The following is a 57,671-nucleotide window of genomic DNA, read 5'->3' as shown; positions in this document are numbered from 1 at the left end:
GAGCCTCTTGATGAAGAAGGAAAATTCCTTGATAAGAAAGTAGTATGTAGAGCAAGAGAAGAATTCCTTGAGGTTGAACCATCAAAAGTTGACTTTATGGACGTATCTCCAAAGCAGATAGTTTCTGTTGCTACATCTATGATCCCGTTCCTTGAAAATGACGATGCTAACCGTGCGCTTATGGGTGCGAACATGCAGCGTCAGGCTGTGCCGCTTATAAGGACAGATTCTCCTATAGTAGGAACCGGAATAGAGTATAAAGCAGCAAAAGATTCAGGAGTTTGTGTACTGGCAAAGAACCCCGGTATAATTGAAAAGGTAAGCGCCAGTGAAATAGTTATAAGGACTAAAGAAGGCAAAAGAGATATTTACAAGCTATTAAAGTATTTGAGATCAAATCAGGGTACTTGTATTAATCAGAAGCCTATTGTAAGAAAAGGTGAAGAAGTAGAAAAAGGTGATGTAATCGCTGACGGTCCTTCAACAGATAAGGGAGAAATTGGATTAGGAAGAAATATTCTGATCGGGTTTATGACCTGGGAAGGATATAACTACGAGGATGCTATACTAATTAGTGAAAAACTTGTTAAAGAAGATGTATTTACATCAATTCACATTGAAGAGTATGAAGCAGAATCAAGGGATACAAAATTAGGACCTGAAGAAATAACCAGAGAAATTCCAAACGTTAGTGAAGACTCACTGAAAGATTTGGATGACAGAGGTATTATAAGAGTTGGAGCTGAGGTAAGGTCAGGAGATATTCTTGTCGGAAAAGTAACACCAAAGGGTGAAACTGAGTTAACGGCAGAGGAAAGACTCTTGAGAGCTATCTTTGGTGAAAAGGCAAGAGAAGTTAGAGATACTTCATTGCGTGTACCTCATGGTGAATCTGGTATTATTGTTGATGTTAAAGTATTTACAAGGGAAAATGGAGATGAACTCTCACCTGGAGTAAATCAACTTGTTAGAGTATATATTGCACAAAAGAGAAAGATATCCGTTGGAGACAAGATGGCAGGAAGACACGGAAATAAGGGGGTTATCTCAAGAATACTCCCTGAAGAGGATATGCCATTCTTACCGGACGGTACACCGCTTCAAATAGTACTTAACCCTCTTGGCGTTCCTTCACGTATGAATATCGGTCAGGTGCTGGAAGTCCATCTTGGTTTTGCCGCAAAGGCACTTGGGTGGAAGATAGCTACTCCAGTTTTTGATGGTGCAACGGAAGAGGATATAGTTGAGACGCTTAAGAAAGCAGGTCTTTCAGAAGACGGTAAGACTGTTTTGTATGACGGAAGAACTGGATTGCCTTTTGAAAACAGGGTTACCGTTGGATACATGTATATATTAAAACTTGCCCATCTCGTTGATGATAAGATACATGCTCGTTCAACCGGACCATACTCCCTTGTTACGCAGCAGCCACTTGGTGGTAAAGCTCAGTTCGGAGGACAGAGATTCGGAGAAATGGAAGTTTGGGCCCTTGAAGCATATGGTGCTGCATATACACTCCAAGAAATACTTACAGTTAAGTCTGACGACGTTGTAGGTAGGGTTAAGACATATGAGGCCATTGTTAAGGGAGAGAATGTTCCTGAGCCTGGAATACCTGAATCATTCAAGGTTTTGATCAAAGAGTTACAGAGCTTATGCCTTGATGTTAAAGTTTACTCTGAAGAGCAGGAAGAAATCGCAATCAAGGAATCTGTTGAAGATGATCTCGAAGAGCTCAATGTAAACATTGAAGGCAGAGAAGATGAAATTCCTATGGGAGAATTTGATGATGTAACCGAGGACATTATTGATGAGGATTTGGATTCAGATGAGTTTGAATTATCTGATTTAGCTGATGATATAAAACATGAAGAGAATCTTGATGAAAGCAGTCTTGATGAAGATCTCTTTATGGATGATGACTTAGATGACGGTTTCGATGATGATGGTGAATTTTAAATAGAAGGGAGAAAAGGCCGTGTTTGAACTTAATAATTTTGATTCAATGAAAATTGGTTTGTCTTCTCCGGAGAAGATTAGGGAATGGTCCAAAGGTGAAGTAAAAAAGCCTGAGACAATAAACTACAGGACCTTAAAACCGGAAAGAGATGGTCTTTTTTGCGAGAGAATATTTGGTCCACAGAAAGACTGGGAATGTCATTGTGGTAAATATAAGAGGATAAGATACAAGGGAATCGTGTGTGACCGATGCGGAGTTGAAGTAACTCGTTCAAAGGTTAGAAGAGAGAGAATGGGGCATATTGAACTTGCTGCTCCAGTGTCTCATATATGGTACTTTAAGGGAATACCTAGCAGAATGGGTTTATTACTTGATATGTCACCAAGAGCTCTTGAAAAGGTATTGTATTTTGCCTCCTATGTTGTAATTGATCCTGGACAGACACCGCTTTCCAAGAAGCAAATATTGTCTGAGAAAGAATATAGAGACAGTGTTGAAAAGTTTGGGCATAAGTTTAAGGCAGGAATGGGAGCAGAGGCAATTAAAGAACTCCTTGCTGAAATTGATCTGGAAGCACAGTCAAAAGAATTGAGAGCAGATCTTAATGATAGTTCAGGGCAAAAGAGAATTAGAACTATTAAGAGATTGGAAGTTGTAGAAGCTTTTAAACAGTCGACTAACAAGCCAGAGTGGATGATACTGGACGTAGTTCCTGTAATTCCGCCGGAATTAAGACCTATGGTTCAGTTGGATGGTGGCAGGTTTGCAACATCAGACTTAAATGATTTGTATAGAAGAGTGATTAACAGAAATAACAGGCTTAAGAGACTCTTAGACCTTGGGGCTCCTGATATCATCGTAAGAAATGAAAAGAGAATGCTTCAAGAGGCTGTAGATGCGCTTATTGATAACGGAAGAAGAGGCAGACCGGTAACAGGTCCTGGAAACAGACCATTGAAATCACTTTCAGATATGCTGAAAGGTAAACAAGGGCGTTTCAGACAAAACCTTCTTGGAAAACGTGTTGACTATTCCGGACGTTCGGTTATCGTTGTAGGTCCTGAGCTTAAGATATACCAATGTGGACTACCGAAAGAAATGGCTTTGGAATTGTTTAAACCGTTTGTTATGAAAAAGCTTGTAAATGATGGGCTTGCACATAATATTAAAAGTGCAAAGAGAATGGTTGAGAGGGTAAAAAATGAAGTTTGGGACGTATTGGAGGAAGTTATCAAAGAACATCCTGTACTTCTAAACCGTGCTCCAACACTTCACAGACTTGGGATTCAGGCATTTGAACCGGTATTGGTAGAAGGTAGAGCGTTAAAACTTCATCCATTGGTTTGTACAGCGTATAATGCCGACTTCGACGGAGACCAGATGGCTGTGCACGTACCTCTATCTGCTGAAGCACAAGCTGAAGCAAGGTTCTTGATGCTTTCAGCCAACAACCTTTTAAAACCTCAGGATGGAAAACCGGTTGCGGTTCCAACTCAGGACATGGTTCTTGGAAGCTACTATATGACTATAGTCAAAGAAGGCTCAAAAGGCGAAGGTAAAGTTTTCGGAAGTCTGGATGAAGCTGTTATGGCTTATGAAAATGGAGATATAACACTTCATTCCCTTGTAAAAATAAGAGTGAAAAAAGTTATTGATGGAGTAGAAAAGTCAAAAATTATTCAATGTACGATAGGAAGAATGCTCTTTAACGAGGGCATACCGCAGGATCTTGGTTTTGTAGACAGATCAAATCCTGATAAAGCTTTCGACCTTGAAATAGACTTTATTGTCGGAAAAAGTGAACTTAAGAAAATAATTGAAAAGAGCATCAGGGTTCATGGAATTACTGATACCGCAAAGCTTCTTGATGTAATTAAGGCGAAGGGTTTCAAATATTCAACCAGAGGTGCAATTACAATAGGTGTATCTGATATGGTTGTCCCTGAAGTTAAAGCAAAACATATAAAAGAAACTGAAGATAAGATAGAAAACATATTAAGACAATATAAGAGAGGTCTTATATCTGACGAAGAAAGATATAACTCAGTTATAGCCTGCTGGAATGAAGCTTCAGAAATCATTACACAGGCCCTTATTAGCAACCTTGACAGATTTAATCCTGTGTACATGATGTCACAGTCAGGAGCGAGAGGTAACATTAACCAGATTAAACAGCTGGCAGGTATGAGAGGTCTTATGGCCGATACCTCCGGTAAAACAATCGAGGTTCCAATCAAGGCTAACTTCCGTGAGGGTCTTAACGTTATGGAGTTCTTCATATCAACCCACGGAGCTAGAAAAGGTCTTGCCGATACCGCTTTAAGAACGGCTGACTCTGGTTACTTGACTAGACGTCTTGTTGACGTTAGTCAGGATGTTATAGTAAGGGAAATTGACTGTGGAACAAGAAAAGGCATCGAAGTTGGGGATGTCAAGGATGGTAACGAAATAATAGAAGAACTTGCAGAAAGACTTGTAGGAAGATATCCAGCAGGAAACATTGTTCATCCTGAAACTGGTGAAGTATTGGTTACTGCTGATAAAATGATCACTGAAAAAGATGCCAGCATGATTGTAAAAAGCGGCATGAAGAGAGTAAAGATAAGATCGGTACTGACATGCCATTCCGAATATGGTGTGTGTGCTAAATGCTACGGTGCAAACCTTGCAACAGGCGAAGAATGTAACGTGGGTGAAGCAGTTGGTATTATAGCAGCTCAGTCTATAGGTGAACCTGGAACACAGCTTACAATGAGAACCTTCCACACCGGTGGTGTTGCCGGTGATGACATAACACAAGGTTTGCCTCGTGTTGAGGAACTTTTTGAAGCAAGAAAACCAAAAGGATTGGCAATAATATCTGAATTAAACGGTACTGTTAAGATAGTGGAATCAAAAAAGAAGAGAGAAGTTGTTGTTACATCCAATGAAGGTGAGGCAAAGAATTACTTGATTCCATATGGTTCCAGAATAAAAGTATTGGATGGGGATCTTGTTGAAGCTGGAGATGAGTTGACAGAAGGTTCTGTAAACCCGCACGATATCCTCAAGATTAAAGGTATAGTTGGAGTTCAGTCATATCTTCTCCATGAAGTTCAGAGAGTTTACAGACTCCAGGGTGTTGATATCAACGATAAGCATATAGAAGTTATCGTAAGACAGATGTTAAGAAAAGTTAAGGTAGATGATGCAGGTGATACAACACTTCTGCCTGGCGGACTTGTGGATGTGTTCGACTTTGAAGAAGAGAACGCTAAGGTGACGGCAGAAGGCAAGAGACCAGCAGTTGGTAAACGTTCGCTGCTTGGAATCACCAAGGCATCACTTGCTACCGAGTCATTCCTGTCAGCGGCTTCATTCCAGGAAACAACCAGAGTATTGACCGAAGCTGCAATAAAAGGAAAGATAGATCCATTGGTTGGATTAAAAGAAAACGTAATAATTGGTAAGCTTATACCTGCAGGAACTGGTATGAGTAGGTATAAGGATATAAGCATAAGTACTGTAACTGAATAATAAAAAAATCTCGTACTCAAATGGGTACGAGATTTTTTTGCTTTTTCGAAGTATTTACCCGAAAATCGAATTTTAAATATAAATAGGCGGCGGGTTATTTTTTATTATATACCTTGACAAAATAAGAATAGCGGTGATAAAATATTGCAGTATGTAAAATTGTGATTTCTATATATTAAGGCAATTGCAACATATATTATGGATTTGTAGCTAAAAAGTTTAAGTTTTTCGTGCAAAGCCTGATACTGGCTAGGAGGTAAAAGGTGATTGAAAGCTTAAGGGACGGAAATATAACAGTTGGAGTAAAGCAGACCATAAAGACAATTGAAAAAGGTGCAGCCAAGGTGGTTTTTATTGCCCGAGATGCAGATGAGCGTGTTGTTGGCAAAGTAATAGAGTTGTGTAAAAAAGACAATGTACAGGTTGTGTATGTTGACACAATGAAACTGCTTGGTAAAGCCTGTAACATAGATGTTGGGGCTGCTGTTGCATGTACGCTTAAATGATTTTATAATCATTGTTTTATCACAGGAAGTTACTGAACAAATGCTATAAAGTCAGATGGGGCGAATGCCCTTGAGATTTTGAATAGATTACATATTATTTAAAGGAGGTGAAAAAATGCCAACGTTTAACCAGTTAGTTAGAAAAGGGAGACAAACCCTTGATAAGAAATCAACTGCTCCTGCTTTGCAAAAAGGATTCAATTCTTTGCAGAAGAAGACTACAGATTTGAGTAGTCCACAAAAAAGAGGAGTTTGTACTGTAGTTAAAACAACAACACCTAAGAAACCTAACTCAGCTTTAAGAAAGGTTGCAAGGGTTCGTTTAACTAACGGTATTGAAGTAACAGCTTATATTCCTGGTATAGGCCACAATCTTCAGGAACACAGTGTTGTTCTTATAAGAGGAGGAAGGGTAAAAGACTTACCAGGGGTTAGGTATCATATTATTCGTGGAACACTCGATACTGCCGGAGTTGCAAAGAGAATGCAATCAAGGTCAAAATATGGTGCTAAGAGGCCAAAGCCTGGAGCTGCAGCTAAAAAGTAAGATCATATAACGTGCTTTGCGCGATGTATGGTAGTAAAATTTAATAGTGCTTAGTACGTTGTTTTATATATATTATATTAGCATGTACACAGCACTGACGACGGGCAAACAAAGTTTTTGTCCGCGAGTACCGATGATATGTTTATATCATAAGAAGGAGGGAAGAAAGGTGCCAAGAAAAGGATATATAGCAAAAAGGGATGTATTACCGGATCCGATTTATAATGATAAGGTTGTTACAAAACTTGTTAATAATATAATGGAAGACGGTAAGAAAGGTGTTGCTCAAAAGATTTGTTATGAAGCTTTTGACATCATCAAAGAAAAAACTGGTAAAGATCCGCTTGAAGTTTTTGAACAAGCTTTAAACAATATTATGCCAGTTCTTGAAGTAAAAGCAAGAAGAGTAGGTGGTGCTACTTATCAGGTTCCTATGGAAGTTAGACCTGAAAGAAGGCAAGCATTAGGCTTAAGATGGTTAGTTAATTATTCAAGACAAAGAGGCGAGAGAACTATGAGAGAAAGACTCGCTGGTGAAATACTTGATGCAACTAACAACTTGGGTGGAGCTTACAAGAAGAAAGAAGATACACATAAGATGGCCGAAGCTAATAAGGCTTTTGCACATTACAGATGGTAATTTTCAATTTACTATATGGACAAAGTCACTGATATATGAAAGTGATGTTTTGAAAGGAAGGTAGAAATGCCCAGGCAATTTAGTTTAGAAAATACCAGAAATATTGGAATTATGGCTCACATAGATGCAGGTAAAACAACTACTACTGAGCGTATTCTATTCTATACCGGTAAAGTTCATAAGATAGGTGAAGTTCATGAAGGTGCTGCAACTATGGACTGGATGGAGCAGGAGCAGGAAAGAGGTATAACAATTACTTCTGCCGCTACTACTGCTCAATGGAAAGGAAATAGAATAAATATTATAGATACGCCGGGGCACGTTGACTTTACAGTTGAAGTTGAGAGATCACTTCGTGTTCTTGACGGATCTGTTACTGTATTTTGTGCTAAAGGCGGAGTTGAGCCACAATCAGAGACAGTATGGAGGCAGGCTGACAGATATCATGTTCCTCGTATGGCATATGTCAATAAGATGGACATAATGGGAGCCGACTTCTATAATGTTGTAAAGATGATGAAGGAAAGACTTCAGGCAAATGCTGTTCCTATTCAACTGCCAATAGGTAAGGAAGATCAATTCTTAGGAATTATTGACCTTGTAACTATGAAAGCAGAATATTACATGGATGACCTCGGAAAAGTAATTGAAGAAAGAGAGATTCCAGATGATATGAAGGAATTAGCTGCTGAATATAGGAATATTCTTATTGAGGCTGTTGCTGAGCAAGAAGAAGAACTTATGGTGAAATACCTTGATGGCGAAGAGCTTACTTTAGAGGAAATCAAAAAAGGTATCAGAAAAGCTACAATTAGTGTTAGCATGATACCAGTTATATGTGGTTCTTCATACAAAAACAAGGGAGTTCAGAATCTACTTGATGCAGTTATAGACTACATGCCATCACCGCTTGATATACCTGCTATAAAAGGTGTAGCTGATGATGGAGAAACTGAAATTGAAAGAAAGTCTGATGACGATGCTCCATTTGCTGCATTGGCATTTAAGATAATGACTGACCCTTTTGTAGGAAAACTTTGCTTCTTTAGAGTATATTCAGGTAAAATATCCTCTGGTTCATATGTTTTAAATGCAACTAAAGGTAAAAGGGAAAGAATAGGTAGAATTCTTCAGATGCACGCAAACCACAGAGAAGAAATTGAAATGGTATACTCTGGGGATATAGCTGCAGCTGTTGGTCTCAAGGATACTACTACAGGTGATACTTTGTGTGAAGAAGGAAGCCCTGTTATATTAGAATCCATGGAGTTCCCAGAACCTGTTATATCAGTTGCTATTGAACCGAAGTCAAAAGCTGGACAGGATAAGATGGGATTCGCTCTTGCAAAACTTGCAGAAGAGGATCCGACTTTCAGAACGCATACAGATCCAGATAGCGGACAAACTATAATCGAAGGTATGGGTGAATTGCATCTTGAAATCATCGTTGACCGTATGATGAGAGAATTCAAAGTTGAAGCTAACGTTGGTAATCCACAGGTTGCATACAAAGAGACTATCAGAAAGACTATCAAGTCTGAAGGTAAGTTTGTCAGACAGTCAGGTGGTAGAGGACAGTATGGTCACTGTTGGATCGAAATGGAGCCAAGAGAGCCAGGAGCAGGTTATGAGTTTGTTAACAAAATCGTTGGTGGTGTTGTTCCAAAGGAATATATAGGACCAATCGATGCTGGTATTCAGGAAGCAATGAATACTGGTGTATTAGGCGGCTATCCTGTTGTGGATATCAAGTGTACTCTTTATGACGGTTCATACCATGAAGTTGACTCTTCAGAAATGGCGTTTAAGATAGCTGGTTCCATGGCGTTTAAGGATGGTATGAGGAAGGCAGATCCTGTTCTTCTTGAGCCTATAATGAAGGTTAGTGTTACAGTTCCTGAAGAATACATGGGTGACGTAATGGGAGATTTGAACTCAAGAAGAGGAAGAATCGAAGGTATGGAAGCCCGCAATGGAGCACAGGTTATAAATTGTAATGTTCCATTGTCTGAAATGTTCGGATATGCAACTACTTTGCGTTCAAGAACACAGGGTAGAGGTGTCTTCACAATGCAGATAAGCCATTTCGAAGAAGTTCCTAGGAACATTCAGGAATCTGTTATTAGCGGTAGAGTAGGCAAATAATCGACCGTATATAATGGCAGAATAAATAAGTAATAATCAGGGAATATACAATACCTGTGTATTCCCTGTAAAAAATAATTATAGTTAACTAATAAAAATCAGTATTATTACTGACAAAGGAGGAGAATTAACAATGGCAAAAGCTAAATTTGAAAGAAGCAAACCCCACGTTAATATTGGAACAATAGGTCACGTTGACCATGGTAAGACTTCATTAACTGCAGCTATAACAAAAGTATTGAGCTTCCTCGGTAAGGCAAGTTACTCTGCATATGACCAAATCGACAAGGCTCCAGAAGAAAGAGAAAGAGGTATCACTATTTCAACAGCTCACGTTGAGTATGAAACTGACAACAGACACTACGCTCACGTTGACTGCCCAGGCCACGCTGACTATGTTAAAAACATGATCACTGGTGCTGCTCAGATGGATGGAGCTATCCTTGTTGTTTCTGCTGCTGATGGTCCTATGCCACAGACAAGAGAACACATTCTTTTGTCTCGTCAGGTTGGTGTTCCATACATAGTTGTTTTCTTAAACAAATGTGATATGGTTGATGACGAAGAACTTATCGAGTTAGTTGAAATGGAACTTAGAGAATTATTATCCTCATATGAGTTCCCTGGTGATGATATTCCGATCGTTAGAGGTTCAGCACTTGTTGCTCTTGAATCAACTGCTACAGATGTTAGTGCACCAGAATATCAGCCAATTATGAATTTGATGGCACAAGTTGATGCTTATATACCAACTCCTGAAAGAGCTACTGACAAGCCATTTATCATGCCTGTAGAGGATGTTTTCTCAATCACAGGTCGTGGTACTGTTGCTACAGGTAGAGTTGAAAACGGTACACTTAAAGTTGGAGATGAAGTTGAAATCGTTGGTTTGATGGAAGCTCCTAAGAAAACTGTTGTTACTGGTATAGAAATGTTCAGAAAACTTCTTGATTCAGCTGTTGCTGGTGACAATATCGGAGCTCTCTTAAGAGGTATTCAAAGAGCTGATATCGAAAGAGGTCAGGTTCTTGCAAAACCAGGTTCAATCAAACCTCATACTTATTTCGAAGCTCAGGTTTACGTTTTAACTAAAGAAGAAGGTGGAAGACATACTCCATTCTTCAACAACTACAGACCACAGTTCTATTTCAGAACAACAGACGTTACTGGTGTTGTTGAACTTCCAGCAGGAACAGAAATGGTTATGCCTGGTGACCACATCACTATGAAAATCAAACTGATCACTCCAATAGCTATGGACGAAGGATTAAAGTTCGCTATCCGTGAAGGTGGAAGAACTGTTGGATCAGGAAACGTTAATAAGATCATTGAATAATATTTTATAAAAGAAGGATCGGATAATTTATCCGGTCCTTTTTTTAATGTTAAGGAAATTATGGTTGTTTTATTTTTCTTGTATCAAGGAAATTACAGTGGTAAAATAACTAACTCATCACCAATACTAGAATTGGTTTGGGCTATTGTTCCAAAGGGGAGTTCCAATACAGAATATGACTTAGAGATGATTGGCGAAACCTTCCAGGGCTTAATACCTTCAATAATACTTATGATCTCCATATCTTTGCTTAAGAAAATTATATCTAATGGAAAATTCATAAAACACATATGAATTGAATTGCAGGGAACGATATGAAGTCCTTTCCCATGAGGCAATTCCTGCTTGAACATTAATCCCATAAAACGTTTGAAGAAGGTGTTGGCTACACTTAAATCATCTGATAAAATGCTGCTTTTAGTAACATTTTTAACTATCATATAATCACCATTCCTATAATAAATTTGTTTGCATGTGTAACTACATATGGGACTCTATGAAGTTGATAGCATCTAAGCTATAATTATATCATGGATTAAAAATTTTGAATCAGACAAAATAGATTTAAATGCGTAAATAAGATTAAGTGAAAATTAAAATAATATATTTATATTATATCATTTGTTGCTATTTATTGAAACAGGGGGAGGTGAGATATTATTGGAAACGCTGGATATTGTGATTGTAAAAAGATGCCTTGCAGGTGATAAGGAAGCATTTTCCGAGTTGATTACAAAATATAAAAGGTTGATATATAATGTTATATATAATATGATTAATAATAAGGAAGAAGTCAACGATATAGCACAAGAGGTATTTATAAGAATATACAGGGCATTGGATAAGTACGACCCTCAGTACAAGTTTTCAACATGGTCGGTTAAAATTGCGACAAACTATTGTTTGGATGTTATTAGAAAGAAAAAGGTTGATACAATGCCTATTGACGAGGCTGTAGGTGTTTCCAGTGATATAGATACTCCTGAATCAAGTTACTTAAAACGTGAGCAAAGCGATAGAGTTAATTACGAACTTTCGAAATTGCCTGAAAAATATCGTGTACCATTAATACTTTACCACAAGAACGGACTTTCATACGAAGAGATGACAAAGGTTCTTAATGAGCCTATGACTATTATAAAAAACAGGTTGTTTAGAGCCAGGCAGATGCTTAAGGAAAAACTATCTGCCGAAAGAAAGGAGGGAATTCTATGAACTGTAATCAATCTAATGAATATATTATGAAGTACTTAGATGGTGAATTAAGCGATTCTGAGCATGCAGAACTGATTCATCATATTAACAAGTGCAATGTATGCTGTGCAGAGTTTCAGGAATATGACAGTATTGTAAAATCCCTAGAAGAAGACAAGGGAATTGAACCACCTGATGATTTTGAAATAACAGTGATGAGTAGAATTAACTTGATGGACGACTATCAGAAAATTAAAAAAGAAAAGAAGCTTATTCTTTTATATTTTCTATCAAGTATTTTTTTGACTTTTGGATTGATAATTTGTGCGATCTTCATGAAGGATTACATTTTAGAAATTATGAAATACGTTGGAATTCCTGTAAGTATCACTTATACTGTGTATGGTGTTCTAAGTAATATTGAATTTGGGGTAAAAATGTTTATACGTATTGCGTATTGTTTTAATTCTACGTTTAAGGATATTTACTATGTTTTAATGGGGTTGGTAGTAATAGCGACTATGTCCAAAGCTTATACTGTTAATGAAATACAAAATAATGATAAGAAATCGGCAAATTTATTACAAAATGAATAACGAAAAAAATGATCAAAAAGAGGAGCTTTCTTTATGGAAGCTCTTCTTTTTTGTAGGATTTATGTAATTTGCACAGCGTATGGTTAATTAACATCGTTTTTTAGGTTTATGAAAATAATACTTGAATAGATGTCTTTTTATCACTAATAATAATCACACGGAGGTGATTCTATGGACGAGGAATTTTATGGAAAAGAAAATGAAGTTGATGTTATAAATGAAGACAAATCGCACGTTGCATTTGATAAGAATAAAGTAGATGAAAACCTATCAGTTGCAAGAAACGACATACATGAAAGCTACAATGGAACTATTTCAATTAGGGAAAATGCAAAATTGTATGTAATTCTAGGATGGATAAGTGCGGCATTAACATTTTTTATTTCTCCATTATTCGCTGTAGCAGGAATAACCTTCGGTATTTTATTGAATAAACAGATAAAAGGAAGCGGGAATACTTTAATAATAGCCAACGTAGTTCTCGGACTTATGAATTTGGTACTTGGTATTATATACGTCATTTTGGCTGAGCGTATGGTTGGCTATTAGGGCACTATACTATATCTTCTAAAGAGCATGTGGATATTTTAGAAGATATAGTTCCTTTTTTATACGGAAGCGATTATGGTTTAAAACTAGAACTGGGATATGTGTGTGAATTAGAGGAGGTGGCAGAAGTGCTTTGCAAAGCTAAAATAATAAAACCTGTTGCTATTTGCATGATTACTGCTTTTATCACTGCCTGCAGCTCGGGGACTACTGAGAAAAAGGGAATTACCGAAAAGAAAATATTAACGGAAGTAAATCCAATTGTTGAAGATGTAAAACCGGATATAACATCTGATACTGTAAGAAATAGCATTATTGAGATAGCAAGCTATTCTACAAAAATACTAGATGATCAAAAATCCAGGGTGAGTAATATTGAGATTGCTGGAAACTATATAGATAATGTAAAAGTAATGCCAAAAGAGGAGTTTTCGGTTAATGGCACATTAGGCAGGAGAACAAGTGAAAAGGGGTATAAGAAAGCTCCTATTATTATAAAGTCTAAAGATGGTCCTAAAAAAGGGTATGGCGTTGGAGGAGGGATATGTCAGATTGCAACAACTCTTTATAATGCAGCCCTAGAAGCAGGTTTAAGCATTACTGAACGCCACCCGCATTCCAATAAAGTTGGATATGTCGGAGAGGGTAAAGATGCAACCGTAGTTTATGGTGGTGCTGATTTAAAATTTATAAACAACCGCAGTAATCCGATTGTAATTAAGGTCTCTGTAGCAGGAGACATAGTGACTGTGAAGCTATATGAAATTAAAGATACAAAATTACCTTAGAGAATTTTTAATCACTAATTTGAGTGCAATTGCATATTCAATATGCTTAATTTCCTTTAAGTGCTCTGTGAGATAATGAAAGGTTTACTATTTTCTGAAAACTTTGGCTTGCTAATATTGCTTACAAAATATAAAATTTAAGTTGCTTACAGTACATTATTTGATATAATTCTGATTAGGGAATTTAATATTAGGAGGCAAATTAAAACATGACAAAGGAAGAATTAGTAGTTAATAACGTGTCAGGATTACAGGGTAAGCCTGCTGCACTGTTTATTCAGAAGGCATCCAATTTCAAAGCCAACATTTGGGTTGAAAAAGGTGAACGCAAGGCAAACGCAAAGAGCTTATTAGGTCTTCTTTCATTAGGCGTAGGGAGTGGTAATAAAATAACTATAATTGCAGAGGGTGAAGATGAAACTCAGGCAATTAAAGAGTTGGAAAGTTATTTAATAACTGACGTAGGGGAATAAAGGATAATATATATCCAATGTATAAAAATATGGAAAGAATAGTGTTTGAGGGGATACCTGTATCTAGTGGTATAGGTGTTGGTAAATTAATATTTATTAAAGATATAAATTATGAAGTGAATCATGGAATAATTGACGAGTCACAGGTTGAAAGCCAGATTACTGATCTTGAAGTTGCTATTTGTAAAACGTTTATTGAAATTCATGATTTGAAGGACGGATTTAAAGGGATACTTAGTGAGGAAGAGAACAGGATTTTTGAGTTTTATAAGGAAATCCTGGATGACAGTTACTTTTTTGAAGAAATAAAAAATGCAATAAGGCAGGAAAAGTTTCATGCAGATAAGGCTATTTATACTTGTATTCAGAGGTATATAGACTGCATAGAAGAAAGTGACAATGAGTATGTAAAACATCGTATTTTTGACTTGAACGATGTAAGAAAAAGGTTGATAAAGAATATATACAGTGACAATGAAGTAAATTTTGATGAAATAGACTCGTCACATATTGTAGTTGTCAGAGAGTTAAACCCCATTATTGCTGGTGTGCTTAGCAAAAAGGAAGTTAAGGGAGTTGTTGCTCAGGATGGAGCAGGATATTTTTCACATGCCTCAATAATTCTTAAAAGTGTGGGGATACCTACACTCAGCAATACAGATTTTAAAGTGCTGACAGAATTTAGAGACAAGCATGCAGTTTTAGACTGCAATAAGGGCATATTAATAGTTAATCCTGAAAGCTCCGAGATTTTTAATTACAATGAGAAGTTAAAGGGTATAGATTATGTAAAAGGTGCGGAGAAGTTTGAACCTACTATTACATCTGATGGGCATAGAATTTATCTTTATGCAAGTATAAGCAGCTTGAAGGAGTTTAATATTGCAAAGGGCGTTAATTTTGATGGCATTGGTCTTATTAGAACTGAATCTTTAATCATTAATTATGATAAGGTGCCGGATGAAAAGAAGCAGTTTTCCATTTATTCAAAAATGGCCAAAACAATGAGAAACAGAATGGTAGTTTTAAGGACTGCAGATATTGGGGAAGATAAAGTTCCGGGCACTCTTAACTTTAATCCCACTTCATCAGAAAATATTTCGAGGGGTATTAAAAGATCTCTTGAACATAAAAATGAGTTTGCCATCCAAATACGTTCGATAATGCGTGCGACTGCTTATGGCAATGTATGTATTACTTTTCCAATGGTGAATTCAGCTGAGGAAATAAGGGAAGTGAAGGAAATAATAAGTGGGATTGAAGCTGATCCATCAATTAAGAATAATGAGGCAATTAAAAAAATAAAAATTGGAGCATTTATTGAAACCATTCATGCAGTAAACGAAATTGATAATATTATTGAGGAAGTTGATTTTATAAATATAGGGACAAATGACCTACTACACCAGTTTTGTGGACTCAACAGGAAATGTTCAATGATAGAAAAGGAAAATTACCTTGATCCTGAGTTTATAAAAATTATTAAGTATTGTGTTGGTAGAGCAAAAGAGCATAAAAAACCTATAGTTATTTGCGGGGAAATGGCATCAGACCCTATGACAGTTGTTCTTTTGTTAGGGCTTGGAGTTGAAGCTTTAAGTATTACTCCAGGAGCTTTTTCTGAGATTTATAATTTGATAAGAAGAGTAAATTATGATGAGGCAAGAGAAATAACGGAGATAGCAGTTAAAAGTGTTGACATTAACGAAGTGAAAAAAATATTGTCGGATTGGATAAACAGCAGGATGTGATATATATGTTTGATATGCAGGAAGAACTTAAGAAACTGCCCGATAAACCGGGTGTTTATATTATGAAAGACATAAATGGTGAAATAATATATATAGGAAAAGCTGTTGTTCTAAAAAACAGAGTAAGGCAATATTTCCAGTCTCTGTCCAATCAGACTCCAAAGGTACAGGCAATGGTTCCAAGAATCAAGGAGTTTGAGTATATTGTTACCGACACTGAGCTTGAAGCCTTAATTTTAGAATGTAACCTGATAAAGAAATATAGACCCAAGTTTAATATAATGCTTAAGGATGACAAAACCTACCCTTACATCAAAGTAACTATGAATGAGGAATTCCCCAGGATATTGATGACAAGAAAAGTCGAGAAGGACGGGGCAAAATACTTTGGACCTTACACAAGTGGCTTTGCAGTTAAGGATACCATAGATCTTTTAAAGAAGCTCTTTCCTATAAAGTCTTGCAACAAGATATTTCCCAAAGATGCACGAAAGCAGCGACCGTGCCTTAACTATTATATATATCAATGCTTGGGCCCATGTCAGGGGGATGTAAGTAAACAGGAATATAGGGCATTGATGAATGATATCTGCAGCTTTTTAAGTGGCAAGCAGGATGAGATAATTAAGAGGTTGGAAACTGAAATGGCCAAAGCATCAGAGAACATGGAGTTTGAAAAGGCGGCGGCGTTCAGGGATAAAATAAACAGTTTAAGACATATTGCACAGAAACAGAAGGTTGTATCTACAACTATGGAGGACCAGGATGTAGTTGCGTTTTCCAAAGATCCTACAGACTCGTGTGTACAGGTGTTTTTTATAAGAGGCGGAAAACTGATTGGGAGAGAACACTTTATATTTGAAGGGGCTGGCGATGTTACCGATAGTGAACTGATGACGTCTTTTATAAAACAGTTTTACAGCAGTACGGCTTACATTCCACGGGAAATAGTTCTGCAGGAAGACATAGATGAAATAGATATTATTGAAAAATGGCTTAGCAATAAAAGAGAAGCAAAAGTGCATATCAAAGTTCCCAGGAAGGGTGAAAAACTGAAACTTGTTGAGATGGTTTCACAGAATGCACTAATTGCATTGAATCAGTTTAAGGATAACATAAGGAATCAGGAAAGTCTTGCAAAAGAAGGAATATCAAAGCTTAAAGAGCTTCTAGAACTAGATGGTGCGCCTCAGAGAATAGAGGCTTATGATATTTCCAATACAGGAAGTACCGAGATAGTAGCTTCAATGGTAGTATTTGAGGGAGGATTTCCCGCAAAGAAGGAATATAGAAGATTTAAGGTGAAATCATTAAATGTTCAGAATGACTATGCAAGTATGCAGGAAGTAATATATAGAAGGTTTACTCATGCCCGCAAAGAGAAGGAAGACGCGGATGGGGAAGCAAAATTCAGCAGACTTCCGGATTTGATTTTGGCAGATGGTGGATTGGGGCATGTAAATTCGGTTCTAAGTGTTCTTGGGGAAATGAACATCAGTATACCTGTAGCTGGTATGGTAAAGGATGCAAACCATAGAACAAGGGGAATTGTAACAACAGATAAAGAATTTGATTTGTCAAAGGACCTGACTTTACTGAGGTTTATTACTTCAATACAAGATGAAGCCCACCGTTTTGCAATAGAGTATAACAGAAAGCTTGTACAGAAAAGGTATAAGGGTTCTGAGTTGGATGAAATTGAAGGAATCGGACCAAAAAAGAAGAAAGCTCTGATTAAGCACTTTGGATCTTTAAAAAATATAAAACAGGCACAAGTTGATGATTTGGCAGCTGTGGAAGGTATAAACCTTGAGCTGGCAAAGAAAATATTTGAATATTTCAGACAGTAGGAGTAGAATTTAGATGTCAATATTTGCAATATCCGATCTTCACCTGGCGTTAAGCATAGACAAGCCCATGGATATCTTTGGTGAAAGATGGTACAATTATATGGAAAGGCTTAAGCAAAATTGGATGGAAACCGTAGAAGATGAAGATTATGTTATTATTCCGGGTGATATATCTTGGGCCACATACCTTGAACAGGCGTATGAGGATTTTAAGTTTATAGACTCACTGCCCGGCAGGAAGATAATATCGAAAGGGAATCATGACTACTGGTGGACAACGCTGAGCAAGCTGAATAAATTTTTAAGTGCTAATGAATTTAAATCCATAAGTTTTATGCATAACAATAGCTTCGATTTCGAGGGAATTACTTTTTGCGGCACAAGAGGGTGGAAGTGTCCAGGAGACGATGAATTCGATGAAGAGGATAGGAAAATATACGAAAGGGAACTTCAAAGGCTTGAATTATCTTTAAAGAGTGTGAAAGAAACGTCAAGTGATGGATGTGTTATCGTTGCGATGCATTATCCTCCCTTTAATGCAAAAAAAGAACCGTCAAAATTTGTGGAAATAATGGGGAAATACAATGTGCAAAGATGCATATATGGGCATTTGCACGGAGCAGGTTTTAAAAGCTCGGTAGTTGGAGACGTGAACGGTATAGAGTTTAATCTGGTATCTGCAGATTACCTGAATTTTAAGCCGCTAAATTTAACATAAAAAAATTAGAGCTTAATATTGGCTTTTCAAAATATATTATGTTATAATGGTATGACTGATTTTTTGTGCATTGGCAAGGGACAGGCTTACTTGTGACTTAGCCATACATATAAATTAGAAAATTAATTAATTATTAATATAAAACCAAATAATGGGAGGAACGGTTATAAATGAGTGTTAAGGTAGAAAAAAAGGAAAAGAATATAGTTCAACTCGAAATAGAAGTTGATGCTGCTAAATTTGAAGAAGGCTTACAAAAGTCATATCTCAAAAATGTGAAGAAGTTTAATGTTCCAGGGTTTAGAAAAGGAAAGGCTCCAAGGAATATAGTTGAAAGACAGTTTGGAGTTGAAATCCTTTATGAAGATGCTATAAATATAGTTTGTTCTGAAGCTTATGATAAAGCAATAGAAGAAAATGATATTCATCCTGTGGACAGGCCTAGTATTGACATCAAACAAATCGGAAAAGGCGAGAACCTCATTTTTGTAGCGGATGTTACTGTTAAACCTGAGGTTGTCCTCGGACAGTATAAAGGTGTAGAAGTTGAGAAGGTACAAGCTTTAGTAACAGAAGATGATGTTGAAAAAGAAATCAACAAGGCAGCGGAAAAAAGCGCAAGAATGATAACAGTTGAAGACAGAGGTATTCAAAAAGGTGATATTGCAGATATAGATTTTGAAGGATTTATTGACAATGAACCTTTTGAGGGCGGCAAAGCAAGCGGTTACAGTCTTGAAATCGGTTCAGGAAGCTTTATTGCAGGCTTCGAAGATCAACTTATAGATGCAAAGCCTGGTGATGACGTAGAAGTTAATGTTACATTCCCAGAAGATTACGGTAATAAAGAACTTTCTGGAAAGCCGGCTCTTTTTAAAGTAATTATAAATGATGTAAAAATGAAAGAATTGCCTGTTTTAGATGATGAATTTGCAAAGGATGTAAGCGAATTTGATACATTTGAAGAATATAAGCAGGATATTAGAAAGAAGCTTACAGAAGATGCAGAACATAAGGCAAAACATGAGACTGAAGATAGAATAATAAATAAAGTAAATGAAAATGCAACTGTTGAAATACCTGACGTTATGGTTGAAAAGCATATTGACAACCTTGTTAAGGATTTTGATTCAAGACTCCGTTACCAAGGACTTGATCTCGAAAAGTACCTTAATATAATGGGAATGGGATATATAGATTTCAGAAGCCAATTCGAAAAGAGAGCTCAAGCAGAAGTAAAAACTCAGCTTGTTCTTGATGCTGTATGTAAGACAGAAGATATTAAAGCCTCCGAAGAAGAGTTTAATGAAGAGGTTGCTAAGATTGCAGAAAATTATAAGCAGGATGTAGAAGAATTTAAGAAACATTTGCATGACCATGATATAGAATATATTAATGACACTATAAAAATCAGGAAAACTATAGAGCTATTGGTTGAAAGTGCAAAAATAGTTTAAGATAGGTTTAATTTAGCGTATTTGTGGGAAAAAATAAATAAGAATAAAGTTTGAACAGAGGGAGGCATTATTATTATGAGTCTTGTGCCAGTAGTAGTTGAACAAACAAACCGTGGGGAACGTTCATATGATATTTTTTCCAGGTTACTGAAAGATAGGATAATACTTTTAAGCGATGAAGTTAATGATGTTACTGCAAGCCTTGTAGTTGCTCAGATGTTGTTCCTTGAAGCTGAAGATCCTGATAAGGACATACAGCTTTATATAAACAGTCCGGGTGGATCTGTATCAGCTGGGTTTGCTATATATGATACCATGCAATATGTTAAGCCGGATGTATCCACAATATGCATTGGTATGGCAGCAAGTATGGGAGCATTCTTGCTGAATGCTGGGGCTAAAGGAAAAAGGTTTGCATTACCGAATAGTGAAATAATGATACATCAGCCTTTGGGTGGAACTAGAGGACAGGCGACAGAAATTAAGATACATGCAGAGCACATACTCAAAACCAGAGACAGACTGAACAGGATTTTGAGTGAGAAAACAGGGCAGCCTTTGGAAAAGATCGAAGCAGACACTGAAAGAGACTTTTTTATGTCAGCTGAGGAAGCTAAAGCTTATGGATTAGTAGACGATGTAATGGAAAGAAGAAAATAAACGAGGTGGTAGGATGTCCAGATATGATGAGAAGAAGCAGCTAAAGTGCTCTTTCTGTGGTAAGACTCAAGAACAGGTTAAAAGGTTGGTAGCTGGACCTGGAGTATATATATGCGATGAGTGTATTGAACTCTGTTCAGAGATAATTGAGGAAGAGTTTGAAGAAGCAAAAGCTGATACCGAACTTAATGACGTACCTAAACCAGCTGAAATTAAGGAAATACTGGATCAGTATGTAATTGGACAGGAATCTGCCAAGAAATCTTTGTCTGTTGCAGTTTATAACCACTATAAGAGGATAAATACTGATATAAAAGGATCGGACGTAGAACTTCAAAAAAGCAATATTATTATGCTTGGTCCTACAGGTTCAGGAAAGACTCTGTTAGCTCAGACACTTGCAAGAATACTCAATGTGCCTTTTGCTATTGCTGATGCGACATCACTGACAGAAGCAGGTTATGTTGGGGAAGATGTTGAGAATATTCTTTTGAAGCTTATACAGGCTGCGGATTATGACATTGAAAAGGCTGAGAAGGGTATTATCTATATTGATGAAATAGACAAAATAGCAAGAAAATCTGAGAATCCTTCTATTACAAGGGACGTTAGTGGTGAAGGTGTTCAACAGGCACTTCTAAAGATTCTTGAAGGAACAGTTGCTTCTGTGCCTCCACAAGGCGGCAGAAAACATCCTCATCAGGAGTTTATTCAGATAGATACCACTAATATACTATTTATCTGTGGCGGAGCTTTTGATGGAATTGACAAGATTATTCAGAACAGAATAGGCAAAAAGTCAATGGGATTCGGAGCAAAAATAGAAAGTCAGAAGACAATAGATATGGGAGAAATACTTAAACATATCTATCCTCAGGATTTGCTGAAGTTTGGACTTATACCTGAGTTTGTCGGACGTCTGCCGGTTATGGTATCATTGCAATCGCTTGATAAGGCAGCTTTGATACAGATATTGACTGAACCGAAAAATGCTCTTGTAAAACAATATCAGAAGCTGTTCGAGATGGATGAAGTAGAGTTGGAGTTTGAGACTGGTGCACTGGAAGCTATTGCTGAAAAGTCAATTGAAAGAAATACCGGTGCAAGAGGACTTAGAGCGATAATTGAGGAGATTATGCTTGAAGTAATGTATGATATTCCAACTATGGGTAATGTTGAAAAGTGTACAGTTACCAGAGATACAGTTGTGAATAATACAGCTCCGACGATTGTTATCAATGAGAACAAGAAATCGATGAAAAAGACTGTAAAGAAGAAGTCAAGTGTCAAGAAAGAATCTGCTTCTTGAACTTAACTGAAGAAGTAATCATAGTCAATTAAATAATCTTAGAATAAATAGAGATGGCTTTTTCCAAGCTGTCTCTATTTTTATTTAGCCTCTTGGAGTGAAATGAAAGAGGCAAAAACGGAGGGACTCGATGTCCCGGAGTTTTTATTGTAGCAAATTTTCTAGCCAATACTTCCCATTTGAAAATGTCAGGATAAAATAGCTGACAAGGTAAATAATATATTTAAAGGTTTTTTTGGCCTGATTGTATTGAGCTTTATTATAAACAGGCATTGGGTATGCATGCAAATAAATTCATCTTAGGAGGATATAAAATGCTTACAAGCACTCTCTTTATAATACAGTTATTCTTCTCAATCATAATAGGAATTTACTTTTTAAATCTGCTCAAATCGCAGCAGGGAAACAAGAGTGCCATTGAGAAAGAGTCAAAGAAAGAGATGGATAAACTCAGAAAACTCCGGGAGATTAAACTTTCGGAACCATTATCAGAGAGGACAAGACCTTCAACGTTAAAGGAGATAGTTGGGCAGGAACAGGGGCTTAAAGCACTTCGTGCTGCTTTATGCGGTCCTAATCCCCAACATGTACTGATATATGGCCCTCCTGGAGTGGGTAAAACTGCAGCTGCAAGAGTTATTTTGGATGAGGCAAAACAAAACGATAGTTCGCCCTTTAAAAAGGAAGCAAAATTTGTAGAAGTAGATGCAACTACACTTCGGTTTGATGAAAGAGGAATAGCTGACCCGCTGATTGGTTCGGTACACGACCCAATATACCAGGGAGCTGGGGCGTATGGTGTAGCTGGTATTCCACAGCCAAAACCTGGTGCTGCTACGAAAGCCCATGGAGGAATTTTGTTTTTGGATGAAATAGGCGAACTTCATCCAATACAAATGAATAAACTCCTTAAAGTGCTGGAAGACAGAAGAGTTTTTCTCGAGAGTGCTTATTATAGTTCGGAGGATAAGAATATCCCCTCTCATATACATGAGATATTTCAGAAAGGTTTACCTGCCGATTTTAGACTTGTAGGCGCTACTACAAGAACAGCAGATGAGATACCTGCGGCAATAAGATCCAGATGTGTTGAAATATACTTTAGACCTCTTATGGCAGGAGAAGTAAGAGAGATAGCAAAAAATGCCGCTCAAAAGGGAGGATTCATTTTAGAGGATGGCGGAGATGAGTTAATAGCCAAATATGCACAAAGTGGCAGGGATGCTGTAAACATAGTTCAGATTGCTGGCGGTGTAGCCCTCGTTGAGGATAGAGGGTTAATAAAGAGGACGGATATTGAGTGGGTAATTGAATTTGGAAAGTATAACCCACGTATTGATAAGAAAGTTGATAAAGGAGAACAGGTAGGCTGTATTAACGGCCTGGCGGTATTCGGAAGCTGTACGGGTATGGTTTTAGATATTGAAGTAGCAGCAACTAAGGTCTTTAAGGGAAAAGGTACTTTGAAAGTTACAGGAATCATTGAAGAGGAAGAGATGGATGGCAAAGGACATAAGCTCAAGAGAACAAGCACTGCAAAAGGCTCTGTTGAAAACGTATTAACAGTTTTGAAAAGGATTTTTGATATTGATTACAAAGACTATGACATACATTTGAATTTCCCAGGAGGAGTACCTATTGATGGGCCTTCAGCGGGAATTGCAATTGCCACAGCTGTATACTCTGCAATTAACAATCTCCCGATAAGCAGTGAGATTGCAATGACAGGAGAAATATCCATAAGGGGAAAAGTAAAACCCGTAGGTGGAGTGGTTGCAAAGGTTGAAGCTGCGTGCCAGGCAGGTATTAAGAAAGTTATAATAGCTAAGGATAATTGGCAGGAGATGTTTGAAACCATGGACATCGAAGTAATTCCTGTTGAGGATATATTTGAAGTTACAGATATAGTATTTGGCAAAAAAGAAAAGGGAGAAGCTGAAAATATATCTATACAGGGCAAGCCTGTTAATATATTAAGTGCTTCCGGAGCATGAAAACTCTTGGCATAAATATATAATTTTCTATTGAGTTTAGACAAGAATGTTTATAAAAAATTCTGGCGGAGAGACATCGCTTGCTATTACAGCTATTGTAATCATAGGTGATTTATGCTATAATTAGCGCGTTTCAGAAGGATGCATTAAATATCGAACAATGTTTCGGAGGATATGCAAGAAGCAGATCTATCCGGGAAATTGTTCGTTTTGCTGCAAACACCTATACTATAATGAGGTGATGGCTTGATATATGAATGCATAAAAGGGGTACCGCGCTTCGAGTGCGAAGAATTTGGATCTAAATCAACAAAATACTGTTTGCTCATACCGATTATCAACGAAGGTGAACGTATAAAGAAAGAGCTTGAAACAGCGCAGAAATATGGTGTGAACAAGCTCTGTGATATTGTTATCTGTGATGGTGGTTCTAAGGACGGATGTACTGAAAGTACTCTGCTGAAATCCCTGGGTGTCAATACACTGTTGACAAAGCGTGATATTGGGAAACAGGGTGCACAGCTTCGTATGGGTTTCTGGTGGGCACTTCAGCGTGGCTATGATGGTTTTATAACCATTGATGGTAACAACAAAGATAGCATTGAGGATGTATCTAAATTTATTGAGAAATTGGACGAAGGTTATGATTTTATTCAGGGTTCACGTTTTATAAAAGGTGGCCAGGCAATTAATACGCCTATATCAAGATATATAGCTGTACGGTTTATCCATGCTCCTATAATTTCCCTAACTGCGAGGCATTGGTTTACTGATACCACCAATGCGTACCGGGCACATTCGAGAAGATATATTGAGCATCCGCAGGTACAGCCATTCAGGGAGGTGTTTATGACCTATGAATTGCTCGCGTATTTGTCAGTAAGGGCGAGTCAGCTTGGTATGAAGGTAAGGGAAGTTCCGGTAACACGTGCTTATCCAAAAGGAGAAAAGACACCTACAAAAATAAGTCCATTCAAAGGCAATAGCAGATTGTTTCAAATCCTACTTCAAAATTTATTCGGAAGATATAGCGTATGAACGAAAGCACAAGATACATAAAATTTTTTAAATGTTTAGTATATTATCATACCTTCTCGAAATAGAATATTTGTGATATGCTATAATTTGTTTAAATTAATATAGCTTTCAATATAATAGTGATTTTATATGAGGAGAGCGATAATATGAATTTGTTACAGGCAATAATATTGGGAATAATACAAGGATTGACTGAGTTTTTACCAATAAGCAGTTCGGGGCATTTAAGCCTGTTTCAAAGTTTGTTTGGACTTAGCCAAGGTTCAATAACATTTGAAGTTGCTGTCCACCTGGCTACCCTTATAGCAGTAGTTGCAGTTTTATGGGAAGATGTTTTGGAAATGGTAAAAAGGCCTTTTAGCAAGCTTACGTTGCTTGTTGTTGTGGGTACTATACCTACCGTAATAATTGCTGTAATTTTTAAAGATTTATTTCTACTGCTTTTTGATACAGGGGCTACGTTAGGTATTGAATTCATAATCAGTGGGCTTATACTTTTGTATGTTGAAGAGAAGAATAAAGAAAAGAAAAACGATAAGAAGCTTGAAACAATGAATTACGTAGATGCGTGTGTTATCGGAGTTGCTCAGGGAATTGCAATAATGCCTGCGATTTCACGTTCTGGTTTAACTCTTGCAGGTGCGCTGTTCAGAGGATTAAACCGTGAGTTTGCAATAAAGTTTTCCTTCCTTATGTCCATACCGGCAATATTAGGCTCTGTGGTGTTAGAAGGACTGGACATGGTGGAGTACGGAAGAATCCGAATAGATTTAGTTCCTTTACTGGCAGGAATGTTGGCAGCCGGAATATCAGGGTATTTTGCAATAAAGATTATGCTTAAAATATTTACAAAGGCAAGCTTAAAATATTTTTCATATTATGTTTTTGTTGTTGGAGGACTAATAATAGTAGATCAATATTTCACACGTATATTCTTCTAAGGGCCTCGAAAGTAAAAATAAAAGCCCAAGGGTGGAATAAAAATTAAAAGATAAGCAGGTGTTGAATTGATAGATAAAATTATTCTTGGAATTGAGTCAAGTTGTGATGAGACTTCAGCATCAGTAGTAAGAAACGGTCGTGAAGTCTTATCAAATGTTATTTCCTCACAGGTAGACCTTCATCAGAAATATGGAGGGGTAGTGCCGGAGATTGCATCGAGAAAGCATGTAGAGTTGGTTGTACCTGTAATTAACCAGGCTCTTGAAGAGGCAGGGATAACGCCGGATGCTATAGATGCTGTAGGAGTTACATATGGTCCGGGGCTTGTCGGGGCGCTGCTTGTCGGACTTTCAGCAGCTAAGGCTATGGCTTTTGCGTGGGACAAGCCATTGGTGGGAGTTCACCATATAGAAGGCCATATTGCGGCGAATTATATACAACATAAGGAGTTGGAGCCGCCTTTTGTATGTCTTGTTGCATCAGGAGGCCACAGCCATATTGTATATGTTGGAGATTATGACAGGTTTGAGATTTTAGGGAGAACAAGAGATGATGCTGCGGGCGAGGCTTTTGATAAGGTCGCAAGAGCAGTGGGCCTTGGTTACCCTGGTGGTCCGTTGATTGATAAATCAGCCAGGGAAGGAAATCCCAAAGCAATTGATTTCCCGAGGGTTCATTTTGAGAAAGGCTGTTTTGATTTTAGCTTTAGTGGTATTAAAACTGCGGTATTGAATTATTTAAACAGTACTGAACAAAAAGGCGAAAAGTATAAGGTGGAAGATGTTTGTGCAAGTTTCCAGTCGGCAGTTGTGGATGTATTGGTTACAAATCTTATAGCTGCAGCTAAAAAGGTAAAATCCCCAAAAGTTGCCTTGGCAGGCGGTGTGGCGGCTAATTCACTGCTTAGAAATGAACTTATGGAAAGGGCGGCAAAGGACGGTCTCGAGGTATTCTATCCAAGTCCTATATTGTGTACTGACAATGCGGCTATGATAGCTTGTGCCGCATATTATGAATTCGAAAGAGGTAACGTGTCGGACCTGTATTTAAATGCCATACCTGGACTTAAACTTGGAGAAAGAAGATAAACACAAAGGCTGTGGATAACTAATAATTATCCACAGCCTGTGACTATTTCCCAACCTTTTAATCTACCCATAAAATAATGGAAATATACGACAATAAATATGGAAAATTATGCAAAGATTGATGAGCTTTTTGCGTAGGGAAAAATGCCTACGAGCTGAGAAAAGTAGGACTGGCGTTATAGTAAGATAATGGAAATGGAAAATCTTGAAAGCCTGTGGTACCAATAATTTCAAAACAAAAATATAGAAATTACAAAATACTGGTAGATCTTTGTTGACGTAATTTTATGTTACAAAATTATTTTTTCATAGGACAAAAGTCCTATGAAAATTTTGACGAATTATACCCAATGTTGTTGAAACTTGTAGTGTGAATAATGTGGAAATAATCGCAAAACCCTGATGTCACATAAGCTTGAAACTGTGGATAATGTTGTGGATATTGTGGATTAAAATGTGTACAAGTATGACAAAAAGTTAATTATACACAAAAGTAATTTAAGCAAAAGTTAGTTTTTTGTAAACCGGATGTTAAATAATTACAGAAAGGTGAATTATGAAACTTGCGCCAAAGGATTATATTATAAATACTGTGTATAGAACCAATATTCTTCCTGTTATTTCTGCCTGCAACACTTCCTGTGTTTTTTGCAGTCATAAGCAGAATCCGGAAGGAGTTGAGGTTTATAGACTTGATAAGCTTAGCCTTGCTGATTTTGAAGAGATTATCGAATTCTTATCCCCGGATAGGAAAATAATTATAGGAGAATCGGCAACCAGAATTGTGGAAGGTGAACCGCTTCTTCATAAGGATTTTATAGATGTTGTGGAAACGGTAAGAAGAAAGTATAAAAAAACGCCTATACAGGTAACTACAAATGGGATATTGCTGGACGAGAATCTGGTAGAAAGGCTACAAGAACTCAAGAACATAGAACTCAATGTCTCTGTGAATTGTATCTCGGAAAAAAAGAGAATGGCAATACTTGGTCTTAAAAAGCAGGATAATATAAAGGAAAAATTAGCTTTACTGGAAGGGCGGATTAATTATAGTGCCAGTGCCGTTTTTGACCCGAATTTTATGAATTATGAAGACCTTGAAGAAATGGTTGCTTTTCTAGATAGAAATGGTGCCGGGTCAATAAGACTATTTTTGCCGGGATATACTTATCTGACAGATAAGAACTTTGAATTGGACAAATTGTATAATGAGGTCGCTGATTACTCTGCAAAGCTTAAGCCTAAATACCGGATACCAATAATTATTGAACCTTCTTATATTTATGATCTGAAAGCTAGGATTGCAGGTGTTGTGGAAAATTCACCAGCTTTTGATGCTGGCATATTAGAAGGAGATATAATAGAAAGAATAGAGAATGCTCGTGTTGCTACAAGAGTTGAGGCTTTTAATAAAGCTTTCAGGCTAAAGGATCCTGAACTGGATATCATCAGGGATGATAGAAGAATTAAAGTGAGGATTAAAAAGGAGAAAAATTCATCTCCAGGTTTTATCATGTTGTATGACATAGATCCGGACGAAGCTGATAGAATTGGCAGAGTTGTGCAAAGACATGGAGCAGATAAAGTGCTTTTTATAACATCACAGCTTGCATATAACGTTTTAAAGGGCCTTTTTGAGATAAGTGGATTTACATTTATGTATGACATTGTAGAAGCAAATAATGTCTTTTTTAGAGGAACGATAAAGTGTGCAGGTCTACTTACAGTAGAGGATATTATAAGTAGTGCAGAAAAGTATATAAACGAAAAGGGTAGGCCTGATTTGATAATGCTTCCTCCGATTATGTTTGACTATAGGGGAAGAGACCTTGTAGGAAGAAGCATAGGAGAAATTGAGGCAGAACTTGGTATTCCGGTTGATACTCCCTAAGATGGGGGGATTTGAAAAACTGCATAATGTAAAATTTTTGTTATGCCAAGTACATAAAAAATAGGGAACAACAAAGCAGGCTAAGTTTCGGCAATGATTTTGCCGATTTCTGAGAGGTCGTACCCGCCTATTCCTTCAAGTTCCATTCTGAATTCCTGAGAACGGAGGATTTCAAGAACCGCTTGGAATGGAGGGCTTTGTATATCTTCCTTCTTAATTACGAGTTCATACCTTTCTGTCTGAAGTGGTATAAATTCAATTCCATTTACTTGCATACATGATTTTTCGTTGCCAATACCAATATCTGCACCACCACGAGCAACAGTGCTGGCAATAGCAAGATGAGAAGTGCTTTCGCGTTCATATCCTTTAATATTTTTAGAGGATATTCCTAGTAATCTTAAATGTTCATCTAAAAGGACTCTCGTGCCGCTTCCCTTCTCACGGTTTATTATTGTTATATCTTTTCTTTTCATATCTTCCCAACCAGTTATGCCCTTAGGGTTGCCTTTCAAAACATAAAAGCCCTGAAGGCGGCATGCAAGGTGAATGATTACTGATGAAGTACCTGGAAGCATTCTGCGTACAAAAGGAATGTTGTATTGCCCTGTATCCCCATCCCATAAATGAGCGGTTGCCATTTGCACATTCCCAAGATATAAGTTATAAAGCCCGTTATAGCTTCCTACATAGGAGCGTAAGGTTTGCACACCATTTGGGTGCATTTGAAGGTATCGGGAGAGTATATCTAGCATGATGTCCTGACCGCATATTACAAAACTGCTGCTTTTGGGTAGTTCTTCGCTTGAAAAGGGAGTCCGCCATTGATCCTTGACAATAGTGGTTTGCTGAGTGTTGCTTTTTAAACTTTTTGTTTTATTTTTATATTCCTCAACATCTTTAGAATCAACTCTCACTTTTCTTCCTACTCTATATGAGTTCAATTCTCCACGTTTAATTAGCTCATATACAGTATTTTTTGCGATTTTTAAAATATCTGCAACTTCCTGTGGGGTTAAAGCTGAATTATCACTCATGGAAACTCTCCTTTAGCATGGTCAAAATATTATAAAACAATATGTAACATATAAAAAGGTAACAATAAGTTTTGTTACTGTAATGTATATATTATAACTTCATGTTTGCACAAAAGCAAATAAAAAGAATACTTTAAAATGCAACTTATTGTAATGAGAGTTGCAAAAAAAGTTAATTTGGGTTGTATTAGGATTTGGGGAATTAGCTCTTATAAAGCATTCTGTAATGAATGTTATTTGACATCAAGAACAAAATGAAAGTTATTTAAAAAAATTAATCATTTGGTATTGATTTTTTGTTTTGAAGAATATATAATGAAACGTAATAAAACGTAACAAAACATAACTAGGTAATATAAAAAGTTTGATTTATGTCATGCTGTGTCCACATACGCTATGTTGTAATTAGGTCAGCATGCATAAGCAAATCTCAAAGATGGGGTTATAGCATTTCTATGCAAATGTTGTAGTCGCATCTTTTTTTATTCAGTGTCATTCGAACGAATTGAAAGAGGAAAAGGAGGAGGGACTCGAAGGCCTGGAGCTTTATTTCTAAAAAATCAGATATGAGGGAGGGATTGAAATGAAAACTACTAAAAGTAAGGCATATGAATTTGATGAAATTGCAGATGGGACATTTTTTCCGATATACCCGGTCATAGCCCAACAAATTGTTGAAAAAACAGGAATTAAATCAGGTACATGTCTTGATATAGGCAGTGGCGGCGGGCATTTAGGGCTCTCACTTGCACAGATTACCAACATGAATGTTATCCTTCTGGATAAACAGGAGGATGCTTTGAATATAGCTGTTGAAAGGGCAAATGACTGGGGAATTGCTAGCCGGACTTCAACTGTATTAGGTGATGTACAGGATATGCCATTTAGAGAAGGTGTTATTGATTTGTGTATCAGCAGAGGTTCGGTATGGTTTTGGGAAGATAAGAAAAAAGGTTTTGAAGAAATATACCGGGTTCTTGCAAAGGGTGGAATGGCATATATCGGGGGTGGATTTGGAAATCAAGAGCTTAAAGAGCAGATTGATATAAAAATGAAACAGGTGGACAGTGAATGGCCTAAAAGTAGGCAAAAATTCGTTGGAGGTACTACTAGAGAACTTTTTGAACAAATAATGAATCAAATAGGAATTTTAAGTTTTGAAATAATGGATGATGAAAAAGGAATATGGGTTGTTTTTCAAAAAGAGAGTAATTAAAAATAGGCGTGCTGAGGTGTGCAAAACCTTTATAAATTGCCTGTTTGATACATGAGCATAAATTTAATAAATAGGGATGAGGTGAAGAATGATGATCAATATTTATACGAAGATAAAAGATATTGTGGACAAATATCCTGAAACAATTTCTGTTTTTTATGCTAATGGATTTGATGCAACAAAAAAGGAGGAACTTATAGAAGAAGTTGGCGAGGATTCCATGTTAAAGACTGTGCTTGCAATTAAAGGAATTAACGCTGAGCTTTTTATAAAGCAGATTGAAGAGATGGTGGGAGAAAAAGACTTGGGTTTTCAATATGTTGAGGAAGTACATGAGAAATTAAACTTTGTCGGGTATACATATTGTCCTTTAAAGATTACCTTCAAAGAAACCTTTGAAAAAGTATTGAAAGGTTATATCGAAGATACCGGAGAGAAGGATTTTAAATACTACATACCTTCAGGATGTGGAAATGTAGATCCATATGAGGACTTATGGAAAGCAGAAGACATTGATGAACTTCCGGGGGTTATAGCAAGCGTGGGGTTTGGAGACTTTTTTAGACAAGAGTTTTATGAGAAGTTTGTAGAAAAGGGATACTTTAAAGCTGTAGATAATAGACAAATTCAGCAGGAGTTTGTGGATGCAGGATTTATTGATCCTAAAGGTTGGTACACGGTATACTCTGTAGCTCCAATAGTAATGCTGATAGATACGAAAAAACTTGGAAACTTACCAATACCTAAAGAGTGGAAGGATCTTCTGAATCCTTTATACGAAAACAATATTATAGTGGGAGCATCGCATGGGGATTTCCATGAAGATATATTTCTTTATATATATAAAGAGCTTGGTGATGAGGGAGTTATAAAACTTTCCAACAATATAAAGAGGGGCTGCCATGCATCAGAGATGGCAAAGCTTGCGGGTACAAACAGTAAAGAAGGTGCTGCAATTTATGTAATTCCATGGATGTTCGCAAAGTCTTGTCCAAGGACAGAGACAACCCAAGTTGTTTGGCCTCTAGATGGTGCAATGACAGCCGTATACTATATTCTGGTTAAGGATGGAGCACTTCCAAAATACCAACCATTTGTTGACTTTCTTACAGGATATGAATACGGACAAAAATCAGCAAACAATTATTTTCCGGCATTAAATATAGAAGTTGATAACAACCTTCCTAGAGGTGCAAAATTTAAATGGCTGGGATGGGATTATATAAGGTCTTGCTCACTACATGAACGTATGGAACATGTTATGAATGTCTTTAAGAAGAGCTATGAAAGGAAGTTCCAAAATGAGGAGATGGTAATATGAGATTAGTTACAGTATCAGGTCCTCCATCATCCGGTAAAACATCTGTAATTTTAAAAACCTTGGAAACCTTAAGGGATGAGAGTTATAAGATAGGAATTGTTAAGTTTGATTGCCTTTCAACATATGACGACCAATTATACATGAAGGCTGGAGTTAATGTCAAAGTAGGTTTGTCTGGGAACTTGTGCCCGGACCATTTCTTTATAAGCAATATTGAAGATTGCGTAGAATGGGGTAAAAGTCAGGGAATTGATTTGCTTATAAGTGAAAGTGCAGGTTTGTGCAATCGATGTTCACCACATATTAAAGACGTATTGGCGGTATGTGTAATTGATTGCCTTTCAGGGGTGAATACTCCGAAAAAGATTGGCCCTATGCTGAAACTTTCAGACATAGTGGTAATTACAAAAGGGGATATTGTATCTCAGGCTGAGAGAGAAGTGTTTTGTTTTAAGGTAAAACAGGCAAATCCTAAGGCGTTTATTACTTTTGTAAACGGTATAACCGGTCAGGGAGCTTTTGATCTTGGCATGAAGCTCAAAGGGGCTTCAAATATTTCAAATCTCGAAGGAAAGCGATTGAGGTTTTCAATGCCGGCAGCATTGTGCTCATATTGCCTTGGAGAGACTAAAATAGGGGAAGATTACCAGACTGGTAATTTGAAAAAGATGGACTTTTAAGGATGTGGTATTGTGAAGGAATATATTTTATCTACAGCACTATGTGAAATATTAAGGGAGCATTCCTATGCTGAGGATTTTTTTACATCAATAGGACTAAGAAATTTTAATGCTGAGTACACAATTGAAGATTTTTTAAACACTTTAGACGATAGCTTAATTGAAGACTGTGGAATGGAAAGAGAGCAAATTACAAATTACTTTATTTCATTTATGAAAAAAATGAATGAATTAAGACTTAAAACAAGCTTTTCAATAGAAGAGATATCAGTTATTGGAGGTCATAATAAATCCGGTGAAGCTGAAAATATTATTTTGACTATGAAGCCTGGAGAGGTGATTTGCATCGTTGGGCCTACAGGATCTGGGAAAAGCAGGCTCCTGGCAGATATAGAATGTCTTGCCCAAAGAGATACGCCGACTGGAAGACAGATCCTTATAAATGGAAAAGCTCCTGCTCATGATAAGCGCTTCTCTGTAGAACATAAACTTGTGGCACAATTATCTCAGAATATGAACTTCATTATGGATTTGACTGTGGGCGATTTTATAGCCATGCATGCCGAAAGCCGTATGGCAGCAAATATTGACCAGGTTGTCAAGGATATTGCACAGTGTGCAAATGAACTTGCGGGGGAGAAATTTACTATGGACACTGCAGTTACAGCATTAAGCGGGGGACAATCTAGAGCATTAATGATTGCAGATACGGCACTTCTTAGTAGTTCACCCATAGTATTGATTGATGAAATTGAAAACGCTGGTGTGGACCGTAAAAAAGCTTTAGAGCTTCTGGTGAGAAAGGAAAAAATAGTGCTGATGGCTACTCATGATCCGATACTAGCGTTGATGGGAGATAAGAGAATTGTAATAAAAAACGGAGGCTTGAGTAAAGTCATAGAAACTAGTGATATCGAGCGTGAGAACCTTGGATTATTACAGCATTTGGATACGACAATGCTGAAGCTTCGGAATATGCTCCGGGGTGGTGAAAAGATTGAATTTGATATAAGAAAACTTTTTGAAATTGAGAAAGGAAGGTGTAGTTATGAAGGCTAAAATAAATTTTAGAATAGCAATTTTTTTAGTAATAATATCTTTTATATTTACAGGATGTAAAGCAGCTGAAGGGGATAAAAACGGCCAGGGCTTACCCAAAGTAACAGAGAAAATTGATAAAATGGCCTCGTCAATGGGGGAAGATAATAAAGAAAAAGCAAGTACAAGAAAGATTACGGACGAGTCGGGACGTACAGTGGAAATTCCTTCTCAAATTAAGACAGCATATGCTACAAGTCAGATTGGTATGATCATGCTTTATACCTTGAATCCTGGTAAGCTTGCAGGATGGGGATATGCACTATCCGACTCCGATAAACAGTTTATAGCCCCAAAATACTTTGATTTGCCGATTTTAGGAGTATGGTCAGGCAAGAACGGAACAGGAAATGTAGAAGAAATTATACGTGTGCATCCGGACGTTATTTTTTCAGTGGGAACTATTGAAGATTCACAAAAAGAGCTGGCAGAAAAAATTCAGGAACAAACGGGAATTCCTGTAGTTATGCTTGATGGTCCTCTTACTAAGCTTGATAAACTTTATAAATCTATGGGAGATATAATCGGTGAAGAGGAAAAGGCAAAAGAACTTGGAGATTACTGCGGGAAAACGATAGCTGAGATCGGGTCGCTGACGGCAAAAATACCTGATGAAAAGCGAGTGAAGGTATATTATGCAGAAGGTCCAAAAGGACTTGAAACTGATCCTAGCGGCTCTTTCCATACAGAGGTGCTTGATTTCATAGGCGGGAAAAATGTTGCGGATGTTAAAAAACAAGGTGGGTTCGGTAGGTCGGCCGTATCTTTGGAACAACTGCTGAAGTGGAACCCTGAGGTCATTATTGTTGGTTATGATAAGGATGCAAAGGAAGGATTTTTTAAGGACATTTATAAAACTGCTGAGTGGATGAGCATTAGTGCAGTAAAAAACAAAAAGGTCTATGCTATTCCAAACAAGCCTTTTGACTGGTTTGACCGTCCGCCGTCAGTAAATCGCATTATAGGTGTAAAGTGGTTGGCACATCTATTGTATCCGGAATACGTAAACTTAAATATTGAAGAAGAAGTAAAGGAATTTTATGATAAGTTTTATCATAAAAAGCTTACAGACGAAGAGGTTAATGAACTGCTCAAGGAAGCAGGAGGAAAATAATAATATTTATAATACTTTAAATGTGGGAGGTGTTGGTATGGAATCGGTAAATAAATTTGGTATAAGAAGAAATATAAAAGAGAACAGCTTTACTATAAATAATGACAGAAGCAAGAATTATATAATATTCATACTGTTTATACTGTTACTTGCAGCATTTTTGATGTCTTTCAGCCTTGGCAGATATGGAATTTCATTATCTGAAATATTGAAAGTACTTATATCAAAAATATTTGGACTAGGGACTACATGTACGGCAGCAACAGAAACAGTAATTTTTAAAGTAAGGATTCCAAGGATACTGGTTGCTATGCTGGTAGGAGGTGCGCTTTCTATGTCAGGTGCTTCTTACCAGGGACTATTTAAAAATCCTATGGTATCTCCCGACATTCTGGGGGCATCTGCAGGAGCTGGCTTTGGAGCTGCTATGGGCATTCTGATGAACTTTGGTATTTGTGGAATACAGATTTCTTCATTTTTATTCGGACTTGGTGCAGTTGCTCTGACATTTATAATCAGCACAATCATTGGTAAAGGAAACAATGCAGTTTTAGTGTTGGTGCTCACGGGAATGGTAGTGTCTAATTTGTTTTCATCTTTTATATCAATAACGAAATATCTGGCAGATCCATACAGCAAACTTCCTGCAATAACATTCTGGCTGATGGGAGGCCTAACCTCGATAAGCATGAAAGATGTTTGGGTAATTCTTATCCCTATTATATTAGGAGCGGTTCCTCTATTTCTTATGAGATGGAAATTAAATGTTTTATCCTTCGGGGATGAGGAAGCAAAAGCAATGGGAATTGACACTGGCAGGGTCAGAATTATAATTATTGTTTGCTCTACATTGTTGACTGCAGCTTCAGTATCAGTAAGCGGTATGATAGGATGGGTGGGACTTATAATACCTCATTTTGCCAGGATGCTGGTAGGACCAAATTACAAGGTTATGCTTCCGGCTTCATTTCTTATTGGCAGTACATTTTTACTCCTTGTAGATGATGTGGCACGAAGTCTTTTAGCTTTAGAGATCCCACTCGGTATACTTACGTCAATAATTGGGGCACCGTTTTTTATTTATCTGCTTATAAAGGGAAAGAGGGGATGGATATGATATTGGAAGTCATGGATGCAGTATGCGGCTATGGTACAAAAAAGGTTATTGAAAACATTTCACTGACTGTTGAGACAGGTGAAATATTGTGTTTGCTAGGGCCTAACGGTGTAGGAAAGACAACTTTCTTTAAGAGTATATTGGGTTTTTTGAGGTTGCTAGGCGGTGAAATACTTATTGATGGTGAAAATATATTGAAACTCCCTAAAAAGGAGATTGCCAAGGTGGTTGCTTATGTTCCCCAGGCACATACTCCACCATTCCCATTTTCAGTACTAGACGTAGTTGTAATGGGGAGAACTGCTCATATGGGGGTGTTTGCTTCTCCCTCCTATGACGATTATAAAATTGCAGAGGAGGCACTGGAATCACTTGGAATCTCCTTTTTGAGAGATCGGATTTATACTGAAATCAGTGGGGGAGAAAGGCAGCTTGTTTTGATTGCTCGAGCTATGACACAACAGCCCAGGATTCTTATTATGGATGAGCCGACTTCATATCTGGATTTTGGCAATCAGATAAGGGTACTAGAGCAAATAAACAGACTTTCAAAAAAGGGGATAGGTGTTATAATGACGTCACATTTTCCAAACCATGTTTTTTTGTGTTCAACTAAGGTGGCACTAATGCAGAGAGATAATGTTTTTCGAATCGGAAATGTAGATGATGTTGTTACTGAGGAAAACCTGAAATCAGCATATGGAATAAAGGTAAGAATAACAAGTACAGAAGATTCGAAGGGCAATATCATAAAAGCTTGTATTCCGCTAATCAATTAGAACTGACCCTTAATTGACAAAAATTATGAAAATGACAGTGGGTGATTGTATGAATAAACTAAATTCGGATATTTTTCTAAGTGATGTTTTTAAGCATTATCCTGGCACGATGGAAGTTTTTTTAGCAAACGGATTTGATGATTTTGCTGACAGCGATGCTTTTATGGAAATAGGTGAATTCGTTAAGCTCAAGACAATCCTTAAGGCAAGGAAAATTGATGAAAAAGGCTTTCTTAAACTACTGGAAGATAAAATCAGTTCTGATTTAAGAGATTCTAAGTACCATCAATTTAGCATAAATGATAAGTTGAATATGCTTGCTCTATTGCCATGTCCTTTAAAGTTGCCAATTGAGGAGGCTTTCAATAGATTTATCGGAGAAAGTAAATTGGATCAAAAGGTTAAGCTTAATTATTTGATTGAGGGAAATGCGAATAATCAGCTTTCTTATTATACGTATGTAGATCAATTTTCTAATATTGGTGAAATACCAGATATTGTAATTTCCCCAGGTATAAACAGCTTTTATTATAATAGCTTTGTTGAAAAGTTCATTGATAGAGGTTTGTTTGTAGATGCAGCACAATATGCCCCTAATGAACGTCTGGGCAAAATCGGTATCAAAGACCCTAAAGGAAATTATACGATTATATCCATGAACCTCCTTGTTATGGTAGTTGATAAGCTTAGTTTAGGAAATAATTCGATGCCTAGAGAGTGGGGAGATTTGCTCAGTCCACAGTTTGAAAAGAAAATCGCTATCCGTGGGCAGAATAATTTTTTCTGTGAGACAACATTACTAACAATATATAAATACTTTGGAATTGAGGGCATAAAAAAGTTCGGCAAATCAGTAAAATACGGGTGGCATCCGGCACAAATGGCTAAAATGGCTGGAAGTGGAAGTCAAGATTCGCCAACAATCAGCATTATGCCTTATTTTTACACAAAAATGATAAAGAATAAGGAAAATGTTGAGGTGATCTGGCCTTTAGACGGTGCAATTATAAGCCCTGTTACAATGCTTGTAAAAGCTGATAAAGCAGAACAATTGAAACAGGTTACAGAGTTTTTTACAGGTCCTGAAGTTGGACGGATTAGTGCAGCTGCCAGTTTTCCAACAATGCATCCTGATGTAGATAATAATATACCAGAAAGCGCAGTTTTTAACTGGATTGGATGGGATGTCATTAAGCAAAATGATTTGGGGAATCTTGTAAAGGTATTGAACAGCGAGTTTATGAAATGTTTATAGACATTGATAGACAAATATAAGCCCTGTTTTTATCCAGAACCCTTAGGTTTTAAGCAATATGTTAAATTTTAAGATGTAAATGCTTTTGAGGTTTTCATTTGCCTTTATTGTGAACTTTTATATATATCGTAGTAACCAGTAACTTTTTTTACATAGTCTTGTGTTTCGTTATAAGGCGGAATACCGTTATATTTCCTTACACTGCCAGGTCCTGCGTTATAGGCTGCAAGAGCAAGCTTTATATTTCCGTCAAAAGCATTCAGCTGGTCTCTAATATATTGGGTGCCGCCATCAATATTCTGATCAATATCCCATGGGTCTGTAACACCAAGGGCATCAGCCGTTCCGGGCATTAACTGCATTAAGCCCTGGGCTCCGGAATGTGACAGCGATTTTGGATTAAAGCTCGATTCCTGTTTTATAATAGCACGAATCAGATTTGCATCTACTCCATACTTTTGTGAGGCCCTTTCAATGCTTGAGTTTATAATTTCCATCTGTTCGGACTTACTTTCAGGTATATATGCTGTACTTACTTCTCTTGAGTTTTTCGCTCTTGCTACATCGCTGGTTCTATCGTTTCCGAATTTATCCACAGCATCGGAAATGGTTCTTGCAGATTTTTTAGTAGGTGCTTCTACCGCATTGAGATCATTAACTGAAGTTTCAGCGTTGTTTAAAACATGCTGAAAAGACGCTGTAGTTGAACTTAAGGTCTTCATTTTTATTGGGACCCTGCTCTGTATTTCATTTAGTTTTGTACTGAAAATATCACTAACTCTCACTTTAAACCACCATGCCTATCTTTTCGGGATTATAAAATAAATACTTTATTTTTTTATCGGTTTTTTTCTATATAAGCATTATAGTTTAAAGGAATTATTTTTTACCATCATGGTCTCATGATACTTCACGTTTAACCCGCTTGGCAAATTTGGAGCAAGCATTTTTCTTTCTGCCGTCATATTTTCTTACTGTAAAGAGCTGACATATACCATTAGCTCTTTCGTCTAAGTTGCTTGTATCAAAGACAATGAAATTTTCGCAATCCAAGCAATTGCTTATTCTTCGCTTTAGAGATTTAAGCGCAGGCATAAACCTATGTTTAGCACACACATAGTCTTCTGATACTACTCCCTTTTCAATACATAGTATATCGTTATTGATAGTAATTGCTGTACCTTTAAGACAATTACTACAGGTTCTTTTTGAATTCAAAACTTTCTCCTCCCAACAAGAAATGGTTAGAACTATATAATTAAGGTCTTTAGACAGTAAGATCAATTTAGAACATACGGAAATCTACATCATTATAACACTATAAGCCTTGCAGTGGAAGAACATGGGAAATATTATCCTGGTAAATTTATGTTTCAAAAAAGTATTTGGTGATATATAATGATTAAAAATAAAGGCGTTCACTGTTTGCTTTTTTATACAAAAAAATTTTAAAATGGAGACAAATATGAGGAAACCTACAGTATTAAGAAAAAGATATATTCCTTTTGAAACGGTTGATATATCAGGAGATGAGCTAATATCAAGAAGCGATGATTTATTAATAACCAACTGGAAGCCAATTAAAAGCCGTTCGGATATTTCCGGAGGTATGTCTTATACCTTTCTTAAGGAAGGTTATAAAGTAAGTAAATTTTTAGGACCATCCGGGGAATTTAAATATTGGTATTGTGATATTATAAATGTAGATTATGATGAAGAATTGGATAAATACACATTAACTGATCTGCTGCTGGATGTCAAAATAATGCCCGATGGTTCAGTAATTGTATTGGATGCGGATGAGGTTGCTGATGCTATTGAAAAGGGGATTATTACAACTGAAGAAGCCTGCAGTTCTTTAAGGATACTTAGTAAAGTTTTGGAGATGGCTTATGCAGGTAAATTCCCTCCGCCGGTTTGTTTTGAATAGAGAAATAGGGTATAAAGTCAAGTGTTTCGAAGTGTCAAAGAGATTAGTAAGACAATTTAGGGAGGCTTACAAATGGGTAAACGTATAGATTTGCATACACATTCTACTGCGTCTGATGGAAGTGTGAGTCCACGTGAACTGGTAAGACATGCAAAAGAGAGTGGATTAGCAGCCGTAGCTCTGACTGACCATGATACAATTGATGGCATCGAGGAAGCATTGGATGAAGGGAACAGAATCGGTATTGAGGTTATTGCCGGTGTTGAAACAAGCGTTGATTTTAATCCCGAAATGCACATCTTAGGGTATTTCTTTGGCGACACATACAAGAATATTGAGCCGACCCTGGAAAAACTTAAGGAGAACAGAGCAGAGAGAAATCCCAAAATGGTTGAAAAACTAAGAAGTCTGGGTTTTGATATATCTATGGAAGAAGTACGAGCTGAGGCGAAAGGCAATATTGTTGCAAGACCGCACATGGCAAGTGTTTTGATGAAGAAGGGATACGTTAAAAGCATTCAGGAAGCATTTGAAAAATACCTTGCTGATGGGAAACCTGCCTTTGTCAAGAAAGACAAGCTGACACCGGAGGAATGTATCGGTGCAATAATCCAGGCTGGAGGCATACCTTCACTTGCTCATCCTATTTTTCTTAATTTGACTTTGGGAAATTTGGATGAACTCCTTGCAAGATTAGTAAAAGCAGGGCTTAAAGGTATTGAAGCATACTATGTTGAAAACAAAGGTGACGATACAGGAAACCTTTTGAGGCTTGCCATAAAGCATAATATAATTCCTACAGGAGGAAGCGATTTTCATGGCAGATTTAAGCCTGATATAAAAATCGGGGAAGGAAGAGGTAATCTGTCTGTACCTTATGAAGTTCTTGAAAGGCTTAAAAAAGTATAAAAAAAGAACCCATATAAAATGGGTAAGATTGGGGAGTAAACATTATATATAAATTCGTAAATTAAATTCAATAGTTTGATAACATGCAAAAATTATGATGACTAACCATACATTAACTATCCTGGTATATTCGACTAATAATGGATTAATTTAAAAGAATTGCTGTGGTTCAGATAATATCTTATTACATTTTTGCCACCAAAGCAATAGTAAATTAGTGCCTATTATTTTAGGACTATGGTACTATTATAGGAAAGCTTCAATTTATTGACTTTTTTTATAAACTTGACATAGAATATAAAAGTGATATAATAAATAAACGCGGTAGAAAAATATGATAGTGATGCCCTTTCTCTGGAAGGGTTATTTTTATCTAAGTTATCGCGTAAGAAATAATTTGACAGGGTGTAATTCGATGGCTAAGGAAGCTAAAAAGACAATTGCACAAAACAAAAAAGCCAGACACGACTATTTTATTGAGGAAACTTTTGAGGCAGGAATTGTTTTGTCGGGCACAGAAGTGAAATCTATCCGTCAGGGGAAGGTTAGCATTAAGGACAGCTATGCGATTATTAAGAGTGAAGAGGTCTTCATTTTTGGTATGCATGTAAGTCCTTATGAACAAGGCAATATATTTAACAAGGACCCCTTAAGAGATAGAAAACTTTTGATGCATAGGTATGAGATTAACAAGCTTATAGGATCTATACAGCAAAAAGGAATGTCTTTAGTTCCGATTGAATTATACTTCAGAAACGGTAAGGTAAAGCTTGAGTTGGGGCTTGGCAAGGGTAAGAAATTGTACGACAAGAGGGAAGACATAGCAAAGAAGGACGCAATGAGAGAAATTGACAGAAGGATGAAAGAAAGCAACAGGTAACTTGACAATTTTATATATGGGGGCGTAATGGTTTCGACGGGATCGTTGAGACTTGGATAGCGGGTAGAGGATTCTCGTTGGCCTCTTAAAAAACGAGAAACAAAAATAAACGCTAAAAACGATAATTTCGCTTTAGCTGCTGCCTAATGGCAGCCCGTCAGTCCAGGGTTCCTGCATCTTGGGTAGCTGGCGTCATTAAGTCAGGCCTTTTGAGTCGGAAGGTTAAACTCTAGAACTGATCAGCCAAAGCTTTGAGGTTGGTCCGAACTTATGAAGCTACCAAATTGCACAGCCTGCCCTTGGGCGTTGCAGTGAGGGAATTTTAAAATGAGGGATGCACCCGGAGAAGTTCTTGTGGATGTGGTTTCGGACAGGGGTTCAATTCCCCTCGCCTCCACCAAATAATAACAAACTTTTTAATACAATGCAAAGTCACTGATTTCAGTGGCTTTCGTTGTTTTATGGGCAATCTCTAAACAAAATTTTGCTCGTTTTGCTCTTGTTTGAGGTCTTTTTTTAAAGATAATGCATACCCCTATTCAAAAATCTTAAATTTTGAATAGGGGTATGCATTATCTTTAATGAACCTGGACTGGGGCTGCGAAAGCATTGGAAACTGGCCTTATGAATTGTTTAGGTTGATTTTTATATAGCTTTTTAGCTTTAAAAGGTAATTGTGAAAGCCTTGTTCCGGGAGCAACAATACTGAACTCCTTACCACTATACCTTTCCTGCAAAGTCAATTTCTCTAATGGAATAACCTCTTTCTTTCATATCTTATAACTACACCAAAGCCTCCCTATAATATATATATATTTTGCTGTAAAGATGATTAAAATTGGCTAAGTCAAGATGTCCAAAGCCAGCTAAATCAGTTGCTATGGTTAAAAAATAGCATTTATTCAGAGAAGAGCCGATTATCCATTTTTTTTTTATATGTTTTCTTCTTATTTTTTCAATTTGTGGGCTATCGTATTTTTCAGAGTATTCCCAAAGACTTTTAAACTTAGCATCCTTTTTTAACTCATCTATCCACTTGTCAACTTCAAATTGTGAAGTCATAACATCACCTCTGAATACAGTATGTACATAAAACGAGTATTTTATTTCGTGAAATCTTTTCTTCTATTATGTGATTTTTGAAGGAGAACAAACTTAGCAAAAAAAATGACATAAAAAATTATAAAATTTTTTAAAAATATCTTGACAGAAAAAAATGAACTTAATAAAATATTATTAGCACTCGATGGCGTTGAGTGCTAATAAAGCGTTTTAATATTCCTTTTAACTTTTGATACTTATATTTATGGCGTTAATTCGTTATCGATATTTTATCTTAAAACTAGAGGGGGTTTTAAAGCGCTTTTTTGATTATGGAATATTAAAACGCATGAAATACTTAAAACGCAATTACGATGATGTTGTACAGAGGAGTGAAATGCTGATGACAAACAGGTTTGAGACAAAGCTTATCAGCTCTGACAGGCATTCCTATAGGGAGCTTTTTAAAAGGAATCCCGGCAATCCAATTCTCTCATCAAAGGATTGGCCCTATGCTGCAAATACAGTATTTAACCCTGCAGCAACCATGTATAACGGCAAGGTTCTGCTTCTGGCAAGGGTTGAGGATAGGAGAGGATTTTCTCATCTAACGAAGGCTGTCAGCGATGACGGTATAAACAATTGGGTGATAGATGAAAAGCCCACCCTCGAGCCTGATTCGGAGAGATATCCCGAGGAGGAATGGGGTATTGAGGACCCGAGGATTACCTGGGTGGAGGAGCTTAGGAAGTATGCTGTTGTATATACTGCCTACTCAAAAGGCGGCCCCTTGGTTTCAATGGCCTTAACGAAGGATTTTGAAAGCTATGAGAGATTGGGACCTGTAATGCCGCCGGAGGACAAGGATGCTGCACTGTTCCCGAAAAGAATTAACGGTAAATGGCTGCTTATACATAGACCCATTCCTGCACACCATGGACCGGGTGCTCATATATGGGTGTCACGGTCGGATGACCTTAAATATTGGGGAGAACACCAGATACTGATTGATGCAAGACAAGGCGGATGGTGGGATGCAAACAAGGTGGGACTTAACACACCTCCCCTTGAAACTCCTGAAGGCTGGCTCATACTTTACCATGGAGTACGACAGACTGCAGCCGGAGCCATATACAGGCTTGGACTCGCCCTTTTGGACCTTGAAAACCCCTTCAGGGTATTGCGGAGAAGTGATGAGTGGGTATTTGGCCCCCATGAGTTCTATGAAAGAGAAGGGGACGTAGATGATGTAGTGTTCCCCTGTGGGTGGGTATATGACGAAAAAACAGGGGAAATCAAGATGTATTATGGTGCAGCAGACACCTGTATTGCCATGGCAACCACCAATCTGAAGGATTTGCTGGAATATATCAAAAAGTGTCCTGAGCCAAAAGCTAATATGTAAAGCTTGTATTACACATAATGCAATAATGTAATTATATACTAACTGACTAAGATGGGAGGAATACATATGAAGGCATTATTTTTAGCAGGTGGGTTAGGAACCCGATTAAAACCAATTACAGATGACTTGCCTAAGCCAATGGTGCCAATTATGGGCAAGCCTCTTTTAGAAAGGAATATTGAAAACCTTAAAAAGCATGGTGTTGATGAGATTGTACTGAGCACCTGCTACAAGCCTCATAAAATTGAGAAGTATTTTGAAGACGGAAGAAAACTGGGAGTGAAAATCAGCTATATCTCCGAGGATGTGCCTTTGGGCACCGCTGGTGCAATCAAAAATGCACAGAGATTTTTCAATGACACCTTCCTGGTATTTAATGCAGATATCCTAAGCGACATTGATATCTCTGAAATGATACGTTTCCACAAGGAAAAGGGAGCCCTTGCAACCATTGCGGTAACGCAGGTTGACAATCCTTCAGCCTATGGAGTGATTGAGCATGATAAAAACGGATTCGTTACTGCCTTCAAGGAAAAGCCCCAGCCCCATGAAAGCAGCTCCAACCTGATCAATGCAGGTGTGTATATATTTGAACCGCAGCTTTTGGACGAAATTCCTTCTGGAAGGGCAGTGTCCATTGAAAGGGAAACATATCCGCTGCTCCTTCAAAAAGGATTTAAGATAGCAGTTTATAACCGGTGCTCCTATTGGCTTGACCTGGGTACACCCGAAAAATACCTTAAGGCTCATAATGATATCCTTGAAGGGAATTTGCAGATTGGTAACCATGACTTTAACAAAAATCTGCAATGCATCAGCAAGACGGCGAAGATAAGCCATAACGCAAAGATAATCGGGCCAGTGTATATAGGGGATAATGTTGAAATCGGCTCCTTTGCAGTTATAGGCCCGGATACTGCCTTGTGCGATGACTCTTCAGTTGGCATGGGTGCCAAGGTTGTAGGAAGTGTGGTCTGGGATCATGTTCATGTCGGAGGCGGAGCATCGGTTGTAAACTCAGTGGTTATGTCCAATTGCAGAGTTGATCGAAATAGTGAAGAGTATAATACTGTTTTGACAGAAAACTTCAGTCATCCGATAGCAGTGTAGAAAAGACAGCTTTAGCGAAAAAATGTGGACATTCCTCAACGTAAAAGGAATACTTTCAGAGAGGTGTGTCTCTTACAACAATAAAAAGGAGGTTTGGGCATGGTTTCAAACAGAATACGGAATGTGGCATTTTTAAGTACTTACCCTTCAAGGGAATGCGGACTTGCAACCTTTACCCAGGACCTTGTAAGGGAGCTTGATAACGTTAGTCTTTTAAATAAGCCAAAGGTTATCGCCGTGAGTAATAATGATTACAGCTACAGCGACAGGGTTATCATGGAGCTTTGGCAGCATGACAGGGAAAGCTATATCAACACAGCAGAGGCTATTAACAATTCAAATATAGAGCTTCTTGTAATAGAGCATGAGTACGGCATATTTGGTGGAGAGGCAGGCGAATACATACTTGACCTGGTTGACAACCTGCAAATACCATTTGTCACCACACTTCACACAGTACTTCCCAGACCTTCTGAAAAGCAAAGGGAAATACTGGAGCTGCTTGGCGAAAAAAGTGCTAAGATTATCACTATGGCAAAAAATACAAAGCCTATCCTTGAGAAGGTTTATGGTATAGACCCGTCAAAAATAGAGGTGATACACCATGGTGTACCCTACAGGATTCTCGAGTCAAGAGATACTCTGAAAGAAAAGCAAGGTCTTTCGGGTCGTAGCGTTGTCAGCACCTTCGGACTTTTAAGTCCAGGCAAAGGGCTGGAATATGGCATAGAAGCCATTGCAAAGGTGGCTAAGGAGCATAAGGACATTGTCTACCTGATTCTTGGACAGACACACCCATGTGTAAAAAAAGAGTCGGGCGAAGAATACAGGGAAAAGCTGATGGAATTGGTAGACAGGCTAGGAATAAAGGAGCATGTATGGTTTGTAGATAAATACCTTTCAAAGGATGAAATTATACACTATCTCCAGTTGTCGGACATCTACATGACACCGTACCTTGGAAAAGATCAAGCAGTCAGCGGAACCCTGGCTTACGCTGTCGGGTATGGAAGGGTCATAGTATCCACACCTTACAGTTATGCAAAGGAAATGCTTTCAGAGGGCAGAGGACTTCTGGCAGAGTTTAACGATGCCCATTCACTGGCAAGACATATCAAGTATGTATTAAAAAATCCAGAAGCTAAAAAGGAAATGGAAAGACGGACCTTGAGTGTTGGCAGGACTATGATGTGGGGTAATGTTGCAAATCATTATACAAAGCTCTTTATAGATACTCTTGAAGAAATGAAGCTTGTGGGCAGCATGGTGGTATGATGGGAAGGCTTTATATTAGTGAAGTTTTGAAGGACGACCACATCTTCCGGCTAACCGATGATACCGGAATGCTGCAGCACTCAAAATATTCCATTCCAGACCCGAACCATGGCTATACAACTGATGACAATGCCAGAGCATTGATTATGGCACTGATGCTGTATGGCAGATATGAAAAGAAGAAATACCTTGATCTTGTTTATAGGTATGCATCCTTTATATTAAACGCACAAAATAAAGAGGGCAAATTTAAAAACTTTATGAGCTATGACAGGAAATGGCTTGAGGAGGAAGGCTCGGAGGATTGCTTTGGTAGATGTCTGTGGGCGTTGGGATTTGCGCTTTTCAATGAATATACCCCTAAAGGGGTTAAGTACGGGCTTGCACATATACTAAAAAATGCGATGCCTCATGTGACTTCTCTCAATTCACCAAGGGCAAAGGCATATTCCATCATAGGTCTTTCCCACCTTGAAGGCGAAGATGCGAGAAGGCTTGTTTTTGAAGCAGCTCAGTCCCTTTGCCGCCAGTATGAGGAGTACAGGGACGGAGATTGGAAGTGGTTTGAGAATATTGTAGCATATTGCAATAATGTTCTTCCATGGTCGCTCATATCTGCTTACAGGGCTACAGGAGAAAAGAGATTTCTTGATATAGCCGAGGAAAGCCTGGAGTTTCTTGGCGGGGTAACCTTTAAGGATGGATATTTCAAGCCTGTAGGCTGTAATGGATGGCTTTTGAAGGGAGGGCACCCGGCTGAGTTCGATGAGCAGACGGTGGAAGCCTGTGAAGGAGTTTTAACCTATCTGGAGGCTTATGAAGCAACCGGAAAAAAGAAATATTTACATAAGGCGAAAAGCTGTCATGCATGGTACGAGGGTGTCAACTCCAAGGGAATCAGCCTTGTCGACAGCGAAACGGGAGGCTGCTATGACGGACTGACCCAGCAGGGTGTAAACCTGAATATGGGAGCGGAAAGCCTTGTTTCGTATGTAATATCGTATATGAAAATATCTGAGGTTAATGTGTGAGAAAAGGAGTGAGGCAAAATGAGCAGTATAAACGAAGGAATTTTCAGACAATACGATATACGGGGTATATACAATGAAGATTTGACGGCAAAGGACGCAGAGCTTATCGGAAAAGCCTTTGGAACCTATATCAAAAGAAAAGGGGAGATAGAAGCTGTTGTAGGTAAGGATAACAGGAAATCCTCTCCCGAGCTCTTCAACAGCTTGGTAAAGGGGCTTCTGGATACAGGCATAAATGTAAAGGATATCGGAGTGGTGGTATCCCCCATATTCTACTACGCCACACACCTATATAACATAAAATCAGGCATTATGATTACGGCAAGCCATAACCCTGCAAAATATAACGGCTTCAAGGTGCAGTATGACGGCAGGACATTATATGGTGAAGAGCTACAGGATATCAAAAGGATGATTCAAGAGGATGATTTTGATAGCGGACAGGGAAAGCTGACTGTACAATCTCCTGTGAAGGACTATATAAGTATGGTAAAGGAAAAAATCAAGCTTCCGGGACGTAGGCTCAAGGTTGTGGTAGACTGCGGCAATGGTACAGCGGGGCTTTTTGCACCCAAGCTTCTTAAGGAGTTGGGCTGTGAGGCTATACCCCTTTATTGCGATTCCAACCCGGATTTCCCCAACCATTTTCCCGACCCGGTAAAGCCGGAAAACCTAAAGGATTTAATAAAGGCTGTCAAGGCCAACAAGGCAGATCTTGGGGTAGGCTTTGACGGGGATGGAGACCGGCTTGGGGTTGTTGACAACCAGGGTAACATCATATGGGGAGACATGCTGATGATCCTTTTCTGGAGGGAGATACTGCCCAAGCACCCAGGCACTCCTGCCATTGTTGAGGTGAAGTGCTCCGAAACACTGGTGGACGAGGTAAAAAGACTCGGAGGGCAGCCTATATTCTACAAGACCGGCCATTCTCTCATAAAGGCAAAAATGAAGGAAATTAATGCAGTATTTACCGGAGAAATGTCCGGACATATGTTCTTTGCGGATGAGTATTTCGGGTATGATGATGCATTCTATGCATGTGCAAGGCTATTAAGAATCCTGTCTGGAAGCAGCAAGTCCTTAAGCGAGCTTTTGGCAGATGTGCCTAAAACCTATGCAACCCCTGAAATCAGGGTTGAGTGCACAGAGGAAGAAAAGCTCTTTTATGTGGGCAAGGCAAAAACATATTTTAAGGCTTCAGGCAATAACATCATTGATATAGATGGAGTTCGTGTACAGTTTGGTGACGGCTGGGGGTTGGTCAGAGCGTCAAATACAGGTCCTGAGCTTATCGTGCGGTGCGAGGCCAGAACTCCCGAGCGTCTTGAGCAGATAAAAAAGGAAATATCCGATTCAATCTGCCCGTTGAAGGTGGCTTAAAAGCATCAAGCTTTTAACAATATACTAAATTTAAATAAAAAGCATACGAAAGGAGTCGGTTGATTTATGAACATTAAACCGCTGGGTACCAGGGTACTCTTGAAGGAAATTGAAAGTGAAGAAACAACAAAAAGCGGAATTGTGCTTCCGTCCAACGCCAAGGAAAAGCCCTATATGGCTGAGGTGGTTGAAATCGGTCCGGGTGAGGTGAAGGATGGAAAGGAAATTAAAATGGTTGTGAAAAAAGGTGACCGGGTTCTTTACAGCAAATATGCCGGAACAGAGGTCAAGCTGGATAACGAAAAATATCTTTTAGCGAAGCAGGATGATATCCTGGCAGTAATCGAGTAAGGAGGTTGATTTATAATGGCTGCAAAAATAATTGCATTTGATGAAAAGGCGAGAAGATCCATTGAAGCAGGTGTAAACAAGCTTGCAGACGCCGTCAAGGTTACCTTGGGACCCAAAGGAAGAAATGTGGTGCTGGAGAAAAAATACGGTTCTCCTACCATTACCAACGATGGTGTTACCATAGCAAAGGAAATTGAGCTGGAAGACCCTTATGAGAATATGGGGGCGCAGCTTGTAAAGGAGGTTGCCAGCAAAACAAATGATATTGCCGGTGACGGAACAACCACAGCTACACTTCTTGCACAGGCTATTGTGAGGGAGGGGCTTAAAAATGTTGCCTCCGGGGCTAATCCCATTATATTGAAAAAGGGAATGGAAAAGGCAGTTGAAAAAGCGGTTGAAAGCATAAAAAAGAACAGCCAGAAGCTGAAGGGCAAGGATGACATGGCTTTTGTAGCCACCATCTCATCAGGGGATGAAAAAATTGGCCAGCTTATTGCAGATGCAATGGAAAAGGTAACAGCAGAGGGAGTTATCACCATTGAAGAGAACAAGGCATCTGACACCATTATTGAAGTTGTCGAGGGAATGCAGTTTGACAAAGGTTATGTATCTCCCTATATGGTTACAGACAATGAAAAAATGGAGGCTTTACTGGAAGACCCATACATCCTCATTACCGACAAAAAGATAAACAATGTTCAGGATTTGCTTCCTGCCCTTGAGCTGGTAGTAAAAAACGGCGGCAAAATGCTCCTGATCGCAGAGGACGTGGAAGGGGATGCACTGGCAACCCTTGTGGTCAACAAGCTTCGTGGCACATTCACCTGTGTGGCTGTGAAAGCACCGGGCTTTGGTGACAGAAGGAAGGAAATGCTTCGGGATATTGCTATCCTTACAGGCGGTGAAGTCATATCAGAAGAGGTTGGCATGAACATAAAGGAAATCAAGCTAGAATGGTTTGGTAAGGCGAAATCTGTCAAGGTGCAAAAGGAAAACACCATTATTGTAAATGGTGCAGGAAATTCCAAGGCCATCCGTGACAGGGTGGAATCCATCAAGAAGCAGATCGAGCTTACCACCTCAAGCTACGACAAGGAAAAGCTCAACGAAAGACTGGCTAAGCTTGCGGGAGGTGTAGCTGTCATCAGAGTGGGAGCAGCTACCGAAACAGAAATGAAGGAAAAGAAATACAGGGTGGAGGATGCCTTGAATGCAACCAGGGCTGCTGTGGAGGAAGGTATTGTTCCAGGCGGCGGTACAGCATATATCAATACACTTCCAGACATCAAAGAGCTGGTTAACACTCTCCATGGGGATGAGAAGACTGGAGCGTCCATCATACTCAGGGCTCTTGAAGAGCCTCTCCGCCAGATTGCAATAAATGCCGGGATTGATGGCTCAGTTATTGTTGAAAAAGTGAAGAACAACGATAAAGGAATAGGCTTTGATGCGGCTAAGGAAGAGTATGTGGATATGTTCAAGGCCGGTATTGTAGACCCTGTCAAGGTTACAAGGTCTGCGCTACAGAATGCGGCTTCGGTGGCAGCTATGATTCTGACTACCGAAAGTGCTGTAGCTGAAAAGCCTGAGAAGAAGAAAGCACCTTCTATGCCTGCTGGTGATATGGATTATTAAGACTTATAGTGGGATAGGAAATATACGCCAGCCACTGGAGGTACTGGAGGTACTGGTGGCTGGCTTTCCTCCCATGAAGGTGGAGCGGAAGGAGGAAGATATATGTGGGGCGGCTTCTATGATACTGTCATCTACTTTATGCTGTATGCGTTTGTTGGCTGGGTTGTTGAGGTTGCCTATGCTGCTTACAAGGAAAAACGGTTTGTAAACAGGGGTTTTCTGGCCGGACCCATATGTCCCATCTATGGATTTGGAGCTCTATTGATTTTGGGGCTTGATAGGTTTATCAAGTCCGGGTCAATGCCTTTTTACATGAGTATAGCTTCAGCAGTAGTTATTACAACCTTTCTGGAGTATGTAACAGGATACGTTATGGAAAAGCTCCTGGATATCAAGGCTTGGGATTACAGTGGAGAGGTATTGAACCTGCATGGCCGGATTTGCCTTAAGTTTTCCTTGTTCTGGGGAATTCTTGCATATGTGCAGTTGACAGTCCTGCAGCCTGTGCTCTCGATATATGTGAATGCAGCAGCTCAGCCAATCAAGCAGATTATTGCCGTGCTGTTGCTTGGTATGATAATAATCCATACCGCTAAAGCATTGGTCAGAATGGATACCGTAAGGCAGAGCATTGGTGACTTTAAAATATCGGCGTATTTTCACAGACAGAAGTCCTTTAAAGTGTAGCTTTAATACTTAACCCTTTATAAGATAAAATATTCCAAAAAATTAAGAAATTTTGAGATTTCAGAAGATAAACTTATAAAAATCAAACTCAGTGCAAATAAAAGTCAAAGATAGTCAAAGTCGAAAGTTGAAAAAGCAATATGAAAATTGTATAACTAATAGTGTAAGGAACGAATAAGAATAAAAATGAACTGAGATGATTGGAGGTGTTGTTTATGTTCGGATTGGTTCCATTTGAAAGAAAGGGCAGAGGTGTTCAAAGGAGAAACGGTGACTATTTTGACATTGACAGCATTTTTGAGAATTTCTTCAACGATGCGGTTCTTCCTTCCTTCTACAGAAACAGCAGCCAGATGAAAGTGGACATCAGGGAAACCGAAAGGGAATTTATTCTCGAGGCAGAGCTTGCAGGCTTTTGCAAGGAAGATGTCCATATAGATGCAACAGAAGACAGGCTTACTATCTCGGTTAAAGGAAAGGAACAGAAGGGAGAAGCTGAAAACGTATATGTAAGGAAGGAAAGAAAAGCGCTGGCAATGGAAAGAAGCTTTGCAATTTCAAATATTGCAACGGATAAGATATCCGCCAAAATGGAGAATGGAATTCTCACCGTTACACTGCCCAAGGTGGAGCAGGTACAGCAAAAAACCAGGAAAATTGATATTAAATAAAACCACAAGCTAAACTTTAATTCAATCATTATGGAGGTGTTATGTATGTCAAGCTTGATACCGTTTGAAAGGAAAAACAATGGAGTACAAAGAAAAAATGGCAGTCTGTTCGATCTCTTTGATATGGACAGGGTATTTGAAAATTTCTTCAACGACACGGTTTTTCCATCTCACTTCAATAACAGCGGACAGATGAGAGTGGACATCAGTGAAAATGACAGGGAATATATCCTTGAGGCAGAGCTGCCAGGGGTTAAAAAGGACGAAATCAACCTGGAGGTTCATGACGACAGACTGACAATCAGCGTGAAGAAGGATGAAAAGGCAGAGGAAAAGAAGGATAATTACTTAAGAAGGGAAAGAAGAACAAGCTCCATGGTCAGGTCTTTTTCCATTGAGAATATTATCAGCGACAAGATTACGGCAAAGCATGAAAATGGTATTCTCACACTGATACTCCCAAAAAAGGAAGAAACCAAACCCAAGGGAAGGAAAATCGATATTTCATAATTACTGCCCGATGTATGTTGGAAAGACTGCAAGCCCCTTTATCTTCATGATAAGGGGTTTGCAGCTATATAAAGTATACATAGGTTAAGAGAGGTGATAGGCATGAGGTTTTTCAGTAAAAGACTCCTAAAAAGAGGCTATGACAATTATGAAAAATTTATGAATTTTAACTCTGCTTACAGAAGGGATGGTAAATATGATGACCGGAGCAGGGATGGCAGAAGAGTATACAGGACTGTCGCTTTGGTGCTGGTATGCTGCATATTGACAAGTCTTATGGTGGGTGGCGGATTATATATGAAGCTTTCCAACGATATAAAAGAGCTAACCATGCTGTCAGCAAACCAGGCAAAAGCGGATACGGTTATAGGGAATAGAGCGGTAAACCTTGAGAGTGCATTGAAGCTTGCATCAGATAGCGGCTCTTCTGTTACTAATATAGCAAAGAAGGTCGGGCCTTCCATTGTTGGTATAAGAATGCTGACACAAAGCCCGCGAAGCTGGTATTTTGATGATGAAATGGCTCAATCCAAGGCTGAAGGCTCGGGGATTGTAATAACCGCAGATGGATATATAATGACTAACTACCATGTTGTTCAGTATGCTGACCCGAAGAATTCGAGAAGCAAAAATACGACACTGGAAGTATTTTTGGCTGATAAACGGCAAGCAAAGGCAAAATTTATCGGTGGCGATCCCAAAAATGACCTTGCGGTGATAAAAATCGATATGGATAATTTGACGGCGGCAGAACTCGGAGACTCAGCAACCCTTGAGGTCGGCGAGCTGGCAGTTGCAATCGGAAATCCATTAGGCCTTGAGTTCCAGGGTTCAGTAACTGCAGGTGTAATCAGTGCTCTTAACAGAACTGTGAGCGTTGATGACAAAACCTTGAACCTGATCCAGACGGATGCTGCCATAAATCCTGGCAACAGCGGCGGTGCTCTTGTCAATTCAAGAGGGCAGGTTGTTGGAATCAATACAGTGAAAATATCGGTTTCAGGTGTTGAGGGACTTGGATTTGCCATTCCCATCAACGATGCGAAGCCCATTGTCGACCAATTGATGATGTTCGGGTATGTCAAGGGCAGACCGTTTATAGGTATATCAGGAAGAGAAATTACAGATGCAATTGCACGCCAGTATGATCTTCCGGTAGGTATCTACATTCTTGAGGTTACACCTGACAGCGGTGCTGCTAAAGCAGGAATTCAAAAAGGAGATATTCTTGTTTCAATAGCAGGCAAGGATGTACGCACCATGAAAGAGGTGGACAATATCAAGAAGAACTATAAAGCGGGAGACAGTGTAGATGTTACGGTGGTCAGAAATGGCAGTAAGGTGAAGCTTTCGCTAACCTTCTCAGAAGAACGCTAATAACGGACGGCTTCACCAAAAGAAATCCTCTATTACTGCTTTTAATGCACCAGGGGATGAACAAAGCCGGATAATTAGAAAGGCATGTGATAGGAGGGAGGTATGCTTATGGATATGTATTATATAATCCTTGTATTGTCGGCATTTATATTTTCGTTGTTTGCCCAGTTCAAGGTAACAAGTATATTTAGAAAATACAGCGATATGCCCAACAACCGGTATATGACAGGAGCACAGGCCTCTAGAATGCTCCTTGATCGTCACGGTCTTTACGATGTTGGTGTGGAACCTGTCCCAGGAGAGCTGACCGACCATTACGACCCCAGGACCAAGACAGTAAGGCTGTCAGAGAGTGTATATTACAGCACGTCTCTGGCAGCCCTCGGGGTTGCCGCCCATGAAACAGGACATGCAGTCCAGCATGCAGCAGGGTATATGCCGCTGGTACTAAGGAGCAGCCTTGTGCCTGTTGCAAACATAGGCTCGGCAGTGGGACCGTATCTTGCTATGTTTGGACTGATGCTTAACATGCCGTATCTGTTACAGCTCGGGATCATTCTTTTTATTGGAGCTGTAGCCTTTTACCTCATAACGCTTCCGGTTGAGTTCAATGCCAGCAAGAGGGCTATACAAATGCTGAAGGGTGAATATGTATTGAATTATGCTGAAGTACAGCCGGTAAAGATAGTGCTGGGAGCCGCGGCAATGACATATGTTGCATCTGCCGCAGTAGCAATGGCAAACCTTATTAGGCTGGTGCTTCTGGCAGGAAGCCGGGATGAGGAGGCATAAAATATATTGATGCATACAAAATATATATGGTATGGTTCATAAACAAAACGGAAGGAGGTGTACTTCATGCAGTACAAGGATTACTACAGCATCTTAGGACTTGATAAAAATGCTTCCCAGGAGGATATAAAAAAGGCCTACAGGAAGCTTGCAAAAAAATATCACCCTGATACCAATCCCGGAAACAAGCAGGCAGAGGAAAAATTTAAGGATGTCAACGAGGCATACGAGGTCTTGAGTGACCCTGAGAAGAGAAAAAAATACGATAATTTCGGTAATGAATACAATTTCCAGAACGGCTATGATTTTGACCCGTCACAGTTCGGGTTTGGAAAGAATGTGAAGTATGAGTTCAGGACAGGCGGGGGAATGGATCACAGCGACTTCTTCAATATGTTTTTTGGAGGAGGAGGCTTTGGCTTTGACAGCTTTTTTGACCATGCAGGTGTAAATAACAGGAGCAGACGGTCTTCATATCATGGGGAAGATATTGAGGCGGAATTGGAAATCATTCCCGAGGAAGGTTTTCAAGGAGTGGAAAAAAGGATATCTATCAGGGGACAGGGTGGAACAAAAAGCCTTTCGTTTAAAATCCCCAAGGGTGTGAGAGACGGAGAAAGGGTAAGACTTCAAGGGCAAGGAGAGGCAGGCTTTAATGGAGGACAAAACGGAGATTTATTTCTTACCCTCAGGATAAAGCCCAGTGAACGCTTTACTCTTGAGGGTAACGATTTGACAATGACAGTGAATATAATGCCGTGGGATGCTGCCCTGGGCAGCGAAACAGCGGTTGATACCATAGATGGCAGGATTTTAGTAAAGATACCGGCAGGAATACAAACCGACAGCAAAATACGTGTTTCAGGAAAAGGGTATGTGGACAGAACAGGCAGAAGAGGAGATCTATACCTCAAAATACGGATTGTAAACCCAAGCCATCTGACCAACGAAATGAAGGAGCTTTATGAAAAGCTCAGGCAGGCATCAAGGGTCAGGGCTATGTAAAAGAATAGGAGGGAGTAAGCCATGAATATAGATAAATTCACAGAAAAAGCCCAGGCTGCGGTTTCAGCAGCTCAGGACATAGCAGTTAGAATGGGACACCAGCAGGTGGACGGAGAGCACATCCACCTTGCACTGGCAGCCCAGGAGGACGGCCTTATTCCAAAGCTCTTAGGATATATGGGGCAGGATGTCCAGCTATATATAAAGGATATTGAGATAGAGCTTGAAAAGCTACCAAAGGTATACGGTGGCGGAGCCTCAAGCCTGTATGCCACAAGGCGCTTCAACGAAGTCCTGATCCATGCGGAGGATGAGGCGAAGCGGTTCAAGGATGAGTATACAAGCGTGGAGCATATTTATATGGCGCTGCTGAAGGAAAAGAATACTCCTTCACAGACCATATTCATACGTTTTGGGATTACACTGGAGAAATTTATGGCGGCTCTTGGCAAGGTACGGAGCAACCAGAGAATTACATCAAAAAACCCGGAAGAAACCTATGATGCTTTAAAAAGGTTCGGACGTGACCTGGTGGAGCTTGCAAAAAGCGGAAAGCTTGACCCTGTTATCGGCAGGGATGCTGAAATCCGGCGGGCCATAAGGATACTCTCCAGAAGAACCAAGAACAACCCTGTATTGATTGGCGAACCGGGTGTCGGAAAGACTGCCGTAGTGGAGGGACTTGCTCAGAGGATATTGAAGGGGGATGTCCCCGAGGGCTTAAAGGATAAGACTATTTTCGCCCTTGACATGGGTGCACTGATTGCAGGGGCGAAATACAGGGGTGAATTTGAAGAAAGGCTTAAGGCTGTACTCAATGATGTCAACAAGTCAAATGGGCGGATCATTTTATTTATAGATGAGCTTCACAACATTGTGGGAGCAGGAAAAGCGGAAGGGGCAATGGATGCAGGAAATATATTAAAGCCTATGCTGGCCAGAGGAGAGCTTCACTGCATAGGTGCAACCACGCTGGATGAATACAGGAAGTATATCGAAAAGGATGCAGCCCTTGAGAGAAGGTTCCAGCCCATTGTGGTGGATCAGCCCACAGTAGAGGACACCATTTCCATATTAAGAGGCCTTAAGGAGCGCTTTGAAATCCATCATG

General features: G+C 38.7%; 53 protein-coding genes and 1 other RNA gene (2 of these 54 only partly in view). 49 read left to right on the top strand and 5 right to left on the bottom strand.

Annotated elements, in window-relative coordinates; translation table 11 throughout:
• The 7 genes from rpoB to tuf form a co-directional block, all read left to right on the top strand.
• Positions 1 to 1,959, top strand: partial view of a DNA-directed RNA polymerase subunit beta gene (gene rpoB, locus ACECE_RS0204945; RefSeq protein ID WP_026073701.1) — the 3' portion only. Its footprint begins 1,797 nt before the window's first position; the window shows 1,959 of its 3,756 coding nt (coding positions 1,798-3,756); its start codon lies off the left edge, out of view; the stop codon is at positions 1,957 to 1,959.
• A 19-nt stretch (positions 1,960 to 1,978) separates the two neighbouring features.
• Positions 1,979 to 5,476, top strand: a complete 3,498-nt coding sequence (gene rpoC, locus ACECE_RS0204940) for a DNA-directed RNA polymerase subunit beta' (protein ID WP_010244895.1) — start codon at positions 1,979 to 1,981, stop codon at positions 5,474 to 5,476.
• A gap of 263 nt (positions 5,477 to 5,739) precedes the next feature.
• Positions 5,740 to 5,982, top strand: coding sequence for a ribosomal L7Ae/L30e/S12e/Gadd45 family protein (locus tag ACECE_RS0204935; RefSeq protein WP_010244892.1), 243 nt, complete (start codon positions 5,740 to 5,742; stop codon positions 5,980 to 5,982).
• Positions 5,983 to 6,097: 115 nt separating this feature from the next.
• Positions 6,098 to 6,529: a 30S ribosomal protein S12 gene (gene rpsL, locus ACECE_RS0204930; RefSeq protein WP_010244889.1), complete on the top strand. Its 432-nt coding sequence runs from the start codon at positions 6,098 to 6,100 to the stop codon at positions 6,527 to 6,529.
• 169 nt (positions 6,530 to 6,698) lie between these two features.
• Entirely contained in the window at positions 6,699 to 7,169 is a 471-nt protein-coding gene (gene rpsG / locus ACECE_RS0204925; RefSeq protein ID WP_010244887.1) for a 30S ribosomal protein S7, read from the top strand.
• A gap of 66 nt (positions 7,170 to 7,235) precedes the next feature.
• Positions 7,236 to 9,314 (top strand): elongation factor G, encoded by a 2,079-nt coding sequence (gene fusA / locus ACECE_RS0204920; RefSeq protein WP_010244884.1) that lies wholly within the window; start codon positions 7,236 to 7,238, stop codon positions 9,312 to 9,314.
• Positions 9,315 to 9,447: 133 nt separating this feature from the next.
• Positions 9,448 to 10,650, top strand: a complete 1,203-nt coding sequence (tuf, locus tag ACECE_RS0204915; RefSeq protein WP_010244880.1) for an elongation factor Tu — start codon at positions 9,448 to 9,450, stop codon at positions 10,648 to 10,650.
• A gap of 92 nt (positions 10,651 to 10,742) precedes the next feature.
• Here the strand turns inward: tuf and ACECE_RS0204910 are convergent, their stop codons facing one another.
• Positions 10,743 to 11,090 (bottom strand): DUF192 domain-containing protein, encoded by a 348-nt coding sequence (locus tag ACECE_RS0204910; protein WP_010244877.1) that lies wholly within the window; start codon positions 11,088 to 11,090, stop codon positions 10,743 to 10,745.
• Between the two features lie 220 nt (positions 11,091 to 11,310).
• Here ACECE_RS0204910 and ACECE_RS0204905 point away from each other — a divergent pair, with 220 nt between their 5' ends.
• From ACECE_RS0204905 to ACECE_RS0204830, 16 genes are all read left to right on the top strand, one after another.
• A complete protein-coding gene (locus ACECE_RS0204905; protein WP_010244875.1) occupies positions 11,311 to 11,865 on the top strand; it encodes a sigma-70 family RNA polymerase sigma factor in 555 nt (184 codons plus the stop codon).
• Positions 11,862 to 12,440: an anti-sigma factor family protein gene (locus ACECE_RS0204900; RefSeq protein WP_010244872.1), complete on the top strand. Its 579-nt coding sequence runs from the start codon at positions 11,862 to 11,864 to the stop codon at positions 12,438 to 12,440. Before ACECE_RS0204905 ends, ACECE_RS0204900 begins: the two co-directional genes overlap by 4 nt.
• Before the next feature lie 171 nt (positions 12,441 to 12,611).
• Positions 12,612 to 12,989, top strand: coding sequence for a hypothetical protein (locus tag ACECE_RS0204895; RefSeq protein ID WP_010244868.1), 378 nt, complete (start codon positions 12,612 to 12,614; stop codon positions 12,987 to 12,989).
• 29 nt (positions 12,990 to 13,018) lie between these two features.
• The gene (locus ACECE_RS26625) at positions 13,019 to 13,777 is read left to right on the top strand and encodes a VanW family protein (protein WP_010244865.1); all 759 of its coding nucleotides are present in this window, start codon (positions 13,019 to 13,021) and stop codon (positions 13,775 to 13,777) included.
• 209 nt (positions 13,778 to 13,986) lie between these two features.
• Entirely contained in the window at positions 13,987 to 14,250 is a 264-nt protein-coding gene (locus ACECE_RS0204885) for an HPr family phosphocarrier protein (RefSeq protein ID WP_010244862.1), read from the top strand.
• Positions 14,251 to 14,279: 29 nt separating this feature from the next.
• Positions 14,280 to 16,001: a phosphoenolpyruvate--protein phosphotransferase gene (gene ptsP, locus ACECE_RS0204880; RefSeq protein WP_026073699.1), complete on the top strand. Its 1,722-nt coding sequence runs from the start codon at positions 14,280 to 14,282 to the stop codon at positions 15,999 to 16,001.
• Positions 16,002 to 16,006: 5 nt separating this feature from the next.
• On the top strand, positions 16,007 to 17,851 hold the full coding sequence (uvrC, locus tag ACECE_RS0204875; RefSeq protein ID WP_010244856.1) for an excinuclease ABC subunit UvrC: 1,845 nt from the start codon (positions 16,007 to 16,009) through the stop codon (positions 17,849 to 17,851).
• Between the two features lie 13 nt (positions 17,852 to 17,864).
• Positions 17,865 to 18,569 (top strand): metallophosphoesterase, encoded by a 705-nt coding sequence (locus ACECE_RS0204870; RefSeq protein ID WP_010244852.1) that lies wholly within the window; start codon positions 17,865 to 17,867, stop codon positions 18,567 to 18,569.
• A 170-nt stretch (positions 18,570 to 18,739) separates the two neighbouring features.
• Positions 18,740 to 20,026: a trigger factor gene (tig, locus tag ACECE_RS0204865; RefSeq protein ID WP_010244849.1), complete on the top strand. Its 1,287-nt coding sequence runs from the start codon at positions 18,740 to 18,742 to the stop codon at positions 20,024 to 20,026.
• A 75-nt stretch (positions 20,027 to 20,101) separates the two neighbouring features.
• Positions 20,102 to 20,686: an ATP-dependent Clp endopeptidase proteolytic subunit ClpP gene (clpP, locus tag ACECE_RS0204860; protein WP_010244846.1), complete on the top strand. Its 585-nt coding sequence runs from the start codon at positions 20,102 to 20,104 to the stop codon at positions 20,684 to 20,686.
• Between the two features lie 13 nt (positions 20,687 to 20,699).
• Complete coding sequence (gene clpX / locus ACECE_RS0204855; RefSeq protein WP_010244844.1) at positions 20,700 to 21,995, top strand: ATP-dependent Clp protease ATP-binding subunit ClpX; 1,296 nt, start codon at positions 20,700 to 20,702, stop codon at positions 21,993 to 21,995.
• Positions 21,996 to 22,309: 314 nt separating this feature from the next.
• Complete coding sequence (lonB, locus tag ACECE_RS0204850; protein ID WP_010244841.1) at positions 22,310 to 23,989, top strand: ATP-dependent protease LonB; 1,680 nt, start codon at positions 22,310 to 22,312, stop codon at positions 23,987 to 23,989.
• A 246-nt stretch (positions 23,990 to 24,235) separates the two neighbouring features.
• Positions 24,236 to 25,027 carry a glycosyltransferase family 2 protein gene (locus ACECE_RS0204845; RefSeq protein ID WP_010244838.1) on the top strand — a complete coding sequence of 264 codons (792 nt, stop codon included), beginning with the start codon at positions 24,236 to 24,238 and terminating at the stop codon, positions 25,025 to 25,027.
• 146 nt (positions 25,028 to 25,173) lie between these two features.
• Positions 25,174 to 25,968, top strand: a complete 795-nt coding sequence (locus ACECE_RS0204840; RefSeq protein WP_010244835.1) for an undecaprenyl-diphosphate phosphatase — start codon at positions 25,174 to 25,176, stop codon at positions 25,966 to 25,968.
• Between the two features lie 66 nt (positions 25,969 to 26,034).
• Positions 26,035 to 27,057 carry a tRNA (adenosine(37)-N6)-threonylcarbamoyltransferase complex transferase subunit TsaD gene (gene tsaD / locus ACECE_RS0204835; RefSeq protein ID WP_010244832.1) on the top strand — a complete coding sequence of 341 codons (1,023 nt, stop codon included), beginning with the start codon at positions 26,035 to 26,037 and terminating at the stop codon, positions 27,055 to 27,057.
• 556 nt (positions 27,058 to 27,613) lie between these two features.
• Positions 27,614 to 28,948: a radical SAM protein gene (locus tag ACECE_RS0204830; RefSeq protein WP_010244829.1), complete on the top strand. Its 1,335-nt coding sequence runs from the start codon at positions 27,614 to 27,616 to the stop codon at positions 28,946 to 28,948.
• An 80-nt stretch (positions 28,949 to 29,028) separates the two neighbouring features.
• Here the strand turns inward: ACECE_RS0204830 and ACECE_RS0204825 are convergent, their stop codons facing one another.
• A complete protein-coding gene (locus tag ACECE_RS0204825; protein WP_010244826.1) occupies positions 29,029 to 29,985 on the bottom strand; it encodes a substrate-binding domain-containing protein in 957 nt (318 codons plus the stop codon).
• A 583-nt stretch (positions 29,986 to 30,568) separates the two neighbouring features.
• Between ACECE_RS0204825 and ACECE_RS0204820 the strand changes: the two genes are divergently transcribed.
• From ACECE_RS0204820 to ACECE_RS0204785, 8 genes are all read left to right on the top strand, one after another.
• On the top strand, positions 30,569 to 31,201 hold the full coding sequence (locus ACECE_RS0204820; protein ID WP_010244823.1) for a class I SAM-dependent methyltransferase: 633 nt from the start codon (positions 30,569 to 30,571) through the stop codon (positions 31,199 to 31,201).
• 88 nt (positions 31,202 to 31,289) lie between these two features.
• Positions 31,290 to 32,522 carry an ABC transporter substrate-binding protein gene (locus tag ACECE_RS0204815; RefSeq protein ID WP_010244820.1) on the top strand — a complete coding sequence of 411 codons (1,233 nt, stop codon included), beginning with the start codon at positions 31,290 to 31,292 and terminating at the stop codon, positions 32,520 to 32,522.
• Entirely contained in the window at positions 32,519 to 33,202 is a 684-nt protein-coding gene (locus tag ACECE_RS0204810; protein ID WP_010244817.1) for a GTP-binding protein, read from the top strand. The genes ACECE_RS0204815 and ACECE_RS0204810 overlap by 4 nt, the downstream gene beginning before the upstream one ends.
• 12 nt (positions 33,203 to 33,214) lie before the next feature.
• Positions 33,215 to 34,261, top strand: coding sequence for an ATP-binding cassette domain-containing protein (locus ACECE_RS0204805; RefSeq protein WP_010244814.1), 1,047 nt, complete (start codon positions 33,215 to 33,217; stop codon positions 34,259 to 34,261).
• The gene (locus ACECE_RS0204800; protein ID WP_010244811.1) at positions 34,251 to 35,414 is read left to right on the top strand and encodes an ABC transporter substrate-binding protein; all 1,164 of its coding nucleotides are present in this window, start codon (positions 34,251 to 34,253) and stop codon (positions 35,412 to 35,414) included. The genes ACECE_RS0204805 and ACECE_RS0204800 overlap by 11 nt, the downstream gene beginning before the upstream one ends.
• A 37-nt stretch (positions 35,415 to 35,451) precedes the next feature.
• Positions 35,452 to 36,531, top strand: coding sequence for a FecCD family ABC transporter permease (locus ACECE_RS0204795; protein WP_026073698.1), 1,080 nt, complete (start codon positions 35,452 to 35,454; stop codon positions 36,529 to 36,531).
• Positions 36,528 to 37,310 (top strand): ABC transporter ATP-binding protein, encoded by a 783-nt coding sequence (locus tag ACECE_RS0204790; RefSeq protein ID WP_010244806.1) that lies wholly within the window; start codon positions 36,528 to 36,530, stop codon positions 37,308 to 37,310. The genes ACECE_RS0204795 and ACECE_RS0204790 overlap by 4 nt, the downstream gene beginning before the upstream one ends.
• Before the next feature lie 49 nt (positions 37,311 to 37,359).
• On the top strand, positions 37,360 to 38,565 hold the full coding sequence (locus tag ACECE_RS0204785; protein WP_010244804.1) for an ABC transporter substrate-binding protein: 1,206 nt from the start codon (positions 37,360 to 37,362) through the stop codon (positions 38,563 to 38,565).
• Positions 38,566 to 38,669: 104 nt separating this feature from the next.
• On the opposite strand, the gene ACECE_RS0204780 is transcribed toward ACECE_RS0204785, so the two are convergent.
• The gene (locus tag ACECE_RS0204780; protein WP_010244801.1) at positions 38,670 to 39,350 is read right to left on the bottom strand and encodes a lytic transglycosylase domain-containing protein; all 681 of its coding nucleotides are present in this window, start codon (positions 39,348 to 39,350) and stop codon (positions 38,670 to 38,672) included.
• A 115-nt stretch (positions 39,351 to 39,465) separates the two neighbouring features.
• The gene (locus ACECE_RS0204775) at positions 39,466 to 39,783 is read right to left on the bottom strand and encodes a hypothetical protein (protein WP_010244798.1); all 318 of its coding nucleotides are present in this window, start codon (positions 39,781 to 39,783) and stop codon (positions 39,466 to 39,468) included.
• A gap of 247 nt (positions 39,784 to 40,030) precedes the next feature.
• On the opposite strand from ACECE_RS0204775, the gene ACECE_RS0204770 reads away from it, so the two are divergent.
• From ACECE_RS0204770 to ssrA, 4 genes are all read left to right on the top strand, one after another.
• The gene (locus tag ACECE_RS0204770) at positions 40,031 to 40,495 is read left to right on the top strand and encodes a DUF402 domain-containing protein (protein WP_010244794.1); all 465 of its coding nucleotides are present in this window, start codon (positions 40,031 to 40,033) and stop codon (positions 40,493 to 40,495) included.
• Between the two features lie 72 nt (positions 40,496 to 40,567).
• Positions 40,568 to 41,404 carry a PHP domain-containing protein gene (locus ACECE_RS0204765; protein ID WP_010244791.1) on the top strand — a complete coding sequence of 279 codons (837 nt, stop codon included), beginning with the start codon at positions 40,568 to 40,570 and terminating at the stop codon, positions 41,402 to 41,404.
• 415 nt (positions 41,405 to 41,819) lie between these two features.
• Positions 41,820 to 42,284 carry an SsrA-binding protein SmpB gene (smpB, locus tag ACECE_RS0204760; RefSeq protein WP_010244788.1) on the top strand — a complete coding sequence of 155 codons (465 nt, stop codon included), beginning with the start codon at positions 41,820 to 41,822 and terminating at the stop codon, positions 42,282 to 42,284.
• A gap of 18 nt (positions 42,285 to 42,302) precedes the next feature.
• Positions 42,303 to 42,684, top strand: a transfer-messenger RNA (tmRNA) gene (gene ssrA / locus ACECE_RS30010).
• 383 nt (positions 42,685 to 43,067) lie between these two features.
• Here ssrA and ACECE_RS0204750 read toward each other — a convergent pair.
• Positions 43,068 to 43,346: a hypothetical protein gene (locus ACECE_RS0204750; protein WP_010244785.1), complete on the bottom strand. Its 279-nt coding sequence runs from the start codon at positions 43,344 to 43,346 to the stop codon at positions 43,068 to 43,070.
• 382 nt (positions 43,347 to 43,728) lie between these two features.
• On the opposite strand from ACECE_RS0204750, the gene ACECE_RS0204745 reads away from it, so the two are divergent.
• From ACECE_RS0204745 to clpB, 14 genes are all read left to right on the top strand, one after another.
• A complete protein-coding gene (locus ACECE_RS0204745) occupies positions 43,729 to 44,730 on the top strand; it encodes a glycoside hydrolase family 130 protein (protein ID WP_010244782.1) in 1,002 nt (333 codons plus the stop codon).
• Between the two features lie 66 nt (positions 44,731 to 44,796).
• Positions 44,797 to 45,840: a sugar phosphate nucleotidyltransferase gene (locus ACECE_RS0204740; RefSeq protein WP_010244779.1), complete on the top strand. Its 1,044-nt coding sequence runs from the start codon at positions 44,797 to 44,799 to the stop codon at positions 45,838 to 45,840.
• Positions 45,841 to 45,939: 99 nt separating this feature from the next.
• Positions 45,940 to 47,115 carry a glycosyltransferase family 4 protein gene (locus ACECE_RS0204735; RefSeq protein WP_010244776.1) on the top strand — a complete coding sequence of 392 codons (1,176 nt, stop codon included), beginning with the start codon at positions 45,940 to 45,942 and terminating at the stop codon, positions 47,113 to 47,115.
• On the top strand, positions 47,112 to 48,146 hold the full coding sequence (locus ACECE_RS0204730; protein ID WP_010244773.1) for a prenyltransferase/squalene oxidase repeat-containing protein: 1,035 nt from the start codon (positions 47,112 to 47,114) through the stop codon (positions 48,144 to 48,146). Before ACECE_RS0204735 ends, ACECE_RS0204730 begins: the two co-directional genes overlap by 4 nt.
• Positions 48,147 to 48,164: 18 nt before the next feature.
• Positions 48,165 to 49,529 (top strand): phosphomannomutase/phosphoglucomutase, encoded by a 1,365-nt coding sequence (locus ACECE_RS0204725; protein WP_010244769.1) that lies wholly within the window; start codon positions 48,165 to 48,167, stop codon positions 49,527 to 49,529.
• Positions 49,530 to 49,595: 66 nt separating this feature from the next.
• Positions 49,596 to 49,880, top strand: a complete 285-nt coding sequence (locus ACECE_RS0204720) for a co-chaperone GroES (RefSeq protein WP_010244766.1) — start codon at positions 49,596 to 49,598, stop codon at positions 49,878 to 49,880.
• A 15-nt stretch (positions 49,881 to 49,895) separates the two neighbouring features.
• Positions 49,896 to 51,518 carry a chaperonin GroEL gene (gene groL, locus ACECE_RS0204715; RefSeq protein ID WP_010244763.1) on the top strand — a complete coding sequence of 541 codons (1,623 nt, stop codon included), beginning with the start codon at positions 49,896 to 49,898 and terminating at the stop codon, positions 51,516 to 51,518.
• A 102-nt stretch (positions 51,519 to 51,620) separates the two neighbouring features.
• Positions 51,621 to 52,205, top strand: coding sequence for a putative ABC transporter permease (locus ACECE_RS0204710; protein WP_010244760.1), 585 nt, complete (start codon positions 51,621 to 51,623; stop codon positions 52,203 to 52,205).
• Positions 52,206 to 52,420: 215 nt separating this feature from the next.
• Positions 52,421 to 52,876, top strand: a complete 456-nt coding sequence (locus tag ACECE_RS0204705; protein ID WP_010244757.1) for an Hsp20/alpha crystallin family protein — start codon at positions 52,421 to 52,423, stop codon at positions 52,874 to 52,876.
• Positions 52,877 to 52,921: 45 nt separating this feature from the next.
• A complete protein-coding gene (locus tag ACECE_RS0204700; protein WP_010244753.1) occupies positions 52,922 to 53,386 on the top strand; it encodes an Hsp20/alpha crystallin family protein in 465 nt (154 codons plus the stop codon).
• A gap of 102 nt (positions 53,387 to 53,488) precedes the next feature.
• Entirely contained in the window at positions 53,489 to 54,763 is a 1,275-nt protein-coding gene (locus tag ACECE_RS0204695) for a S1C family serine protease (protein ID WP_010244750.1), read from the top strand.
• Positions 54,764 to 54,871: 108 nt separating this feature from the next.
• A complete protein-coding gene (locus ACECE_RS0204690; RefSeq protein WP_010244747.1) occupies positions 54,872 to 55,555 on the top strand; it encodes a zinc metallopeptidase in 684 nt (227 codons plus the stop codon).
• A 66-nt stretch (positions 55,556 to 55,621) separates the two neighbouring features.
• The gene (locus ACECE_RS0204685) at positions 55,622 to 56,560 is read left to right on the top strand and encodes a DnaJ C-terminal domain-containing protein (RefSeq protein WP_010244744.1); all 939 of its coding nucleotides are present in this window, start codon (positions 55,622 to 55,624) and stop codon (positions 56,558 to 56,560) included.
• A 21-nt stretch (positions 56,561 to 56,581) separates the two neighbouring features.
• Positions 56,582 to 57,671, top strand: partial view of an ATP-dependent chaperone ClpB gene (gene clpB, locus ACECE_RS0204680; protein WP_010244741.1) — the beginning only. The gene runs 1,502 nt beyond the window's last position; 1,090 of the gene's 2,592 nt are visible here — the first part of the coding sequence; it begins with the start codon at positions 56,582 to 56,584; its stop codon lies off the right edge, out of view.

It is taken from the genome of Acetivibrio cellulolyticus CD2, assembly GCF_000179595.2.
In the GTDB taxonomy this organism is placed as follows: Bacteria; Bacillota; Clostridia; order Acetivibrionales; family Acetivibrionaceae; genus Acetivibrio; species Acetivibrio cellulolyticus.
This window is presented reverse-complemented; position numbering and strand designations above follow the sequence as displayed.

Coding starts and splice junctions, on each gene's coding strand:
- fusA (WP_010244884.1), top strand. CDS start 7,236: ATGCCCAGGCAATTTAGTTTAGAAAATACCAGAAATATTGGAATTATG.
- ACECE_RS0204795 (WP_026073698.1), top strand. CDS start 35,452: ATGGAATCGGTAAATAAATTTGGTATAAGAAGAAATATAAAAGAGAAC.
- ACECE_RS0204710 (WP_010244760.1), top strand. CDS start 51,621: ATGTGGGGCGGCTTCTATGATACTGTCATCTACTTTATGCTGTATGCG.
- rpsL (WP_010244889.1), top strand. CDS start 6,098: ATGCCAACGTTTAACCAGTTAGTTAGAAAAGGGAGACAAACCCTTGAT.
- ACECE_RS0204695 (WP_010244750.1), top strand. CDS start 53,489: ATGAGGTTTTTCAGTAAAAGACTCCTAAAAAGAGGCTATGACAATTAT.
- ACECE_RS0204910 (WP_010244877.1), bottom strand. CDS start 11,090: ATGATAGTTAAAAATGTTACTAAAAGCAGCATTTTATCAGATGATTTA.
- ACECE_RS0204800 (WP_010244811.1), top strand. CDS start 34,251: ATGAAGGCTAAAATAAATTTTAGAATAGCAATTTTTTTAGTAATAATA.
- ACECE_RS0204765 (WP_010244791.1), top strand. CDS start 40,568: ATGGGTAAACGTATAGATTTGCATACACATTCTACTGCGTCTGATGGA.
- clpX (WP_010244844.1), top strand. CDS start 20,700: ATGTCCAGATATGATGAGAAGAAGCAGCTAAAGTGCTCTTTCTGTGGT.
- lonB (WP_010244841.1), top strand. CDS start 22,310: ATGCTTACAAGCACTCTCTTTATAATACAGTTATTCTTCTCAATCATA.
- ACECE_RS0204770 (WP_010244794.1), top strand. CDS start 40,031: ATGAGGAAACCTACAGTATTAAGAAAAAGATATATTCCTTTTGAAACG.
- ACECE_RS0204820 (WP_010244823.1), top strand. CDS start 30,569: ATGAAAACTACTAAAAGTAAGGCATATGAATTTGATGAAATTGCAGAT.
- ACECE_RS0204750 (WP_010244785.1), bottom strand. CDS start 43,346: ATGACTTCACAATTTGAAGTTGACAAGTGGATAGATGAGTTAAAAAAG.
- ACECE_RS0204790 (WP_010244806.1), top strand. CDS start 36,528: ATGATATTGGAAGTCATGGATGCAGTATGCGGCTATGGTACAAAAAAG.
- ACECE_RS0204735 (WP_010244776.1), top strand. CDS start 45,940: ATGGTTTCAAACAGAATACGGAATGTGGCATTTTTAAGTACTTACCCT.
- ACECE_RS0204830 (WP_010244829.1), top strand. CDS start 27,614: ATGAAACTTGCGCCAAAGGATTATATTATAAATACTGTGTATAGAACC.
- ACECE_RS0204895 (WP_010244868.1), top strand. CDS start 12,612: ATGGACGAGGAATTTTATGGAAAAGAAAATGAAGTTGATGTTATAAAT.
- ACECE_RS0204900 (WP_010244872.1), top strand. CDS start 11,862: ATGAACTGTAATCAATCTAATGAATATATTATGAAGTACTTAGATGGT.
- ACECE_RS0204685 (WP_010244744.1), top strand. CDS start 55,622: ATGCAGTACAAGGATTACTACAGCATCTTAGGACTTGATAAAAATGCT.
- ACECE_RS0204885 (WP_010244862.1), top strand. CDS start 13,987: ATGACAAAGGAAGAATTAGTAGTTAATAACGTGTCAGGATTACAGGGT.
- tuf (WP_010244880.1), top strand. CDS start 9,448: ATGGCAAAAGCTAAATTTGAAAGAAGCAAACCCCACGTTAATATTGGA.
- smpB (WP_010244788.1), top strand. CDS start 41,820: ATGGCTAAGGAAGCTAAAAAGACAATTGCACAAAACAAAAAAGCCAGA.
- ACECE_RS0204840 (WP_010244835.1), top strand. CDS start 25,174: ATGAATTTGTTACAGGCAATAATATTGGGAATAATACAAGGATTGACT.
- ACECE_RS0204825 (WP_010244826.1), bottom strand. CDS start 29,985: ATGAGTGATAATTCAGCTTTAACCCCACAGGAAGTTGCAGATATTTTA.
- ACECE_RS0204730 (WP_010244773.1), top strand. CDS start 47,112: ATGATGGGAAGGCTTTATATTAGTGAAGTTTTGAAGGACGACCACATC.
- tig (WP_010244849.1), top strand. CDS start 18,740: ATGAGTGTTAAGGTAGAAAAAAAGGAAAAGAATATAGTTCAACTCGAA.
- uvrC (WP_010244856.1), top strand. CDS start 16,007: ATGTTTGATATGCAGGAAGAACTTAAGAAACTGCCCGATAAACCGGGT.
- ACECE_RS0204705 (WP_010244757.1), top strand. CDS start 52,421: ATGTTCGGATTGGTTCCATTTGAAAGAAAGGGCAGAGGTGTTCAAAGG.
- ACECE_RS0204815 (WP_010244820.1), top strand. CDS start 31,290: ATGATGATCAATATTTATACGAAGATAAAAGATATTGTGGACAAATAT.
- ptsP (WP_026073699.1), top strand. CDS start 14,280: ATGGAAAGAATAGTGTTTGAGGGGATACCTGTATCTAGTGGTATAGGT.
- groL (WP_010244763.1), top strand. CDS start 49,896: ATGGCTGCAAAAATAATTGCATTTGATGAAAAGGCGAGAAGATCCATT.
- ACECE_RS0204870 (WP_010244852.1), top strand. CDS start 17,865: ATGTCAATATTTGCAATATCCGATCTTCACCTGGCGTTAAGCATAGAC.
- ACECE_RS0204740 (WP_010244779.1), top strand. CDS start 44,797: ATGAAGGCATTATTTTTAGCAGGTGGGTTAGGAACCCGATTAAAACCA.
- ACECE_RS0204745 (WP_010244782.1), top strand. CDS start 43,729: ATGACAAACAGGTTTGAGACAAAGCTTATCAGCTCTGACAGGCATTCC.
- ACECE_RS0204720 (WP_010244766.1), top strand. CDS start 49,596: ATGAACATTAAACCGCTGGGTACCAGGGTACTCTTGAAGGAAATTGAA.
- ACECE_RS0204810 (WP_010244817.1), top strand. CDS start 32,519: ATGAGATTAGTTACAGTATCAGGTCCTCCATCATCCGGTAAAACATCT.
- ACECE_RS0204690 (WP_010244747.1), top strand. CDS start 54,872: ATGGATATGTATTATATAATCCTTGTATTGTCGGCATTTATATTTTCG.
- ACECE_RS0204700 (WP_010244753.1), top strand. CDS start 52,922: ATGTCAAGCTTGATACCGTTTGAAAGGAAAAACAATGGAGTACAAAGA.
- ACECE_RS0204785 (WP_010244804.1), top strand. CDS start 37,360: ATGAATAAACTAAATTCGGATATTTTTCTAAGTGATGTTTTTAAGCAT.
- clpP (WP_010244846.1), top strand. CDS start 20,102: ATGAGTCTTGTGCCAGTAGTAGTTGAACAAACAAACCGTGGGGAACGT.
- ACECE_RS0204725 (WP_010244769.1), top strand. CDS start 48,165: ATGAGCAGTATAAACGAAGGAATTTTCAGACAATACGATATACGGGGT.